Source organism: Photobacterium sp. Alg240-V54, assembly GCF_900537155.1.
Lineage (GTDB): Bacteria > Pseudomonadota > Gammaproteobacteria > Enterobacterales > Vibrionaceae > Photobacterium.
Window position 1 is genome coordinate 403701 of sequence record NZ_UNRL01000001.1, and the last position, 57671, is coordinate 461371.

The 57671-nt window shown below is 40.8% G+C and carries 11 protein-coding genes (2 of these 11 cut by a window edge); 1 reads left to right on the plus strand and 10 read right to left on the minus strand.

Translation table 11 applies throughout. The features are described from left to right. From G6R09_RS01900 to G6R09_RS01925, 6 genes are all read right to left on the minus strand, one after another. A protein-coding gene (locus G6R09_RS01900) for an L-type lectin domain-containing protein (RefSeq protein WP_163920235.1) crosses the window boundary here: on the minus strand, nt 1-7664 show its 5' portion. The gene continues 4096 nt to the left of window position 1, outside the view; only the first 7664 of its 11760 coding nucleotides appear in the window; the start codon lies at nt 7662-7664; the stop codon falls past the left edge of the window. A gap of 231 nt (nt 7665-7895) precedes the next feature. Beyond that, nucleotides 7896-8237: a hypothetical protein gene (locus G6R09_RS01905; protein WP_163920237.1), complete on the minus strand. Its 342-nt coding sequence runs from the start codon at nt 8235-8237 to the stop codon at nt 7896-7898. 147 nt (nt 8238-8384) lie between these two features. Then, entirely contained in the window at nt 8385-29345 is a 20961-nt protein-coding gene (locus tag G6R09_RS01910; RefSeq protein WP_163920239.1) for a GEVED domain-containing protein, read from the minus strand. A gap of 349 nt (nt 29346-29694) precedes the next feature. Further along, entirely contained in the window at nt 29695-51366 is a 21672-nt protein-coding gene (locus G6R09_RS01915; protein ID WP_163920241.1) for a GEVED domain-containing protein, read from the minus strand. Nucleotides 51367-51611: 245 nt separating this feature from the next. Beyond that, on the minus strand, nt 51612-52268 hold the full coding sequence (locus tag G6R09_RS01920) for a transcriptional regulator (RefSeq protein WP_065168792.1): 657 nt from the start codon (nt 52266-52268) through the stop codon (nt 51612-51614). Between the two features lie 241 nt (nt 52269-52509). Further along, entirely contained in the window at nt 52510-52710 is a 201-nt protein-coding gene (locus G6R09_RS01925) for a hypothetical protein (protein WP_060997205.1), read from the minus strand. Between the two features lie 624 nt (nt 52711-53334). Here G6R09_RS01925 and pdxY point away from each other — a divergent pair. Continuing rightward, nucleotides 53335-54192 carry a pyridoxal kinase PdxY gene (pdxY, locus tag G6R09_RS01930; RefSeq protein WP_065168791.1) on the plus strand — a complete coding sequence of 286 codons (858 nt, stop codon included), beginning with the start codon at nt 53335-53337 and terminating at the stop codon, nt 54190-54192. 83 nt (nt 54193-54275) lie between these two features. Here pdxY and G6R09_RS01935 read toward each other — a convergent pair whose 3' ends face one another. The 4 genes from G6R09_RS01935 to G6R09_RS01950 form a co-directional block, all read right to left on the minus strand. After that, the gene (locus G6R09_RS01935; RefSeq protein ID WP_065168790.1) at nt 54276-55055 is read right to left on the minus strand and encodes an ABC transporter permease; all 780 of its coding nucleotides are present in this window, start codon (nt 55053-55055) and stop codon (nt 54276-54278) included. After that, nucleotides 55052-55726 (minus strand): ATP-binding cassette domain-containing protein, encoded by a 675-nt coding sequence (locus tag G6R09_RS01940; protein WP_240345687.1) that lies wholly within the window; start codon nt 55724-55726, stop codon nt 55052-55054. The genes G6R09_RS01935 and G6R09_RS01940 overlap by 4 nt, the downstream gene beginning before the upstream one ends. Before the next feature lie 192 nt (nt 55727-55918). Further along, the gene (locus G6R09_RS01945) at nt 55919-56128 is read right to left on the minus strand and encodes a cold-shock protein (RefSeq protein ID WP_060997208.1); all 210 of its coding nucleotides are present in this window, start codon (nt 56126-56128) and stop codon (nt 55919-55921) included. Nucleotides 56129-56600: 472 nt separating this feature from the next. Further along, on the minus strand, nt 56601-57671 hold the 3' portion of the coding sequence (locus G6R09_RS01950) for a bifunctional UDP-sugar hydrolase/5'-nucleotidase (RefSeq protein WP_065168789.1). 918 nt of this gene lie beyond the right edge of the window; the window shows 1071 of its 1989 coding nt (coding positions 919-1989); its start codon lies off the right edge, out of view — the gene reads right to left on this strand; the stop codon is at nt 56601-56603.

A 57671-nucleotide genomic window follows, 5' to 3' on the forward strand; every position in this document is an offset into this window, starting at 1 on the left:
AAAGTCACATTTGCTTGTGTTGTCGTTGCACTAACAGCAATACTGGCTCGCTCTGATAGCTCAAATCCATTAAGTTGATTAAAGTCAACCCAAGCATATAGAGTGGCAGCTTTTCCTGAATTATTCGTGATAGGAACCGTTAAACTACCGCTGCCATTATTTACAAACACACGAACTTGGTTATCAAAACCATCTTCATCATCAGGCGTAGTACCCACACTATCATCACCATAAGCATCTATTTGTGGCGCACCATCAACATCATTATCAGGTTTATTATCACCAATCCATAAATTGTTATTGCGAGTAACATGATAAGGTCCACTTGAACTATTAAGTGTTTGATAACTATCAGGCGCATCACCAAAATCAAGGCCTAATGGCGCATAACGACAACGGGCACCATCATTACTCGACATCGTAAATCCTAAGTTTGACACTATCGTTGCGGTGTAATTTGCTGCAGCACCATTGCCAATTGGAATTTGAAGAACGGGTGCAGATATATTACCTTGAGTGTATTTGCCGTTATTAACAGCATACATATTACCGGCTTGATCAAAATAAATAGCACCATAACCAGAAGTAAAATGATTATTATTATAATTTCTCGTCACACCAGCAGAGATGACCTTATTGACGTTTTTACTATTATCACGAGTATTTGTTGCTGGATCAAAAATAGCAATCGTACCATTACTCCGTAATCCGTATAACTTACCATCAAGTGGGTTGATCGCAAAATCAGCGGTCCCAAATGAAGAAATACTTGGTCGGCCAACTTCTTGCAAATAGGTTTCACTAGCAGGGTTCACATCCACTTTTAAAATATAGCCCGTGTTACCACTGGCCATATAAAGAATGCCGTCATCAGAAATAGTGGCATTATTAAATGCAATATTGATATTGCTTCCCGTCAGAGTTATAGGTAATAAATGGACATTATAATTGCCATCAACTAAACCAATTAACTTGGCATCTGTTTGCGTGATATCACCAATAATATGGTTATATTGCATCATATAACCAACTTGCAGACTGCCATTTTTATAAGCACTTGTAATATTAGCGGCAAGCTCTTCGGTATCACCAGTAAATAAGTCAACCGCAAATAAATCTGCTGGTGTTCGTAGTGATAAATAACCATCAGCATCACACGATGCAAACCCTGGCGCACTTATATCCGCAAAATTATTCCCCGAGTCGTCACTGGTTATCGTACCTAAATCAATAATATTGCTTGAGCTTGATGTATAACCATCAGGATCAGTAATAGTATTGTTTACCAATAAACCATCACTATTGACAGCACCGACTTCTGGCGGACAAACCAACGGTGCTGGTGTGGCCTCATTAGCGGTTTCATAGAGTTTATATTGATGATTGGTTAATGCGGCTAGCGCATAGTCACCATTTGTATTTGTGGTCGTTGATTGACAAGTATTGGTGGTAATATCGTATAAAGTAACTACAACATTACTAATGCCTAACTCGCCAGCATCAAGATTCCCATTGTAGTAACTCATGCCATCGGTAACAGCATTGTTACTATCTGCAAACACCTTACCACTGACTTTAAAACCAACAATTACCGCATAATCTTCAACTTCACCATCAATAGCAAAGCCTGCTGAATCTGTCGCTGTCAATGTTTGAGTTGTTATACGTAAACGTGCAAAAGTGGTTGCAGGTGCAGAAGCGGCAGTAAAACCAGAAAACGATAACGTCGCAGAGCCGTTAGTTGTTGCATCAGCATCATTACATTGCGCTTGAGCAAACTCATTATTACTCGCGTCAAAACTGCCATTGTGATTAAAGTCGACCCACGCATAAACCGTCGCTCCTAAGTCTACATTACCATCATGATCATTACACACCACATCAACTTGATAATCCGTACTATCTATAAAGAAACCTGGCATACCTGTCACAGCATCTTCATCATTGCCAGCACTAATACCAGAAGTATCTACATTATCATCATCAGTAGCAGTATTTGGATTATCTTCGACACCATCTGAAAAACCATCACTATCAGCATCAGCAGCAGTTGAGCCTAAGTAGAGGCTATAGCGATAGCTACCCAACCCATGTTCAGCGCCATTATTAGCACTTAACGTATGATAACTATTCGGTGCATCACCAAAATCTGATGCTTGGCTAAAAGTGATTTTATGATCCTCAATTTCACCACCAACAACAGTACCCGTTGAGGCTTCATCCCATGAGGTTGGGCCAAGATCTTGTGGTAAAGATTGATTACTAATCCGTAAGCGTAAATAACTCGTGCCTTCTTGCACCTGAGTAACATCTATCCAACGTAAAATTGCGGCACCTGTTGAAGATTCATCAACATCGGTACACTCTCGATAAGCATATTCAGAACGCTCAAACTGCTGGTTGCCATTAAAATCAATCCAACCATGAACCGTTGCAGCTAAATCATTACCCGCCACAAAATCATTACAAGGCACATTTAAAGTAAACGTCGATTTAGACGAATCAAACACTAAATTATTAACCGCATCTTCATCGCTCAATAATCGCAACGCCGAATTATCATTAATATCATCTTGATCCGCATCGACACTTTGGTAGGTGCCGGGATCCATATCTGGCTCAATATCACCTAAGAAAATACCGCTCACAGCCCCTATTTCATGGACCGGACCATTACTCTCTAATAAAGTATGAAAAGTGTTATTTGTTCCATCATCAGGTGCATCACCTAAGTCATTAGAAAAGAAAGAAATATCTTGCTCAATAATACATATTTTTTGGGTGTTGGTATAAGCCCCCGTTGATCCTGTCATACCATAGTAAATTAAGTTTGAGCCGCCAAAATAACTATTGACTAAATCCGCTGTTAACGATTCATATAACTGACCATCAAAATAATAATCAAACGTTTGCGTAATTGGATCCCAATCAAAGATGACTTCATAATATTTACCGTCTTCAATATTAGATAAACTGTGATAACTCGTCCCTGGAATCAAGCCTAAATTTGACGTTGATGGCAGCATCATCGTTGTATGATCATTACTGTTACTATCGCTATATTGACCATTTGTCCACGTATCAAATTCAACCCCAATCGAATTACTGATACCTTGAGCACCAAGTCCGCCGCCTAATAAACCTTGTGTTTCTGTGCCTGATGGATCGTTATGCATCACAAATGCAACGCCATCAGCACCATTACCGTCACGAGTTCCCAGATAAACACCAAAACGCAATCGAAATTCAGCCGACATATCAAAGCGATTTTTAGTCCAAAATGCACCGCGTTGGCTCATTTGATCTGCAGTAATTATCACTTCATTAGTGGTGGTATTTACACTCGAGTTTGAACTTGCTGGCATTTTAAATTGATCACCCAGTGCTAAACATTGCACTGGAGCTATCGTAGCTTGATGATCTTCTACTTCTCCAGTCGCAGCATAGCCACTGATAGTGTTACATTCATTTGCATTTTGACAGTATCGTATCCGCGCCCATACTGTCCTATCTGAAGTTACACTGGCAGGCATCGTAAATGCGTGGACGTTACTGCCAGTGGTTACAGACCAATCCGCAATAACGAGATCATTAGCTTCAATAAATTGACCATCATTATCCCAATCAATCCATATCGATGCATAACCATTTTGACTCGCTTCAATCGCAATAGATGATCGATTCCACGCTAAACTATTATTTCCGACAATGCCGCGATAAAGGGCAAATTGAACCCCATCTTCATCATCTCCGTTGCCATTATTATTACTTCCCCCACCTGTAGCCGCATCATCTTCATCAGCTAATGCCCAGCGTGTGGATTCTTCGTCAACACGATCACCTAAATAATAAATACCTGTGGTATGAATCGCCGCTTCTTGGCCTGTTACTTCATAACTTAGTGGTGCATCGCCATAATCACCACTACGGCTAATCATAATCATGTGATCTTCTATTTCACCATCATTAGCAATGGCGATGCTTCTTTCATCTTCAGAAGTTAAACTGAGATCGGTATTACTAAACTGTGCATCAGGCACAATGCGCAACCGCATTACCGTAAAACCGACATCAAATGTCGCGCTGTCTAAATTACCCCAGTTAAGTTGAACCTGACCATCAGTGGCTGGGGTAAAATCAGCACAAGATCCCGCTGTAAATTCATCATTACTGACTTCAAAAATGCCATTACGGTTAAAGTCTATCCATGCATAAACTGGCGCGCCATTACCATTACAGACAAGTGTATGGGAGAAACTTGTCGACTGATTACTGACATTGACGATGTCAGTAATTGCATCTTCGTCGTCAATATTTGGCATAACATCCGTTGTATCATCGGCATCGGCTTGTAAGCTCTGCAATGTTCCATCATCTGAATCTGGCGCAATACTTCCAAGATAAACACTAGCGCCATTCGCCGGAAGAAGATGATAAGGACCATTGGTTGAAGCGAGTGTCGTATAATCATTAACGCCAGCAGTTCCACTATCATTATCATCAGGCGCATCACCATAATCATACTCCGTAACACAGCCAACGTTGATACCATCAATTAAATTACCTTGCCCATCTGAAACCCATTGTACGGGCAGCCAAGCAATACGAGTGATATATTGATTTGCGGGTACGGTATACAATCCTAAATATTGAATAAAACCAACATCCGTCGTGCTTTTTTCATCGGTTAATTGTAGTTGTTGTAAATTATCTGGGGCGCCGATTTGCATTTCAGCTTGCTGATTACCGCCACCACCTGCCACTTTTCTTGGCGACCAATAAAAGTCCCAAGCTAATATTTGCCCTGGCGTAGTAACGATATCTTGATAATACATTTGCGGAATATACGTATTAAGTTCAGCCATATAGCCGCCGGCAGGGGTTGTGGCATTACCTGGACCATAGTTAGTGCGCGATTGAACGAGGTTGCCCGTCAGGTTCCAGTCATAGTTGGTAAATGAATCAGCCGCTTGCGGCCCAATAGACCATCCTGGTACGTCTTCTTCAAGAAAATATTCATTAGTAAGGCCTGGGCTTGGAGTACCGTCAGGTATATCAAAACCGCCATTTTGAATCACTCCTACATTACACCCTGTAATAGAAAGTGAAGGAGCTGCAATGTTAACTAAATAATCTTCAACCTCACCATCACTGGCAAGTCCTGTGGCTGTGGTTATTTCTGTCGCATCAGAAGCATAACGCACTCGCATGTAACTTTCACCGTGAACACTAGAGCTTGGTATACTCAATGTTATGGTGTTATCACCTTGCACAACAGCGACTGATTTAACTAATTCACTGCTACCATTGACCGTGTCAGACCAATCACCATCTTGATTAAGATCGAGCCAAATACTGATAAAACCAGATGCGGAAGCCGTAATAATCAATTCATTATCAACAGTAACGTCTGCGCCATTAACATAATAATTTGTTTGAATAATTGCCTGATTACTCGCACTAATTATCGCATCATTGACATTAAATTGGACACCGTCATCAAACACATCACTATCAGCACCAATGCTGGGCACTGCTTCTGTATCTTGAGCGATATGATTACCACAATTAGCCGCAATAGATGTCCCTAAACACACCCCCGTCACCACTGTATGCCTAGCACCATTGGCGGCACCAAATACAGGATAAGAGGCAGCAGAGTAACCATTGTTTAAATCTATACCTTCAGGTGCATCACCATAATCGGCGCTAATTGCCATAGTGACCGCATAATCTTCAACTTCGCCATACACTGCAGAGCCATAAGCGCGATCATCTCGATGATCACCAATGCTGCTATCAACTAAATTATCATCGGTGATCCGTAAACGTAAATAAGACTCACCAGACTCAATACTCTGATCAACCCATGTTAAAACCGCACTCCCCGATTGAAGAGAAGAATTATCATTACAACTCTGGCTCGCATATTCATTTTCTTCAAACTCACCATTACGATTAGCATCAATCCAGCCATGAACCGTTGCGCCAAGATCACCACTGCCTGCACTAAAATCATTACAAATAACCGTTAATGAAAAATCAGCATTATTTACCACGATGGGAACAACAATACCATCCTCATCATCAGGTGTAGCACCTTTAATATCATCATCAGAAGCGTTAAATTGGATGTCTACACCGTTGTTAAATCCATCAGTATCACTGTCAGGTGCTTGATTACCTAAATAAATAACATCATCAATAATATGCGAAGGACCGCCATTAATTGATAAGGTTTCATAATCACCCTCGCTAGTACCAGTCACGGCATCAGGTGCATCGCCATAATCACACCCAGAAGCATCACTGATCACCATACTCATACCACCAAAAATATAACGTTGGGAGCTTGGATCATTATTATGTGAGGTATGCGCTAGCCAAATCCCTTGAGATGGGTCAAGAGTACGTGCACCTATATGCACTGGAGATTGAGCAATAAGAGAACCATCATCATTCATAACAGTCAGTTGAATTGTTGTTGACTGATCTGATTGAACATACATACTAAGACGATAACGTTTAAATACTGTTGTACTTAATGATCCCGCAACCGAACCAAATTGATTCACAGTGCTATTAACAAAACCACTTATTTCACTATTAGCGCCATTCCAATTGGCATCTTTACCAACCCATGCTGTATAGCTGTTATCAACATCCGTTATAAAAACACCATTCATGTTAGTATGATCAGTAAGCCAAAATAGCAAATCACCATCTCCAGAATTTAAATTTTTCAATCTAAACTCGGCTTCAATACCCACAGGGTAAGTAAATTGTTTTCCTGGTGATAAAACTTCTAATTCAAATCGCTTTGCAGGATGGCTACCACTGGCTGGCATAGAATGCAATTCATCACCGACAATACTCACACCACCTAGTGCGGTATAATTTGCGAGTGTAGTGATATCGGCACCAGTAAGAGCTTGGGCTGAGGAAGAACATGTGAGGATATTGGCTTGGGTAAAATTAGGAGTAACATTAATTTGATGATCTTCAACTTCACCAAATCCTGCAAGCCCTAAAGAACGAGGGTCTTCATCGGTTGCAGATGCCGCACTATCTGTTAATAATTGATCACTAATACGTAAACGCATAAAGAAGCTATTACCGGACGATAACGATGGTAGTGTCGACCAAAGCAGACTTACGCTGATATCACCATTCGCGACGAGCAACGCATCACCTGTTTCTGTCCCGCCATCTACAAACTCATTACGCTCAAATTGACCATTATTATTCCAATCGACCCAAGCATAAAGATAGGCATTATTAAGTGTGGTGTTGTGAACTAATTGAGAGAAAGTTAACGCGGTACTGGTATCATACAAACCAATGTTAGCTAAGTTATCCTCATCATTAGTATTGGTTTGATCGTCAGCGGTTGCTGTAGCGTTTTGTAATGAACCGTCATCTTCATCTGGCGCTGTTTCACCGAGATAAAGGCTTAATAACAGCTCATGACGAGGACCATTATTACTTAACAAGGTACTGTAATCGCTACTATTTGTATCGGGTGCATCACCATAATCATAACTAATATTAGCGTTTGCATTGGCAGATAAAAGCAGTCCATTAACTAGCGTCAACACACACAAAAGGGGAAAATATGCAGAGCTATTTTTTATTTTAGATACAAAGCGATTTGATTTAGGCATTATCAGTCCCCTTGTAATATTTATGCGTCCATTCAATGCTTTTAATTTAATTTTTTACTCATATTTCAGTAAAAAAGCATACTACTCAACTAACTGGTTAATATTAAAAAACAACTATTTAGCATTATAGGAAGCAAAATAGGCATTATTTTAATAATCTCTGTGTTAAATCTGATAACCAATTAATCCTAATTTTCTCAGTTATAATTCGTTATTAAACTTAGGACGAATTTACACCTGACAAGCTGTGTTATTACTGCTACTGACAGCAATAACATTGAAATGAGGGATTAAGGTATATTGATGGCAATTGAGAATGTGACTGGATATTAAGAGATGATGTGTTACTTGAAGTGCCTCATCATTATCAAATTGAACATTTGAACTAATAGAGACGATATGGCTACCACTGATCATGTGCCAGTGATTGTATTTAATCTCGCCTTTGATGCCATCAGAATATGATGCTGTTGCTGCGGGATTTAGAAAGTCAGTTGCAGCTACACGAAAAGGCATAATCGTAACCAATAATGCCATTATCGTTAATACTACTTTTTTTATACTAATACACATGAGCATATGCCCCTTTTTATTAACATAAGGGTACATATGCAGCATACATGCCAAATATAATAGGCACTCAATCAACTCATTAGACGTATATTAGTTGATTGAGTGAAATGCGTTACGCAAACCTGCATTGCAAAATAATAATATTTATTACTCGATAATTATTTGATATTTAACAGTACCACTTTCTCCTGGTTGTAATTCATTCGTCAGCGTCCACTTCACTTCACCTTGATAACCAAGACCATTGGTACCGTCAGGTGTTGATACTGCACAAGCTAATGATGCTGGTACACCGCTACAATCAACAGCAGTATTCAATGAACTAAAGGCTGGTGTGGTATCAAAGACTGTTATTTCTTTAATTGGTCCACTACCAACATTGCTATAAGTAATAACATACTCTAATACATCACCCGGCTTACCGGTGTTACTAACACTTGCCGCAGAACCTTGAGTAATATTTTGTACCGTTTTCTCAAGTTTTAGCTCACCCGCCCCTGTATATGTGGCGCGAACAGTATCACTATCAACCACTAAACGTGTTACACCATGCCCAGTACCCGTTGAATCCTCAAATACCATATTTGCTTCAATTTCATAATTATACTGAGCGTTAAGTGATGCGTTCGCTGGCACAAATACCTTACTAATTAAGCAAATAGCGGTATTACCCGTGACAGATACTGGTGCAGTTATACTTGCATCAACCCCATCAACATTGCCATTACAGTTATCATCGAGATAAAGCACAGAGCTCCAACCATCGTTTGCGGGTTCAACATTCACATTAATAATAGAGAAGTCAACAGTACCAGATGTCGCAGCTGTAAACTTATGCTCAAACATAACAGGCTTACCTGGTTCTGCTTCAGTGAAGTTATCAGGCTCCATACGTGGTTCTTTAACTTTACCGAAGTTAAGTTCAGTAATAATATCTCCAGCATTAGCATTAACTACCATGTCACTGTCCGTCACCAAGGTACTGGTAACTTGTGAAATAGTCGTCACATCTGATTCACTAATATCAATCCAATCTGCTTGTTTAACAACATTGAGTGATAAATTCTTATTGGCAAAATCAACACCAATTTCAAATTGATATGAACCATCACCCGATGTAACTTCAGTGGCAATAATATCGCCATTATTAATACCAGTAACACCAGTGTCTTTAAAGGTCACATTAACCGTAAAGTTGCCTAAACCAATTTCACCACCGTCGATAACACCATCATGTGCCGCTGTTGCTCCACCAATACCGTTATCTTCAAATACAAAGCCACTTAAAATAATACGATTAAGTAACTCAAACCAGTGATCTTCGACCTCACCATCAGCAGCTGCGCCCTCAGGCGTATTACAGCTACCTGCGGCAGAACATAGGCGTATTCTCATTACTGTATTGCCATTAAAGCCGGCTGCAGTGGTGGCATCAAGTGTAATGGGGATAGTGTTATTACCCGTTATAACGGCTTGATCATTAACAAGCTGTTCATTCGCATCGGTGAAGTCTTCATTATTATTCAAATCAACCCAAATACTAATGAAACCATTACCCACAACGTTGATCGGTAAGTTTGTTGCTGTTTCGACCACTATTTGTGTTGGAATATTCAGATCTTCATCATCTTGACCATGAACATCATCACCCGACGCATCAACAGTACTCCACTGGCTGAACTCAGGGTCCCAACGACTACCAAGCATTAAATCAGCACTACCATCAAGAGCGGCATCAAAGTATGCGTGACTTGCAATACCGTAGTTTGCATCAGCATCACCATAGTCAACAGCATCATAACAACCTGCTGCATCATTACCTTGGAGTGATTCTGCATCTGTTGCTGTCACAAATTCAATTTCAGCTAATGGTAAGTTAATACGGTAAATGACCGAGCGCTTATCAAGGTCAATCGCACCACTTTGGTTAGTGTCATGATTACCACCATTGGTGATAGCATAAAGACTTAATGCATTATCAATAATCAACCCACCAGCTTGAAGCTTATTGTTAACATCTAGCGTTGGCTCGCTGCCGAAGTAAACTAAGTCTTGCTGTGCAATCGCACCAGAAGTTAAATCAACGCTATAGAGATTACCACCAACCAGATCAACCATGTAACCTAAGCCTGTTTGTGGACTAATGGCTAAATCAGCCCCGACTTCAATTGCACCGCCTGTTAACGAGCCACCCATTGCTGCAATATCAATATTCACCACAGTAAACGTTTGACTATTAAGGTCAATTTTCACTAATGAGTCCCATGTTGTACGCCATACAACTAGAGTGTTACCGTCTATTGTGACGTCACCCATTGTTGGTGAGCTTAATACGGTTGCAGTTGAGCTATAACCTGAATGACGCAAGCTATCTCCTTCAACAAAGTCAAAGCTTTCTCCATCAGTTAACCGACGTATCGTGGCATTACCTGCGGCAGTAATTGGTCCTAAATCAATAAAGCTAGTACCTGTTTTATCTGTCACAAATAAGTGATGGATGCGATCTGTTTGTGACATATCGGTAAAGGTACCGTAAATAAGGCCACTCGTTCGATTAAAGCCAATCGCGTTAATATTGTTAATATTTGGCTGATTAGTAATAACAATAGGACTCACAATATCAGTGAAAGAAATTGGATTACTGGTCACATCAATCGCATTAAAATTATAATCCGTCGTAGCAATAGGTTTCTGAGTTTGAACAATCAAGTCACAAGTGCTATTACCCACTAAATCAGAAATTAGAATTCGATAATCCTCAACCTCACCATCGAATGCCATACCCGTTGGTTGACTACACTCAGTGCCGCTACATAAACGAACTCGTAAGTAGCTATAACCAACGGTTGCATCGCTAGGGATTGGAATAGTAAAACTATTACTACCAATAGCTGCATTAGGCTCGGTTACAATTTTCTCATTAGCATCATCCCAATCACCATCAAGATTGAAATCTAACCATGCATGAAGCTGCTGGCCTGTTGATGTACGAGCTGCATCTTCAAGTACCATTATTTCAAGGTTAAAATCATCACCTTTGGTAGCAGATAGCAATGCGTTAATACCGTCTTCATCGTCAAAGTTATTGTTGTCATCTGCGAGTGCACCAATATCTTGTAAATCACCAAGATCAGCATCCCACTCATCACCAAGACGTAGATCTATCGCTCCATTATCATCAGTATCCGCTTGTACATGCATCGCTCCATCATTTTCATAAATCGTGGTGTAGTTATTAGGTCCAGTGCCTACCGTGGTATCTGGTGCATCACCTAAATCAGAACCCAATACATTTGGCGCATGAGTGAAACACCCTTTTTGAAGGTTATAACCATCTCCTGTACTACCTGTAAATCCAAACCGAACCATCCTCGTTCCAATATCCACACGAATATCACGCGTAAATTGACCAATCACAACACCATCCATGTAATAGGTAAAGATATTGGTTGTTGGATCCCACTCAAATTGCGCAATATGGTAACGACCATCTTCAAGCTCTCCACCATTGACTGAAGTGGCTGGAATAAGTGTATTCGCAGCGCTTGGTGTATAAACATCACCATTTAAATACACGCCGGTATGGTCAATATATTGCCCACCTAACGCATCGTCTGTTGCACCGATATAGGTATTATCAAAAGTATCAAACTCAAACACGATGGACGGTGATACAGCCGTTGAACCAAAGAGATCACTGACACCTAAACCGCCACCAAATGCTCCAACTGCATTTAAATCACGAGAATCGGCAGAGAGGACAAACGTCATACCATCAGCCCCTGACTCAATGCCATTTGGACAACCCGTATTACAAGTACGATCACCTAAATAAACAGCAAGCTCAGCATAAAGTGGTTGATTTAAATCAATGAAACCATAGCTCCATAAATAGCCTTGCTGATTAGTTTGGCTTTCAGTCACAATGTACTCACCATTTGCTGATTGATAAGCATCGCCACCTTCAAATACCACTGGCGCATCACACGCACCAGGCTGAATAATATTAGTAATCACTGGAGTAACGATATCTGTATCGTCTTCACCATTACCAAAACCATTATTCGGGGTTGAATCAATATCGATAATATCGGTTGCAATAATTTCAGCATTAATACTTGGTGCCGACATATCTTGTGGTGCAAGGCGAATAATCGCGTAATCATTAAACCCAAGTCCAATCGTACCCAAATCGAGTTCACCCGTTAACGGATCATAGGTAGTAATTTCGGTGACACCATCACCCGCATAGGCTTTAACAAAACTGTATCCTGCCGGTATAGGTAGGGTTACTTTAGTATTTGCAGCAACTGTTGTTCCCTTATTCTCTACACTCACGATAACGTTAAATGGAATACCTATTGTTACGTTAACACTTGGATCCAGAGTTAAATTCAACTCAAGATCACCTACTGGCAGTAAGCTAATCGCATGATCTTCCACTTCACCATCTTCTACACTGCCCGTTGGCGTATTACAGCTAAAGCTACTTGAACAAGTACGTAATCGAACAAAGCTATTTATCGGTTGCACATCAGCCGGTACAGTAAAGTCGAGTTGTACATCACCATCAGCTGAAAATACAGCTGTCGCGTATTCATCGGCATCAAACGAACCATCACCATCAAAATCAATCCAACCATGAAGATTATCATTACCCGATGTCACGACAGGAACCGTCAGTGATACCACGTCATCTTCGACAAGGAAGCCATTGATTTGTGGCTGGGTAAAACCGTCTTCATCATCAGGAACAAGGCCATTGGCATCATCACCATTAGCAGTCGCCGTTGGTTGACCATCATTTTCATTATCAGGTCCGATTGCGCCGATAAATGGCAATCCAGTGTCAGTTTGGTGACGAGGTCCCATATCAGCAAGATCTGTCGCGTAACCTAATGTTGTTGGTGCATCACCATAATCAGTTGGTACTGGCGCATAACGACAACGCGCGCCATCATTGCCTGATGCTGCTACTCCATCCCCACTATTAATTGCTTGCCTTAAATCAGCGGCAGGTGCGCTGAGGTTAGATAAGTCAAAACGCCATAAGCTACCATCAGCATTCACTGAGGCATATGCAAAGCCTAAATTATCAAAATAGAAGGCACCCACAGCACCACTAGCTGGAACGATATTCGTTTGGCCAATATTTGTCGCTGATGCGGTATAGGTTGAACTTGCTCTATCTGCAATAAAATCAATACGATAGAGTTTCTTATCAGAGTCAACTCCCCAAGCAGTATTGGTATCAAGTGGATGAATCGCAAAATCACCAAGGGCAACATTCATTGATGCAGAGCGATCTAAGTATTGTCCATACGTCACCGAGTTAACATTAACATCAACAAAGTACATTCGACGACCCGTTGCAGCATCAGAGATAAGTATTAAAATATCATCATCTGTCACATCACCCGAAGAAAACGAAATACCGTTTAATTCAGGAATATTGAAACTCAATACTTCTTCATTATTACGGTTAATTGCTACAACATCGGAGCCAATACCGCTTTCATTCTTACCATAAACACCCCAAATTAAGTTCTGCGCGATACTATAACCAATCGCGTTATAGGTTTTCGACGACGCTGCTCCTAATTCAGTTTCATCAGCAGTCACTAAATTGATTTGATACAACTCAGATGGCGAATTCTTCGCCAAATAAGCACTCGTATCACAGGTTGGGTATTCATTCGTGTATTGCTTATCAGCAAAGTCATGATTAACACTGGTTGTCATTACCCCAATATCATGAACATTAGGATTTACAGAGATATAATTTGGCGGATCGCTAATATCACGACCAAGTGCTGTCCCTGTTACAGGGTCGATAGTGCCTATGCTTGGAGGCCCTGCACTACAATCAAGCGGTGGTGTAATACCATCAGTTTCATACAGTGCGTAATCTTTATTTAATTCGCCATCAAAGCTGTAATAACCAACATCAGCATTATCAATGTTGCCATCACCATTAACATCAGTAGTGCCATCACTGGTTAATACTGACGTACATACATTATCCGTTTTATTATAAAGCGTGACATAAACGTTGGTAATACCAAGCTCATCGCCGTCTTTAATTGCATTGGTAGAGGTGCCTGTTGAACCACCGTTATCATTAAATACATAACCGGTAATTACTGGACTAATAGTAATCGGATGATCTTCAACTTCACCATTTGATACCGAATCGTAAGCTCGATCATCACTATCTAAACCATCTGCATCAACCAATGTATCATTGGTTATCCTTAAACGAATATAACTATCACCAGCACCTGTTCGTTGTAGCCCTGTCCAATTAAGCGATGATGTGCCATCAGCTGTTGCGGAGGTGTCATCACAAGCACTTGATGTATATTCAGATACTTCAAAGTCACCATTAACATTCGCATCAACCCAAGCATGAACTGTTGCGCCAAGATCGCCACTACCACTACTAAAGTCATTACAGGCGACATTCAAACTAAAATCATTACTTGATAAGCTTAATGTTCCTGTAATAGCATCTTCATCATCTGGGGTTGTTCCTTTGGTATCATCATCAGAACCATTACCATTAACATCAGCACCATCACCAAACGCATCTGTATCACTATCTGGTGCGCTACTACCTAAGTAAATAAAGCCATCAATCGCGTGAGAAGGTCCATTAGATACAGCCCGCGTTTTGTAATCACCTAACGTTGTACCAACATTGGCATCAGGCGCATCACCATAATCACAAGCTACCCCATTCATTGCAACAACGTTTATTTCACCAAAAATATGTCGCTGAGATGCAGGATCATTGTTATGACCTGTATGAGCAAAATAAATGCCCTGACTTGGGTCAAACGTTTGATCGCCAGCCATTACAGGGGAAGTTTCAATAATAGAACCATCATCATTCATTGTAATGACTTGCATCGTGACACTATTGTCGCTTTGAACAAACATATTTAAGCGGTAACGTTTATAAGCCGTTGTCATGTATCCCGCAGAATTTGACATTACGGTCACAGGTGATTGGCTATAACTCGAAACGGTGGTGTTCGTGCCATTCCACAGCGCATCTACACCTAAATAAACAGCATTATCACCGATTAAGACGCCATTCATATTAGTATGATCAGTGAGCCAAAATAATGCATCACCATCACCCGAATTTAAATTTCTTAACCGCATTTCTACTTCAATACCTATCGGGTAAGTAATCTGTTGATTCGGTGCTAGAATTTCCAATTCAAATCGTTTTGAAGGCTGACCACTTCCCGCTTGTGATTGCAGTTCATCTCCAACAACAGTGACTCCCGAAAAGCCATCCGCAGGATCGTTGTTATAACCATCAAGCTGGGTGATTTTCTCACCCGTTTCAGCACTATTTGACACCGCACAATAGACTTGAGGGATAGTCGGCTCTATTTCAACAACTAATATCTGATCTTCAATTTCTCCTGCGCCACCATTACCAAATGAGCGAGGATCTTCTGAGCTACCGCTTACGCTGTCAGATAGTAGTTGATCACTAATCCTAACGCGTAAATAGTACTCATCCATTGACGACAATGCTGGCAATGTATTCCACAACATAGACGTCTCAACATTTGTACTGCCTGTTGAAATAATGATCGGAGCACCTGCACTAGCACCACCGCCAACAAATTCATCTTTATCAAAGGTTCCGTTATTATCCCAGTCAACCCAAGCATACAAATAGGCATCAGAACCAGATGTATTGTTAACGAGTTGATTGTAAGAAAAAGCAGTGCTTGTTTCATAAAGGGCGGTAACACCTAAAGAATCTTCATCATCGGTTCCGTCTACATCGTCCCCATCAGCATTGGTTGATTGCATACCTTCAGATTCATCGTCAGGGGCTGTTGTACCAATGTATATATTGGTCGTCCCATCGTTTACGTGATACGGCCCGTTATCATTACTAAGCGTTCGATAATTACCTACGCCATTACCAACACCCAAGTCAGGCGCATCACCGTAATCATATTCAGGAATAGTATTACAACTAGAGACATCATAATGACCTGTATCAAATGTCCAATTAGTAGCCGTTGGAATATTTTCAATTGTAAAAGTGATCGCCTGCCCAGCAGATAACGTAAAGACTGGATATGCAAGCCCAGCAGAGCCACCATCAACATGCTCTCGTCTAAGCTCTAAAACGGTATACGTTTGCCCTGGTAAAATATCAACACCATCAGGATCATAGTCAGTAGTAACATGATTACCAGTTCCTGAGATTGGTGGTCTTAAATAAGTTCGCCCTTGGCCAAAGTTTCCAGACACTCGCAGAGTTGTATCATCGCTATAAAAGCCTGTTTGCCAGAAGTTATTTATCTCGATAGAAATTGCATTACTTTCATAACCTGCTGCTGGTAAATATTGATACGTAACTTCAACTTTTCCATTAGTCACTGTTGGGAAATGAGTGCGATATTGCGCGACATCTCGAACAATTAATGAATCAGTTCGGTGATTATAAAAACCAACAAATCCACTATTTGCTTGATCAATCGTATCATTATGCGTCGCTTGTAAACGACCAATCGTAGGTCCATCTTTACGAATTAAATTAGCAGACCATTGGTTACTCGTAAATTGTTCACTATAACTGCCATTACTACCCGTCCAATGCATATAATGAGTAGTCGAATTTTCAAAGGTATCTGTTACACAAACAGCGTTAACAAGCGTTGACGGATCAATTATGGTAAGAAGATGATCTTCCACTTCACCAGTTGATGCTGCACCAAATGAACGCGGATCTTCGTCACTTCCTGTAGGACTACCTGTTAACACCACATCAGACAAACGCATACGTACATAATATGTCGCACCTGTTGTTAAGCTTGGTAACGTATTCCAAGTAATGGTTGCTGATGTATCGCTATTCGCAACTGTTAATGGCATGCCAGATACAGCCTCATCAGCATCAAAACGTCCATTATTGTTCCAATCAACCCAAGCATATAAATACGCATCACTGCCTGTGGTATTAGTCACTTTCACTGGCATGCTATATTCAGCGGCGGTATTGACTAATTCAACCTGAGAAAGACCATCTTCATCATTATTAGTATCAAGATCATCACCTTGCGCCAATAACTGATCAACACCTAATGCATCAGATTCGCCATCTGTCGCATTGGTACCTAAGAATAAATCAGTTGAAATTGAATGACTTGGACCATTGTCGGCTTTCGATGTTCGGTAATCTTGCGTGTTGATACCAAGAGTTGAATCAGGCGCATCACCGTAATCTGTTATTGAAACCGTTCCTCCTGTGAAATCACAATACGCATACACTTCAGGTAAACTTTCTACCCCGAGACTGCCTGGTAATGTCAAACTGGTTATGTAAGTTGGTGTCGTCGCCCAATTTTCAATAACATCTAAATTCGTTCCACGCCACGCATATAAGCGACCATCAGGACCAAATTTCAATGAGTTGACAGTGCCAGGCATGCCACTTACTGCGGTAACAGTATCCGTCGTGATGTCATAATAAGTCAGAGGACCGTTGTCACCACCGCCAGCATTTTCAAAGAATACACGTTGACCATCAGGAGAGAATCTTGGTGATGACCCCACTCTAGCAATGGTATCCGTTACTGAAATAACATTAATTATCTGACCAGTATTCGCATCGAAATCACCAATGAAGATTGCACTAATACCATCTTTTGCAATAGCTAACTTACCTGTAACTGGTGAGTAATCCATTGCCCCTTTACTATTGGAACCATTTGAGCCTGGCACTGAACTAGTAACAGGTGTGAAAGATATACCGGTTGATGTCAATGCATAAGCCTGTAATTGACCACTTTGATTAAGTGTTAATAACCACGAGTCCGAACGATTACTATGTGGCACAACTAATTGAGATTCTAATCCGGAACTACTTTGAATTGTTCCTAGGTTACTGATAATGGATGTTGAAAAATCCAACTCGCCTGCACTGATTTGAGAGAAGTTGTTACCAAAAATATAGAACTTATTAAGATCACCACCTGGCTTGGGTGTAATTGCAATAGGGAAATCAGCAGAAGCACCCGTTGGGAACGGAACAGATAAAACAGCATTGGTTTGACCATGGTAAATATTACTACCATCACCATAAACAATTACTTCACCATTAAGAGGATCTGTGATGGTTACTGTACCTTCTGTCGCACCAGCGCCCGTTGCCATGTTCGTACCATTGGCTTGTGTAATGGTTGGATAGCCGCTTCCATCTGGATTAGTGAAATCGATAATTGCTCTATTACCACCTTGCACCCACCATTTCTGGGTAAGATCTGCGCTATTTTCACAATTTTGGATGACATAGCTTGTAGCCACCACTAATTCATGATCTTCAACTTCACCATCCGTTGCTGCACCAATTGAACGGCTATCTAAAGCATCACCCGTATTAGCATCGGTTAATGTGTCTGTGGTTATTCGCACACGCATAAAGGTGTTAGCTGTGCTTACAGGGCTCCAACCAGACCATGTTAATGTCGCACTACCATCACCACTTCCGGTATCGCTACACGTTACAGGTGCTGCGGCTTCTGTAGTTTCAAACACGCCATCTTGGTTAAGATCAATCCAAGCATAGATGTTGGCACCATCACCATTACAGGCAATTTCTTTGCTATAGCCTGTTGCATTAGTTTCAATGTTAATGGGTGTTGCAAAAGCATCTTCATCATTTGTTCCAGATGAAATATCATCAGCCGTTGCATCACTGTTTTGTAAAGTCCCATCATCAGTATCTGGTGCGATAGTACCTAGATAAACGGTTGCACCAGTCCCTGGTACGGTATGAGATGCACCACCTGTCGCGGCGAGTGTTAAATAATCACCGCCACTACTCGCATTACCATCATCWGGCGCATCACCGTAATCAATACTTGATACGATACAATTTTCATCAAACGCACCCACTATTTTTGTTGGTTGAGCTGAGTTTCTATCATTGTGATAAACAATACGATAAATTGCCTGACCACCTGTATCAGCCGTGGTTAATACAATCGGTGGGTTATATGGCGTAGACATACCGAACGTATTAGCTTCTACCTGTGTTTTTCTTCCTATCTCATTATCGTTAATATCGTAAGCAATAAGTGTTAACACCGTTCCACCATCACCTGAGCTGTCAGGTAAAACGCCCGCTTCTGTTACTGGACGCACAGAACCATCAGTATTTACAAACTTRACATTAAGTGCTCTAGAAAACATTCCAAAGCCCATTCCTGGCGCTGTCACTACTGATGAATTTTGTAAGAAACTTAGTGGTGAACTCTTATTTGCACTAAAGATTTCAACACCATAACGTCGGTATTCTTCTTTAGGATATTGACCTATATCTAAATGAGCAGTGACATCGGTACCTGTCGTTGCTATTGACGTACCTACCGTTGATACATTCGTAATACAATCGGCAATCGTGACTTGATGATCTTCAACTTCACCATCCGTTGCTGCACCAATTGAACGGCTATCTAAAGCATCACCCGTATTAGCATCGGTTAATGTATCTGTCGTAATACGTACCCGCATAAAGGTATTAGCTRTGCTTACAGGRCTCCAACCAGACCAYGTTAACGTCGCACTACCATCACTACCTCCGGTATCGCTACACGTTACAGGTGCTGCGGCTTCTGTGGTTTCAAACACACCATCTTGGTTAATATCAATCCAAGCGTAGATATTAGCGCCATTACCATTACAGGCAATTTCTTTGCTATAGCCTGTTACATTGGTTTGCATTTGTACAGGTGTTGCAAACGCATCTTCATCATCTGACCCTGTCGATATATCATCAGCCGTTGCATCACTGTTTTGTAAAGTGCCATCATCAGTATCTGGTGCTATCGTACCTAGATAAACGGTTGCACCAGTCCCTGGTACGGTATGAGATGCACCACCTGTCGCGGCGAGTGTTAAATAATCACCGCCACTACTCGCATTACCATCATCAGGCGCATCACCGTAATCAATACTTGATACGATACATTCTTCAATCAATGCACCAACAATACCGATAACTGACGCTGAGCTACGATCATTGTGATAAGCAACACGGTGAATCGGTACACCACCCGTATCTGCGGTAGTCAATATAATTGGTGGGTTAATATTACTGTTATTGTGCGTATTGGCTTCGGTGATTGTTTTAGAGCCAATTTGATTATTGTTAATATCAAATGCCACTAACGTCAGTTGGGTTGCGCCATCACCCGCTTGATCAGGCACAATACCCACAGCGTTCGCGGTACGTTTACTACCATCGGTATTGACTAAATCAATTGACAATGCCCGATCACCAACCCAGAAAATACCTGGTTGGCCGCCATCAGTGTTAATCAATGCATTTTCACGGAATGGATAGTTACCTGATTTGTGTGATTCATAAATTTCAACACCAAATGGACGATAGACCTCTTTAGCTGGACGACCAGCAGATTGGGATTCGGCAGGGCTAACGTAATCACTAAATCCTGTCGATACAGAGGTTACACAATCTGCAATTGTGACTTGATGATCTTCAACTTCACCATCGTTTGCCATACCAATTGAACGGCTATCTAAAGCATCACCTGTATTAGCATCGGTTAATGTATCTGTCGTAATACGTACCCGCATAAAGGTGTTAGCTGTGCTTACAGGGCTCCAACCAGACCACGTTAACGTCGCACTACCATCACCACCTCCGGTATCGCTACACGTTATAGGTGCTGCGGCTTCTGTGGTTTCAAATACGCCATCTTGGTTAAGATCAATCCAAGCATAGATGTTGGCACCATCACCATTACAGGCAATTTCTTTGCTATAGCCCGTTGCATTAGTTTGAATTTGTACAGGTGTTGCAAAGGCATCTTCATCATTAATACCTGAAATCCCTTCATTACTATCATCTGCTGTAGCATCGCTATTTTGTAGTGTCCCATCATCAGAATCTGGTGCAATAGTACCAAGATAGACTGTCGCGCCAGTATTAACGATTGCGTGAGCAGCACCACCTGTCGCGGCTGTAGTTAAATAATCATTACCACTGTTAGCATCACCATCATCGGGTGCATCACCATAATCAAGATCGCCAGCACCAACAATAAAGTTTGCAGAGAATTCTGATGTTTGACCTGGTACTTGACCAGTTCCTACAGCATGATCGGAGAAACTAATCGCACCAATTGTATCTCCAACAGAGAGCCCACTAACGTTAACTGTACCGCTAAACGTTCCATTGGTTTGCTGAGTCAAACTGCCAAGATAAGTAACACCCTCACCGTAGGTTAACCCTGTAATTTCATTACCAATATTAGGCATGAAACTCCAACCACCAACTGGGCTTGCTGTTGTTGAAGAAGTACTGGTATCAGTTGCATCTCCACTAACGATATAGAATTGAATTTCATAGCTATTTTCGCTAACAAATGCACCATTACAATGCTTACCTTCAACGGTTAAGGTATTACCGCTCAATTCTGCTTTTTCAATTAATGGTAACGCTGGCCCCGTAACTGTAGGTGTACCATGATAGGTTGCTAAATAACAACGTCGGCTATCTCCCTGGTGAGGATTAGTATCTATACCATCCTCTTCGCCAATATCGATAGCAATACCACCATTATTACCAAATTGGTTTTTGCTTATTTTAATACCACGACCTAAACCTGGTGCATAATCGATACCATTAACACCCGCAGCGCCATTTATTACCTTATTGTATTCGGCCACAATACTTGACCCATAACCTAAACTAATACCTGAATGAGGGTACCATTCTGATACATGCGCATTATCATAAGCCGTATTTGATTTATCAAAGAAACCTTGAGTATTGGTAACCGTATTTTGTAAAATATCAAGATAAGACGCACCAGATGCATTATCGATACCTGCAAATTTAGCATTATCAATATAGTTACCTTTGATGGTGGTGGCGTTAGTTCCGCGATCAAGCACGATACCAGAACCATCAACATCAATAATATAATTATCAGAAATAACAAACTTATCACGAGGATCTAATGGGCCAGTGATATACCAAATAATAATGGCTGTATCCCAAGTGTTAGCAAAATAGTTACTGTCTATTTCACCAGAGCCGTCGTAATCAATTTCTCCCCCCCAATTAATACCATTATTGATAATAGCACCACGGTATAATTGATTTGCAGCTTCCACACCCGTTGGTAGCACACCAATAACATTATTATTAAAGTCAAAGTCTTGGATTGCATCTCGAGCGAAGAACGCAGGGCCAGATACAGTGCCATCACTATCATCTGAATATACGCCCATATTCTGCACCGTAATATTATGGACATTTGAGGTGGTTTCTATTGCAGCACAGCCACTCCAACTAATAGATTCTGCATTGGTCTGTGCATAAAAACTACGGCCACAAGTATTATTACGAAGGTGATTAATAGCAAAATCTGGTGCATCGACTTGAGAAATTGTTCTCGTATTCCAGTCTGCCCCCACAGATGTCACTGGACCTAATAACGATGGATCTTCATTCCTGTCTGCGTTACCGTCCTTGTAATCATAGGCTTTACCATCAATAGTGGTATCACTGTCTGTTAATGCAGTAAAAGATGTCGTATCCGTCGTTGATGTTTCCCACCACGTTGCACGGTTAGGCGAAACGGCTGGCACAAAACGCATAACATTCGGACCACTGTAAGCATTCGCATTTTGTAAGAACTGTTCATAAGAACCAGTGCCACTACTTTCTGTATTAACAACAACATTAAAGCTAAACCCGAAACTTAAATTTCCAAGTACTTGTATTTGCGAATCAAGTAAGAAGCCCGTAACGTGCTCTCTCGTTCCAGCATCGGTTTTATCATCTGCAGCCGTTGCTGATTTACCCCCATAGCAGGCATCGTTAAAATGCGTAGTATCAGAAGATAATATACTCCCACCACTACCATCAGCACAGTATGATTGAATTCCCCATGTTTGAGGTATCTGGAATTGAGTTGCCATACCAAATGTCTGCTCTGCAACCAGTCCAGTACTACCATTGCTTGAGACAATTGGTGCATCAGGGGCAATCCAATACACACCCGTTCCGAGACCTGTAAATTCATAATCACCATTTGCGTCTGTTGTCACTGTACTGACCAACGTATCGCCACTATTTGGCAAGTTATCGCCATCATCAAAGTATATCGTCACTATCACATTTGATAGACCACGTTGATCACCTGTATTATCATTAAAAACCACATCGCCATCATAGAAGATACCATCGCCAGTTATGTCTTCAAAAACAGTACCATTAACTGAAAATGTACCAGTAGGAGGTGCACTTGAAGGGGCGTAATCTCGATAATCAAGATCAAGTTGGAGCGGTACTATTGCACCATCTACCGCATCATTGTCAGCATCACCAAAGATAGTTTTTAGATGTGCAACAGTACTCGCTGTCACTTCATCTGTCGGGCTCCAATTACCTGGCGCTGAGCCAATAACACTTGAATCATCAATTGAATCAAAAATATCTAATAAACCATCACCATCAGTATCGGTTGTACTGGTTATTGTATTAGGATGGCCAGCACCATTTTCAATAAGGTCAGACATACCGTCACCATCTGAATCATCATCAATATAATCAGGAATGGTATCACTATCGCTCGGCGCACTTTGGTCAGTATTAACAGGTGTGAGGCCCAAACCACCGGTACTACTTGTTGTAAGGTAAGCAGTATTTAAACCATCATTAGCAATGTATTGTGCAAAGCTATTTACATTAGGAAGAATATAATCATCTGACGTTTGGGCTTCGATATTATCTGGAATACCGTCATCATCTGCATCAATATCTCGGTGATGCCCAGCTTGTGTTACATCAAGGTCTTTAGTTAATAACTCCACCCCACAAATCGCAAAATCATTACCTTGACCACTGTTATTACTCCCACTAGCAACAAAGTTATTACGTACAGCAATGGTTGTTAATGGCTCATTTGATGATGGCGTGTAATCAAACGTATAATAATATTCACCATTAACGATGGTTTCATTAGGATTAATAATTTGGTTGTTAATTACACCTTGTGTTTTTGTCATTGTCGTTTGAGACATTAACACGCGTAAACGGTATGTGACGCCTGCTTGTAAGGTTGTAGAAGGCAGATATTGTGATTTAACACGATAAAATTCGTCATTAAATGATGTAGCTGTTAATCCTTGTCCAGCACAACGACCTGCAGTATCAAACTCATTACACAATGTTAAATATGCGTAATAACGACCACTGGTACAACTACCACCATAACCTTGCCAAGTATTATTCACTTGGTTACCGGTGTTACTGCCCATTCCATGTTGACCTGCACATGCCAATGCATTACCCGATGGATTACTATCACCAACACCACCAACATGAGATGGCGCATAGTAGAAGCCATCACCAGTATGTTTAACTAACGGGCACTGATTTGAATCATTGACGTTGGCTGCATCAAAATAGTCACGATAAAGATAATTAGGATCGAACCCCAACTCATCAATATCTAGAATACCGTCATTATCATCATCAATATCGATTGAATCAGGCACACCATCACGGTCAAAGTCTGATTCTGTTGAACCACCACCAGTACCACCACTTGCAACAACGCGAATCGAGTAATCTTCTATCTCACCATGGGTGAACGCGACACCAAGTGCTCGAGGATCTTCCTCTGCAACTGTGGCACCCGCTAACGCTAATTTAGTCTCAGACAAACGGAAGCGAATACCATAATGCTGATTCAACAGTGGCCAACTTGTAATATTATCCCAAGTGATACTGTAATTTGTTGCTGAACCGCCATTATCAGGAATAACTATCGCACCATCATCAGCAATACTGCCAACTGAAGTTAGCTCACCAACATCTAATTGGCCATTATGATCGGCATCTAGCCATGCATATAGATACGCATCTGCTCCTGTATTATTTGATACAGGAATATCAAAGGTCACTAAATTATCTGTTTCATTCACTGTCACTTGCGGTGCTGGTAATGCATCTTCATCATCACGTATTGCCGTTGGTGTACCGGTGTTATCATCCTTGTTCGCATATGACGATGTATAAGTGGTGTTATATGTTGATGTATTGTAAGGATCCGGATCGGTAGGGTTAGTACCAATAAATAAATCGGCACTTGGGAAATGAGCGGGTCCGTTATCACGTATATGTGTACGATGATCAACCGTTGACGTTGTTGATGATGTTCCATCCGCTGTATCTCGCAAATCTCCCATATCAAAACGACCGAAATACACGCGATGATCTTCAACTGCACCTATTTGTTCTACAACACCTAATGAACGAGGATCTTCATCCGTGCCTGTTGCGCCTTGTAAATCAATTTGCGTTGCCGACAAGCGAATTCGCATAAAGTAATACCCGTTATCAAAATCACTTGGCACAGTGATACGGGTATCCATAATTTCATTCCAAGTGGCATAGAATAATGCCTCACCGACGGTTCCTGAATTCGAAGCAGCTAAACCTTCATCTACTTCAAAAATACCGTTTTTATTCCAATCAACCCATGCGTAGAAAAATGCATCTTGACCTGTCTCATTTGTTAATGGATTAAAACGTACCCAATGATCATCGTCAGCATTACCAACATTAATCACCTTATTTGGATAATAACCAGACAACGCACCTTCATCATCTGTGTCTGTATTATCATCACCGTCAGCGAGTAAAGTAATTAAAGCATCTGATTCAATATCGGTTGGATTTGGGCCCATATATAACTGTGTCGAAGGCAAATGACGTGGACCATTACTTGCCGCTAATGTTTTATAACTTTCTTCGCCATCTAAGCCATCTGGCGCATCACCAAAGTCATAGACAGGTTGTTGACTTGGCTCATCACCATCTCTGAAATCTAAATCTTGAGATAAGGGCTCAAAACCACTTACATCACCATCAACATCACCAAACGAATTCACCCGTTGAGCAATAGACGCAGTTGTTAATTCATCATCGGGATGCCATGCACTTGCGCCACTACTGTCTGTGGCATCAAATATATCCCATAAACCATCACCATCGGTATCAGTATTAGCACCACTGCCTGGGTGAATATTATCAGGGCCATTTTCGGCGATATCTAATACACCATCACCATCAGAATCGGTATCAATATAATCAGGGGTTGTATCAACACGAATAGCAATACTTGACGTAGCATCAGTATTAACTGGGATCAATCCTGGACCACCATTGTTAGTGGTAATATAACTACTATTAACACCGTCATTAGCATTATAAGTTGCCGCATCATCATTTGATGGGAAGATATAATCTTCTGTTGTTTGCGCTTCAATATTATCTGGAATACCATCATCATCAGCATCTATATCTAAGCAATTAGTGATTGAAGCTGCAGTTTGCGCTTGAAATAGCACATTATCAATTGAGAAATCATTACCTGAACTTTCCGTCGTACGATTATAAACACCCCAATCAATGGATGTTTTATTGCCGCTATTCCATGTAAAAGTAAATGTTTTATATTCTGCGGTTGTTATAGATGCAGAACGATCTGGAATATATTGAGCAACAGAGACACCATCGACATAAAAATGAATTTCAGGCTCAACATTCGGCACGGTATTAGATGGATGGCCCTGCAGGTTATTAGTATTAATTTTCACATCGACACTAAATACATAATTAGTATTGGGTTGTACCGGAAGTTTATTTACAGGCTTATAGATATAACCCGCTTGTTTAGGATCGTTAGCTTCACACACATCAGTCGATGGCACACCACCGCCTTGATAATCATGTGTACCAAAAATTAGATAAACATTACCGTTACCATCATCCCAAAGAGTGGTTGTTTCAGAACAACCAGACCCTGCAAGGTAACTACCCACTTGTTGACCTTGTGAATTAGTTGGTGTTGTACCGCCGCCTAAAAATGGCACTACTAAGGTTGGTTCTAACGTATATTGACCAGTCGATTCAAATCCTGTGGCTTCTACTGTTGTTGTATCAATAGCTGCTTGCAGGCTTGGAATTTCATTAAAGGCATCTGCAAAACGTTCAAAGTTTTCGTTATGAACAACACTACAGCCTTCATCAACATCTAAAATACCATCATTATCGTCATCTAAATCACGGCTGTCTGGTACACCATCTTTGTCAAAATCACCACTTGCAACACTTGGTGGTGATGTTGGAACTATAAATTTCTCAATAGTAACTTGGTGATCTTCTATTTCTCCATTCGTTGCATCTGTCGCAAAATTACTGCTACTGTACGAGCGACAACCAAACTCAGAAACACCAGCACTTGGCATGCCTTGTGATACATCAAGCTCTTTAACACCACCTTGCATGGTGTACCGAATACAGCCGTCACCAGCATCGTGTGCAGCATGAAACTGACGATCAGGATCATTTAAATTGGTATAAGTCGTTTGTGTTCCTGTTGCCCAGTTATAAGAAATGGCATTATCTAAACCTGCAAAATAGGTTACCATTTGACCTGAGCTATTAAGTGCAGCGACTTCTTGGAAGTAAACACCATTAGTATTAAAATTAATGCCGTTTAATAACGCATTATTAATTTGTCCTGTGGTTATATCAACACAAATAACCGGATCGATAGAAGCATCACCACCACACACAGCAACAGGGTTTGATGATGAGTCATACGAGACAAAGAAATTATCTCTTTCTGCATCATCTTCTTGTATTAAAAGAAGAATAGGTTGTTGACTATTAAAGTCACTACACATCTCATCATTCGTTGTATCCCAACACATAACAAAACGCTGTCCAGCATTACGTGAATATGCAAAATAGACACGATCACCAATCACTTCAGTTCTGGTGTCTGCCCCTGTCACACCAAGACCAACAATACTTGTAATATCAATAGGATAACCAGAACAATCTGTCATCATGGTTGTGACACACTCAATTTTTGTTGAGTCATCCATCACATACATTTTATTACCGACAAGCCCTGGCATTGAACGACAAGTATGATCTGTGCTGCCACAATTATTGGCAATATCGGTTTTGCCATTGCCAAATGCACCCATGAATGAAACAAAACCACACGAATTATCGGTGTCCATATTCCAACATGACATTCCATACTCCGTTGGAATATAGATTTTATTATTTACAGCAATATGATTACCTTGGTGAGGCGTTCTGGTATTAGCATTGCCTCCTGTATCCAAATGTTTACCATCTGGATTACCAGCGCCATTATCATAACCAGGACACAGTGCGCCCGTTATGATGTCATAACAAAAAACCGCTGGCTCATGTGGATTTCGGTGATGTGCTATTGCATAAACACGAGTTTCATCGCTGTTAGTGAATAACCCATAACTATCATGACCAATATGACCAAGCCCTGTTAGTGAACTACCACTGGCTAAGTCATCTGTTGTGAGGCGAAAACGAGCAAACGTTAGCCCGTCTTGTATTTCAGATAAATCATTCCATACCAAAGTAACATTACTGCCATTTGTACCACTAGGTACGGTAACACTTGCAAATTCATTTGTTTCAAATTGTTGATTTTGGTTTAAATCAATCCAACCATATAAGTTTGCAGTCACACCCGATAAATTAGTTACTTTAACGTCGGTAGAATACGTAGTGTCACCGTCTTCATACGATACAATATGTGATGTAAAAGACTCCTCGTCATCACCATTAGCATCATCTCCAGTTGCATCACTATTTGGCTGACCGTCACTTTCAATATCTGGCGCGACATCACCGATAAATAGATTACTACTTGCGACATGATTAGGGCCACCACTTGATATTATTGTTTTGTAATCATCAGGTGCATCACCAAAATCTTTCGTTGCTAATACTTCTGAACTAAATAACGATACAATAGAAATAAATCCTAAAGAGAGAAAGGATTTAAATATCTTTCGACATGAGTGTATATTTTTACCTACATAATAAAATAGATCTATCCCTATTTTCTTCAATACTGATAATAATCTTATTCCTTGTATAGAAATAAGATAAATAAGTCGGCCTGCCAAACTCATTTTTGATAATATGTCCAAACATTTTGAGTAAAGAGAACTCAACATAATGAGATTCCTTAATAAAGTAATTATCAGTACAAAGAGAAACAGAAAAATATAGACGCCATCGTTATAAAATTAACGAAAATAAAATTCACTATAAAACGCGTCGACTGAAATAATATTAATATCTGTATGTTTTTATTTAGCAGGTTTCATGCCATAAATAATATACAATTTTGACTTGGTATTTTAACAACATAAAAAAATCACAATTAAATTGTGATTAAATTGCATTGCAAAACAAATATAACATTTGGAATGTAGCGAATTAAAAAATATTAAATAAATAAGCCACCATTTAATTAATTTTATTTATAATAATTAAGTAGTGGCTTTATTATATTTGAGAATTTTACTCAATAATAACACGGTAACTTACTTCACCGGTTTGATTAGGCTGTAAACTCCCTGTCAAGTGCCACTGAATATCACCAACATATCCCGTATTATTTATGACAGGTAATAAGAGCTGACACATTAATCCAGCAGGCATTACCGCGTTAGTGCAATCAACAGCTTCAACTAATTGTGTATATGCTGCAGTGGTATCATAAATATTAATATCCGTCACCACTCCGGTGCCAACATTAATAAATTCAATCGTATACTCAAGAATATCGCCAGGTTTACCCTGATTAGATACCGTAGCTGTAGTAGCTTGCGAGATATTTGCCACAGTTTTATTCAATTTGAGTTCTCCCGCACCGCTGAAACTCACTCGCACAGTATCAGTATCAATAACTTGTCTTGTAATACCATGCCCTGTACTCGCTGTGTCAGCAAACACCATATCAGCATATATATCATAGTCATAACTTGCATTAAGCGGTGCATCGACAGGTGTAAAGACTTTACTTATCAAACAAATATTTGTATTGCCTGACACAGCAATAGATGCTGATATTTGCGTATCGCTACCATCAATAATTCCATTACAATTCGCATCTTGATAAAGCACCGCCGCCCATGCAGTACTTGGTGGGGATCCAATAGGATTCATAATCGTTAATGTCACATCACCAGCAGTATCACTAGTAAATTTATGTTTAAACAGTGCAACATTACCCGGTTCAAGCTCAGTATAATTATCAGGTTCCATACGTGGCTCTTGAACTTTACCGAAATTCAGCCCCATAATATAATCCCCCGCAGAGGCATTAATCAGCATCTGACTATCAATAACACTGCTGTTAGTCACTTGTGACACCGTAGTAACATCAGCCTCACTAATATCAATCCAACGCGCTTGTTTAACTACATTCAGCACAAGATCTTCATTCGCTAATAAGACAGGAATAACAACCAGATAAGACCCATCACCAGAGGTTTGTGTTGTTGCAATAATATCTCCAACAGTATAACCATGAGCGCCAGCACCGTTGTAAATGACATTAACAGTAACATCGCCAATGCCTTGCTCTTGACCATCCATAATACCATCATGTGCTGCCGTTGCTGCATTAATGCCATTATCCTCAAACACAAAACCACCCAATATGATCTGATTGATGAGTTCAAATTGATAATCTTCTACTTCACCATCAACGGCTTCACCAATAGCCGTATTACAACTTGAGGCCGTACTACATAATCGGAAACGGGCGACTGTATCGCCGTTATATCCAGCCGTTAATCCTGCATCAAGATTGAGATCGATATTAAAACTAGCAGTATTAACAACATGATCTTCAACAATAAGTTCTCCAGGATCATTGAAGTTACCATTACCATTTAAATCGATAAATATATTTAGGAAACCACTGGCTTGTGGCACTGAGATCGCAACAGGTGTAAGCGTTGCAACCGTGATACTGGCTGGCATTGTTACACCATCTTCATCATTCAGGCTCTGTAAGTTATCACCAGTGGCATCAAGTGAGAACACACTGACAAGCTCACTATCCCATTGATTTCCTAGTGTTAAGTCTTGATCTCCATCAAAGGCAGCATCACCATCATTACCTATATCAGAATAATTATGGTAAACAGAACCATAGCTGACATCTGCATCACCATAATCACGACTGCTATAACAACCCGCTGTATCTTGACCCGATAAACTGGTCGCGGTCATGGCTGAGATATACAACAAATCGCCAGTAATAACATTGAGTTGGTATATCGCCGCTTTATTGATCACGTCATGAGTATTATCACCCGTTGAGTCATGATTGCCGCCATCAGTAAAGGCATACAGCATTATACCGTTATCCATTACAGTTCCCCCTGCGACGGCAACTCCTGTATTAGCCACTGGCATTAATCCATTAAATTGTAAAGGCTTCTCGGTCACATCACCTGTTAATGGATTGATTTTTAAATACTTATCATTGGAAAAGTCAATACTATAAATAAAGTTATCATGCTCACTAAATGAGAAGTCATTTCCTAGTGTAACCACAGCAGATAGAGGTATCGTTGTGAATGTTTGGGTACTGAGCTCAATACGTACCAATGCATTCCATTGTGGTTGCATCACATACAAATACTGACCATCAATCGAAATATCACCTAAGGTAATAGCCTCAATATTCACTCCACCACCAATACGTGACAATGTCTGGTTATTACTAAACGATGCATTGCCATTTGCTAAATGCGTCACAGTTTGCGAATTATTAGCACGTACTTCACCTAGTGGTACAAAATCAGTGCCATCACGATCTGTGACAAATAAAATAACATTTTCATCAGCAGTTGATGTGTCGTAGAACACACCATAAAACAAGCCATTTTGACGATTAAAGCCGATACCATTTATATTTTCAGCATCAGGATAACCAGCAACGACTATTGGGGTGACTAAAGCCGTTAATTGCGCCGGACGCGTTGATGGGTCGAGCTCTGTATAATCAATACCATTACTGGTGTTTTCATGGGTCTCAATAATAATATTACAACTGGTATCGCCATTTAAATTTGAAACAAAAATACGATGATCTTCAACTTCACCGTCAGCAGCAGGCCCAGTTGGATCAGGATAACCATCACTATTGGTATCTAAAGCGACATTGGTTGTTGAATTAAAGTCAGAACTGATACGAAGTCGATATCCTGTCACACTATTACTAATATTAGCGCCTGTCGTGCCAACATTATTCCAGGTTAAGGTCACGGTTGAACTACCGCTCGGGGCTATTATCCAAGCACTTTCATCATTTTCAAAGGTGCCATTGTTATCAAAATCTACCCAACCAGAAACATAAGCATCATTTCCGGTGGTATTAGTCATCGGGATAACTTGAGTAACCGTTGTATTAGAGACATCTAAGGTCACTAAACTCGATAATACATCTTCATCATCCATTGCCAAGCCATTATAATCATCGCCAACAAAATCAATATTTGGTTGACCATTATTTTCATTATCAGGTGCAACAGCACCTAAATATAGCCCCACAGTATCGGTTAAATGACGTGGGCCATTTGTCATTAAGGTCGTCGTATAACCTTTTATTTCTGGCGCATCACCAAAATCTAATGGCATAGGTGCAAATCGACAACGCGCACCATCATTTTGGCCGGTCGATGCATTCATCTGAGTAAAATCAACCGCGGTATAATTACCCGCCGTTAATGAAGGATCTGAAAGATCAATACGAATAATACGACCAGGATTAGGATTTTGAGCCGCATACATAAAGCCTTGGTCATCAAAATAAATCGCTCCCCACCCTGAAGAGGTTGTTCCAACAGCACCCACACTACCAAGATTGGTTCGAGTCCCTGTTATTGGATCAAACTTCACTAAACTCCCGGTCGGCGTTAACGTATAGAGCATATTATCAATTGGATTGATTGACATATCTGCCATCGTTGGTGCAGAGACTGATAACTCATCAATTTGGCGCAGGTAATCAATACTATTTGGATTAACATCAATACGATACATTGATGTTCCACTGTTATTCATCAGTAATAACACCCCATTATCGTCAATATCACCGCTGTTATAATTATTTAATGCCATGCTGCTATTGGTTATCGGCAGTACAAAAGCAGTACCACTACCATCAACCATCAATATGGTATCTTTATTTTTAATATTGTCGCCAATAAGTGTATTGGTAATAACGTTATAACCTGTTCCTCCAAATACACCTGTTGCTGTTGGTAGCACATCATCATACAAAGGTGTTACTTGGCCTAATGCCAAATTAATACTGGTGATATCTGTTGGTGAATTACGTAATAAATAACCATCAGTGCTACAGGTTGGGTAAGCCGTAATTGCAAAGTCAGCAAAATTAACATCTGTCGTATCCGCGAATATGGTCAGTGCCTGCATATTAGAAGAACTTGAATGTATATTTGCTGGATCACCTATTGTAGCACCAACATATTCTCCAAGACTGGTGTCTAATACACCTGCCGTTGGTGGACACGTTGGCGTAACGAGATCCGTTTCAAGTGCTGCTTCATAAATATTATAATTACCCCCTGGTATTACCATATTGTATTCACCTGTGGCTGCATCTGCCGTTGCTACATAACACAAGTTAGTCGTTAAATTATGCGCAATCACAGGAACAGCAACGCCTAATCCTGCTTCTGTAGGATCTTTAATTCCATTAAGTGACGGTGCAGTACTGCTGTCGTCAAATACAAACCCAGATAAATTAAAGCTACATAAAGCAGGTGCTGTTGGTAACGGTGCGGCAGTCACAACACCACCATTACCACCTTCATCACCACACAATAGCTGACCACTACAACTTTCATTACCGCCACTGATATCAACGGTTGCGCCACTGCTATTAAAAATAACCCCGCCGCCGCCACCAGCAGCAGATTGACCATGACCACCAGAAGAACCTACACCATTACCACCGATAGCATTGACAGTCAGCCCTGCTAACGCCCCCCCATCTTGGTTATAAATAACCACCGTACCACCAGCACCACCGCCCCCCGGAGAATCGCCGCCAGCAGCTGCAGATTGATTACCATTGGCATTAATCGTCCCGCTGCCCGTAATTGTTGTGGCATTGATATAAACAATACCGCCACCATCAGCACCATCACGACCCGCTGAATTATTTTGATGCCCAGCACCACCGCCGCCACCAAAGAGTAAGCGAGTATCATCAATCAAACCAAAGCCTGTTCCTGGTTCTCCTGCGTAATAGCTTAATGAATTGCTATATCTACCACCTCTGCCACCAGGGCCGACATTGGCACCACCACCACCACCAGAATTTACATTACCGCCACCGCCCGCATTGGCTGGCGCACCGATACCATAATCACCATTAGGATAACCATTACCTCCAAGTGCAACAGGTGTACCTGCAATACCTTCACCTTTACCACCATCAATATTTGATGCAGATAACACATAATTAAGGCCGGTTGCCATTCCATTGCTGGTGTTTAATTTACCGCCTCTAAAACCTTTACCATTAACATCAATCGTATTGCCATTGAGATCTAAACTGCCATTAACAAACAGTGAAACAATACCACCGCTGCTACCATCCCAATCTGCTGCAGTAATGGTGCCAGTAAGACGCACGTCTTCATACATAGGGACACGTACAACTTGGTAACTACTTTGGCTATCAACCACAAAACTATTGGTAAGGTTTTCACTGATCACTAGCGTTGGTGCGTTATAACTCACAACAGTTGCTAATTCATACTGACCGCTATTACCGTAATTTAGCCAACCACTGCCATAGCCTCCCGCTTGACCACTACCATAACTGTCTGTATTTGAAGTATCTAAGGTCGTATTTTGAATTTGGATGATCATAATACGATCACCTGGATTTAACGTCTTAGAGGTATCTCCTGTCGCAGCACCTAACTCAATGGTGTTTGTTCCCGTCAGTGCAGAGGCCGTTGCTGGATAATAGGTATTCACCACACCAGTAATATCAACAGGTGTGCCAACTTCTCCTTCTATATTGGCGGTATTAATACATTGGCTAGCAACAACAGCAGGAGAAATTGGCTGAATAGGCCCTTTAAGAATTGGAATTTGATGATCTTCAACCTCACCATTGATAGCAGTACCGTTATAATCTGCCATCGTAAGAGTTTCAGACGTAATTCGTAAGCGAAGGTAAGTTTGAGTTGCTGTTGTGCTGGTATTAATCGCGGTAAAGGTTAAGGTTGCACTACCCTCGGTTACTGCATCAGCATCCACACAAGGAGCTTGACTAAACTCACCACTATCAGCAAAATCACCATCGGCATTGAAATCTCCCCATGCATATACATTTGCCCCAATATCAACGCTACCAGTGTGATCATTACAACTGACAAGTTGAGTAAATGAGGTTGCGCCTTGGGATAAGAAGCCCACAGTGGCAATCGCATCCTCATCAGCATTATCGGTAACATCATCATCGGTGGCATCAAAATTATCATCAATACCATCGCCAAAACCATCATCATCACTGTCTGCTAATATCGCACCTAAACGCAAGGTGGTATTACCTATTCGGTGACGCGCACCATTAGCAGTAAATAAAGTGTCATAACCTAGAGTTTGGGGTGCGTCACCATAGTCATAGCCAACATCCAACATAATACGATGATCTTCAACTTCACCATCATTGGCCATGCCATGTGGGGTCGAACATTGGGTGGCGGTTGAACAAATACGAATTCGTACATAACTACCGCCATCTAACACATCAGCTGGCGTTGTGAAATTCAGCATTATATCGGTATTATCATCAGCAGCCGTTATTACTACTGGGGTTGCAGCCTCTGTACTTAAATCAAACCGACCATCACGATCAAAATCAAGCCAAGCATAAACGGTGGCATCAACATCAGTATTAACGTGAACAGTCAGGGTTTCATTACTACCTGGCACTGCCATTAAAGTAGTAGCGCTAACGATACTATCTTCATCATCAACACCCGCGACATCGTCATCTTGGGCGAGGCCATTATCATCAACCCCATCAACAAAACCATTGGCTTCAGTGTCTGTGGCATTGGTACCAAGATAAATTGTTGCTGTTGGAATATGCATTGGCCCTACACCTTCGCCATCAGCGTCAGAGCGATCAGTGCCATAGGTATCAGGTGCATCACCAAGATCAAACGTTCCCATTACAACTAAATGATCTTCAACCTCACCATCGTTTGCAATTCCTCCTGTTGACGTGGCAGATATAGCATCAGTTGTAATTCGAACTCGCGCATAGGTCACACCCGCAGTTAAGCCCGTTAACCCGGTCCAATTAAAGCTGTATTGTCCTTCGGTAACACCATCAGCAACAGTGGTCACTTGAGCTTCATCGGGATCAAACTTACCGCTCTTATCAAAATCAACCCACACAATTAAGTTTGCCATGGCACCAGAGTTATTGGTCGCTTCTACTGTTAAGCTGTAGTCGCTAGCATTAATATTGATTGGTGAAATAACATTAATACCATCCTCATCATCTGGTGATGCTTGATTATCATCGCCATTAGCAAGCACAGATGGCATACCATCAGATTCAAAATCACTACTTTGATCACCAATAAATAACACGCCAGCGTCAAAGTGGAATGGCCCACCATTACCAGCTAAAGTGCCATAAATATCAGGCGCATCACCATAATCGACATTATCAGAAACAATCAATGCATAATCTTCCACTTCACCATTGCTCGCTTCTCCTATTGGCGAGCTACAATCAGTGGTTGTATTACACACTCTAAAGCGCATATAAATAGTATCGCTATTCGTTAATGTAGCGGGCACTGACCATGTCAATATATTGGTTTCATTAATATCACCATCAGCAACAACAAGAGTTTGTAATTCAGATGCTTCCAGATCGCCATTAAGATTCCAATCAGCCCAACCATAAACAGTACCGTCAGTGCCTGTGGTATTCGTGCTAGTAACCCTCACTGAATATTGAGTCGCAGTACTTGATAATGGCAATATTTCAATACCATCATCACTGTCACCATTGGCTGCAATCGTTGCGTAAGCATCGGTTTCACCATCAGGTGGCGTACCTAAATAAATAGGCTGACTAATATCATGGCGTGGACCATCAAATTGATAAGCCGTAATATAATCAGCGTTTCCAACACCTACACCTGTATCGGGTAAATCACCAAAATCAAGTTCTAAGCTTGAACAACTACCGTTAACATTGGCAGGATCTGCCAACCAATTATTACGTGCCGTAAAGGCTGTTGTATCCTCGTAATAGTCATGAACAAAATCCATTAACTCTTGGTAGGCTGATACATTATGAGTGGTATAACTCGGGGTAAAATAGAATTGACGCTCACCAGAACCAATCCAAGGCCCAACATGCGATCGCGGATACACATACCCACCAGTTGATGTTGGTGCATAAGGAATCAGCCATGCCATTGCATCAACATTATTACAAGAACCGGTTACCTCAGGTAGCGTATAAATAACACTACGGTGATCAATACCTGTAATGGTTGATAATGAACCTGTGGTTTGTACTGTTAGTTGATTAGATAACCCTCCAGGGCCATCTGAAGAATGAAAACGTGGTAATTGCGTTGGTCCAACATAACCTGCAAATGCAGTTGCACTGGTGCCAGGGAAACCAGCCTGTTGCCCCATATAAGTATTAATTTTTGTCGAGGTCGCATCAGCAAATCTATCACCTTCAACAATAGAGAGTAATACTCCGCCCTGATTACGATAGGCTAACAAGGCATCAATTTCTGCCATCGAATCGGTGCTGATCCCACCAGCACGATCAGATTGATAAAGAACAAATTGATAATCAGGTAAAGTAAAGTCAGTCACAATATTATCGTTTGGAACTAAAATATCGTAGCTGACATAACCGACACCATAATTATTCTCCATTAAGGCTACGGTATTATTCGTCGTCGTTGGCAATGTATATTGAATACTTCCAGAGCCTTGCTGGATCAGCATATGGAAAGTCACTTTATGGAAATGATCTTCAACTTCACCATCTATTGCGGCGCCATATGAACGCTCATCAATCAGAGTCGCACTATCATCTGTAAGCGTATCGGATGTTAAACGTAATCTGATATAAGTATCACCAATATCACCACCACTACCGGCAGATAAATTATTCCATGTTAAAGATACATTCTGATTACTGGCGCCATTCGCAACAGCCACACTGGTATATTCATCCAACTGGAATTCGCCATCACGATCATGATCAACCCACGCATGTAGGGTTGCTGCGGCACCTGTGGTATTGGTCACGGGTGTATCAAATGTCCATGTTGTCATTGATGGTGAAAGCGCAGGGAAATTAGGCGATGTTTCATCTGCCGTCCCATTATTATTATCATTTAACGCATCAGTGCTTGGTTGACCATTGACATCAGCATCGGCCATGATATTACCAATATACAATGTGGATGACGGCACATGATTCGCACCATCATTGGCAGCGATAGTATGATAACTATCCGGCGCATCACCCCAGTCTTGACCACTGAGTAGCGTTATTCTAAAGTCTTCAACTTCACCCGCAGACGCCATTCCACCAACACTGGTATTGGTAAAGCCATCACTGGTTGGCATCAACCGTGCTCGACCAAAATAATACCCTGCCGTTGGCGAAATACTATTCCATGTTGGGGTTTGTACTTGATAACTACTACTTGGAGAAATAGTAACTGATTGCGCCTCTGTACTATCAAATTCGCCACTACGATCCCAATCAATCCAGACGATTAAATCAGCATCAGCACCAATATTGTTAAGCACATTGGCATCTAGAGTATAAGAGGTTGCTGCTGTTGTTAATGTGGAAAGCGTTAAACCATTTTCATCATTGGTTGCTGTTGTGTCATCTAAAGTCGCATTATCGCTGGCTTGCGCATCTTCGCCATCCGTCGCTGCGGTACCAATACGTAAAATGGTACTGGTTGGATGTAACGGGCCGCCATCTGCAAAACGAACACCGTAACTGGTTGGTGCATCACCACCATCATAATAAACGTTATCGCTTAATAGATAATGATCCTCTACTTCACCATTTGTTACACCACCATAAGAGCGCGGATCTTCATTAGTGCTTACTACTGTATCAGCTAGTAAATCAGAACTAATGCGCACCCGTAAATAACGATCAACATTAGCAGCTAAGCCTGGGGTTGATAGCCAATTAAGGGCAACAACTTGATTAGTTGTTGCTGTTGGCACTACCACAGCACCTCCGACTGCGGTTCCATTACCTATAAACTCATCACGATCAAAACGACCATTACCATCAAAATCAATCCAAGCATAGATATAGCTATCACTGCCAGTATTATTTGTCACCATTGCATTTGCGCTATAACGTCCTTGGCGAGTGGTAAGTGGCGGTAATACCATACCATCTTCATCATCATTTACCGTGGTATCATCACCGCTTGCTTGCAGGGCAATGGTTGCCGTCGCGTCAGTCTCTGCATCAGGTAAACTGCCTAAGAACAAATTACTGTCAATACCATGGAAAGGTCCATTGTCTGATTGGGTAGTACGATAATTATTCGCCGCCACATTGTTCGCTTCATCGGGTGCATCGCCATAATCAAATTCACCGATATAAACCATGTAGTCTTCAACTTCACCATCCAGTGCTTGTCCTGCCCAATCAGCGGCAGTTAATTCTGTTTGGCTGCTGAATCTGATTCGCAGTGCCATAGCACCATTGGTTAATCCACTAAGTCCTGTCCAGCGTAATTGCGCTGTTTTATTACCGTTAAAATAAGGAATATTATTCGGACTAAAAATGGCAGGGGTAGTGGCATCATAATCAATACTTGAGACAACCTCAGCAGCACTAAACTCACCATCTTGATCACTGTCTAACCATGCAACAAGCGTGGCTGGTTGCCCTGCTAAGCGTGAGTTTTTAAAGCTCACTGTCACGCTGTAATCTGAGGCTGATGTGGCAATGTTCGCTAAAGGCTGTGGCAGACCATTTTCATCATCGCTGCCATTTAAATCATCACTTGATGCATCACTACTTGGTATGCCATCACTGTCGGCATCAATGGTTGCAGTGCCTAAATACACCGTACTTTTATGGCCTAAACCATGGTGAGCACCATTGTTAGCAGACGTCGTTTTATAATCATCAGGGGCATCACCATAGTCTTGATCACCAATATAAATACGATGATCTTCAACCTCACCATCACTGGCACCAAACAACGAACGTGTATCTTCAGCGGCTGCGGTATTTTGATTATCAAGGCTATCGGTGGTTAATCGGAATCGAGCCACCGCAAACCCTGCTACGATACCAGGGAAATTGCTCCAATCTAGATTCATATCGCCATTGGTACCATCAGCAACGGTCACTTGTGCTACTTCATCAGACTCAAATTGACCATTACGATCCCAATCGATCCAGCCATACAGATACGCGTCTTTACCGGTATTATTGGTTACTTTAACCGTTGCGGTGTAACTTGTTGGCACTGGTGAATTATCAAGTCCGCGTAATGTCACTCCGTCTTCGTCATCACTTGCAGTGTTATCATCACCATCGGCATAGGTATTGGCACTACTTGGATTAGCATTGGTTTCACTATCAGGTACAGCCTGTCCCATATATAGATCGTTGCTGATCACATGGTATGGGCCATGATCTTCACGGCGAGAACGGTAGTCTCCTGCTCCTGTAGTTGTATTCGCCGCACTGTCTTCAGCATCACCAAAATCGAGATCACCAATATAGATAACGTGATCTTCTACTTCACCATTTTCAGCAGGGCCACCCCAGTCATTGGCGGTAAGTACTGAATTAGTTAACCGCAATCGCATATAAGTACGGCCAGCATTTAAACCAGAAAAGCCACTCCATATTAATTCTGTCGTGGGTATTGCTTGGCTACTGGTATTTGTACCTGACGAAATCGCACTTAATTCTGCAAATTCATTCGCACCATCAAAGCGACCATCTTGGTTTAAATCAATCCAGCCATATAAATTAGCATCTTGACCAGTTGCATTATTGATCGGTACGCCTAATGTATAACTGCTACTCGCTGTAGAAAGAATAGGGAACGGTGTGAGATCATCGGCATTTTCATCATCTTTGCCGTCGTTATCATCACCCGATGCAGTCGATGTTGGTTGCCCATCTTGATCATGATTATCATCATGGGTTGCATCACGAATATAAAGGGAAGCGTGGTTTTGAACATGGTACGGACCGCCACTGCTATACAACGTATGGTAACTATTTGGCGCATCGCCGCCATCATAGGTATCAACACGTACATAATGATCTTCAACTTCACCGTCGCTAGCGCCACCCAAAGATCGAGGATCTTCATTAACCGTATTAATTTGAGTGTCTGCTAATATATCTGTGGTAAAACGTACTCGAATATAAACATCGGTATTGGTCGCAATGCCAGGAAAACTGGTCCAATTTAAATTGGTCACTATATTGGTACTACCGCTATTAATATCTGTCAGTAGACCAGTATTACCACCATAAAACTCATCACGATCAAAACGACCATTACGATCAAAATCTATCCACGCGTAAAGATAAGCGGTTTTTCCACTGTTATTTGTTAATGTGACAGGTAAAGAATACTCGGTATTGGTGTTATTTAATGGCATCACAAAGACGCCATCTTCATCAGCGCCTGTTATATCATCACCGAGTGCAAATTCTGTTGTTGGATCGTTTGCATCTGCTTCTGCATCAACCGTTGCACCAAGGAAAATTGTATTGGTTACACCATGGTAAGCACCATTATCACTTAATGTGGTTCGATAATTATTAGCGGCAACCCCAACAGCAGTATCTTTCGCATCACCAAAATCAAATTGACCGACATACACAACATAGTCTTCAACCTCACCACCTTGTGCTATGCCGCCCCAATCATTTGCCGTTAACGAACTATTAGCAACACGAATTCGCAGCCCCATAGTACCTTGCTGCAAGCCACTAATATTATTCCATTTTAGGGTCACTTTATTGGTTAGATTATTATTGCCTGTTGGGAAATTATCTTGATTAAAGATGGCATTAGTAAACGGTATTCCGGTCGTAGCGACATTTAATTCATCAACAACCTCATTAGCAGTAAAAAAACCATCTTGATTATGATCTAACCATGCAACTAATGTCGACATAGACCCAGAGGCATTAGTAACAGCTACATCAACACTGTATTCTGTAATTGACGTTGCTACAGTCGCTAGCGGTTGTTCAATACCATTTTCATCATCATTACCACTATTGTCATCCCCCATTGCCGCCGCATCAACGTAAGCTTGGTCATCATCATCAATATTATTAGCCCCCATATAAAGGCTACTGACATAATAATGTGCCGGACCACCGCTAGTCGGTAATGTTAAATAGGTATTCGGAAGATCGCCAAAATCAGTATTTTCTGCAGTAATAAAGTAATCTTCGACCTCACCGTCTTTAGCGGCACCTAATGAGCGTTCATCAATAGTTGCTGATGCATCACCATCAATAAGTACTTCTGAAGTAACGCGCAAACGCACGCCATAAGTACGCGCATCAACTAATGCGGTATCGGTGATAAAACTGACGTTATAGGTTTCTTTTCCTGAATTAGGTGCAATAGTAATCATGCCATTGGTAATAGCTTGCACCACACCACTACTATTAACTGCTGCTTGGGCTATTTCATCATTCTCAAAACTACCATCACGATCCCAATCAATCCACGCATATAAATACCCCACTTGATTGGTATTATTGGTTACTGAAATCAGCGTATTAAATTGATCACCAGCATCAAGATCAGGTAATGGAATATCAGCTAATGCATTTTCATCATCAATAGCATCAGCATCATCACCATCAGCGGTTGGCGTTTGCGGTGTTGGTCCATCAACATCAGGCGCAACATCACCAAGATACAGTCCACTCAATGCCGCAACATTATGATAAGGCCCGCCATAAGTTAGATTAGTTTGGTAATTATTGGCCGCAGTTCCCGTTGAAGTATCAGGTAAATCACCGAGATCTTGACCACCAATTTGAATCATAAAGTCTTCAACTTCACCATCAGAGGCACCGCCACCAATATCTGTTTCGGTGATTGGATCGGTGGTTAAACGGAAGCGAATATAACTGTTACCAACGGATAAGTTTTGCATCTGATTCGCATCAAATGCATAGGTATAGGCCCCGTTTTGTCCTGTTGAAATAACATCAACTCGCCCTTCTATCTCATCAAATACACCATTACGGTTACTGTCTATCCAGCCGGCTAAATACGCATCGCTTCCGGTTGTATTTCTAAGGGTTAATTCCAGTTGATGACTAGCGCCATTTACTGGAATAGATGTTAATGGTTGAGTGGTTGCATTTTCATCATTACTGCCATCATTATCGTCTCCTAAGGCATCACTCGATGAAAAGATACTACTATCACCATCAATGGTGGCGTTACCTAAATGCAAATTGGTAGCATTGGTAATAATATGATGAGGGCCACCTAATAAAGGATCAACAAGGTAAGTAGAAGGAGCATCGCCTTGATCTTGTAGGCCAAAGAAAATGCTATGATCTTCAATCTCACCTCCAGCCTCACCACCTAATGATGATATATCACTAATTTGAGTCACAAGACGGTTGGTTAATCGCAATCTAATAAACGATGTGGTGTTATTTGAAATTGAGGGTAATGACGTCCATTCCAGCTCAACCGGCGTATTGGTTGCGCCCGTTGAAACCACTGCCAGCTGGCCTTCACTATCTTCAAATTTACCGTTGCGGTTAAAATCGATCCAAGCAGCCAATGTTGCATCACTACCCGTAGTATTGGTCACCGGCACAGTGGCTTTGTAGGTCGTCATCGTATTAAATAACGGTGGCAGAATAATCGGACCTTCGTCATCAATAACATCATCGTCATCTGCTGTGGCTGTTGCATTTTGTAAAGTGCCATCATCAGTATCAGGGGCAGTATTACCAATATATAATCCAGCAATAGTAAGATGATAAGGACCAAAGAATTCATAACGGGTCTGGTAATTATTCGCGGCCATGGCTGATGATGTATCTGGCGCATCACCAAAATCAGGATCACCTACATAGATAAAGTGATCTTCTACTTCACCATTTTCCGCAAAGCCTCCCCATTGAGCCGCGGTCAGTTTTTCTGAGGTTAAACGTAAACGTAACCCCATATTGCCTATTTGCTGACCGTTAATATTATTCCAGGTTAAGGTTGTTGTCGGTGAAGTTTGCCCTGAAGTATTGGTACCATTAACAATATCTTCTAATGCGACAAACTCATTAGTTTCATCAAAGTTGCCATCTTGATTGAGATCTAACCATCCATAAAGATGCGCATTGATACCAGTACCGTTATATAACGGCACTGCCAAGGTGTAGCTCGTATCTGTTAAGGTCAAAATTGGGAACGGTGTTAACTCATCGCCATTTTCATCATCACTACCATCATTATCATCACCATTAGCTGCTGCGGTTGGCTGACCATTTTGATCATGAACATCATCATGAGTGGCACTACGAATATAGAGTTGAATATTTGTATGATAGTGTGCAGGACCACCGTTGTTATAACTGGTATGGAATGATTCAGGTAAATCACCACCATCATAAGTATCTATTCGTAAATAATGATCTTCGACTTCACCATCACTCACGCCGCCATAAGAACGAGGATCTTCAGCCGTTCCCGTTACAGCATCACTTAATAGATCGGTTGTTAGACGTACTCGAACATAAACATCAGTGTTCGTCGCCATCCCCGGAAATTGAGTCCAATTAATATTTTCAACCCAATTGGTTACACCGCTACTGACGGTAATTGGCACACCAGCAGCACCACCCGCAAACTCATCACGATCAAAATGACCATTGCGGTCAAAATCAATCCATGCATATAAATAAGCGTCATTACCAGTATTATTAGTGACAGTGGAACGAATACTGTAGCTCGTCTGTGATGTGTGTAGCGGCATAATATACACGCCATCTTCATCATCACCGTTAACATCGTTGTCATCGCCTAGTGCTTTAATTGCTGGTGCATTGGCATCATTTTCAGTATCGGGTGCAGCAACACCAAGATAGAGCTGACTCGATAATCCATGGTAAGCACCGTTATCATTAAAATTAGTACGGTAATTATTAGCACTAACGCCATTAGCCGTATCTGGTGCATCACCAAAATCAAAGTCACCAATAAATACTTGATGATCTTCTACTTCACCATTGAGGGCCATTCCACCCCAATCGTCTTTGGTTAAAATATCATTGGTAATACGCAATCGAACATAAGTGCTGCCTTGCGCTTGTCCTGAAAAATTATCCCATGTCAGAGTGGTGGTTGGTGTTGCTTGATTTGAGGTATTAGTACTATTGGCAATGGATTCAAGTGCAGCAAATTCACCGTCATCATCAAAACGACCATTTTTATTAAAATCAATCCAACCGTACAAATTGGCATTCACACCGGTGCCATTATAAAGCGGAACACCTAATGTATATGTGGTGTCAGTAAGGCCTAATAATGGAATTCGAGTTAAATCATCACTGTTCTCATCGTCACTACCATCAATATCATCACCATCAGCAGCATTGTTAGGTTGGCCATCTAGATCATGAATATCGTCATGAGTCGCGTTGCGAATATAGAGGTTTGTATTGGTGTGATAATGCGAAGGACCATTACTGGTATATAACGTATGGTAGGTATCAGGTGCATCACCGCCATCATAGGTATCAACCCGCAAATAATAATCTTCAACTTCACCATCAGTGGCGCTGCCATATGAACGCGGATCTTCTTGTGTGCCTGTCGCTGTATCTGGCAAATTATCGGTTGTTAGGCGTAACCGAATATAAACATCCGTATTAATCGCAATGCCTGGCAGACTATTCCAATTAATCGACACAGCACCATTGACCGTTCCAGCAGCCACAGTAATCGGAACCCCTGTTGCCCCACCTGCAAACTCATCGCGATCAAAGCCTGTGGTACGATCAAAATCTATCCATGCATAAATATAAGCATCACTACTCGTCGTATTGGTTACTGTAACGGGAAGAGTATAGCTAGTCGCACTATTATGTAATGGAATTAACAATGCCCCATCTTCATCATCGCCGTTAGCATCAATATCATCACCATCAGCGCGGTTTGCTGGATTATTAGCATCTTGCTCGGCATCTACTCCTGCGCCAAAGAACAACTGATTATCAATTCCATGCCGCGGGCCATCATCACGTAACAATGTACGTTGGTTATTAGCTCCGACACCATTGACAGTATCTGGCGCATCACCAAAATCATAACTTCCGACCACAATATAATGATCTTCTACTTCACCATCTGGCGCACCACCGCCCCAACCAATATTCGATAGTCCGGCAGTTGTATAACGCAAACGCAGTGCTGCACACCCTTCTGTTTGTCCGCTTATATTTGTAAAGGTTAGCGTTATTGGTGAAGCTATTGTCGTTCCATGAGGTACTGTCACAACCGCATATTCTTCAGCTTCAAATTGATTATTTTGATTCCAATCTAACCAACCATAAAGATAAGCATCAGTACTGGTATTATTGCGCACAGGCACATAGACCGAATAGGTTGATGCCGTAACGGGTAAAATAGGGGTTGGAGAACTAAAGGCATTTTCATCAGAACTATCGGTAACATCATCGCCATCAGCATCCGTACTTGGTTGACCGTCGCCTTCAGTATCAATGGTGGCACTGCCAATATAAATATTGGTTTTATTACTTAAGCCATGATAAGGACCACCACTTAAGCCCAATGTTGCGAAGGTGTCATCCAGATCACCAAAATCTTGATCAGCCACTTGCAACGCATAATCTTCCACCTCACCGCCATTAGCGTAACCATACGAGCGAGGATCCTCAACTGCGCCGCTAACGCTGTCAGTCAATGGGGCTGCTGTTAGACGAGTTCGTAAATAGACAGTTGAATTATTCGTTGGCGAACTGATGCTTGCCCACACTAATGATATTGCTGTTGCTGTAGTGCCATCTGCAATAATTAACGCGCCACCTGGGCCACTACCGTTTGAAATAAACTCATCTCGATCAAATTCACCATCTCGGTTAGTGTCTAACCAAGCATATAAATAGCCCGAACTTCCGGTATTATTAGTCACCACAGCTTGCGCATTATACGCACTGGCACCACTGGTTAATGGCAATAACAATAAGCTATCTTCATCATCACTGACATCAATATTATCGCCGGTTGCCGTAATATTTTGTAAGCCATCAACTTCAGTATCAGACGCTGTTGTTCCTAAAAATAAATCACTATCAATTGAGTGACGCGGACCATCATCAGCTAATGTGGTTCGATAATTACCAGCACCAATACCTACACCAGTATCTGGCGCATCACCAAAATCTGCACTGATAATAATTTCACCATAATCCTCCACTTCACCATCAATACTTGGTCCCGTTGGCTGATTACAATCACCAGTGGAACAAATTCTAAAGCGGGCATAGGTTTTACCTAAGATAGCAGCAGCGGGCGTACTAATGGTATAGGTTTGACTGCCAACAGTCGCACTGGTATCAGAAATTATTTGTTCGTTACTGTCTAGCCAATCCCCATCTTGGTTCCAATCAATCCAGCCATAAACATGAAAGGTTGACCCAGAATAACTGCTGTGTTTACCGACCGTCACCACAATGTCGCGATCACGATTTAACACATAAAATCCTGCGGCCGTTACTCCATCTTCATCAGCAACATCAACTAAATTATCACCATCTGCAGCAATATTTGGTTGACCGTCAATATCAGTATCAACAAACGCGCCCAAGAAGAAATCAGCATGAGTACCATTGCCACTGGTGGTGACGATATGACTAGCACCGCCTACCGTTCGGCGGGTTGTATAGTCTCCTTTTGCTGTCAGTGAAGTGATGTCTGGTGCATCACCCCAGTCTTTATTATCAATGTCCACCACCATATTAGCGCTAAATTCGGATGTATCTTGTAAATAAGTACCAGAGGTTAACATGGTGCGTTGGGCAATAACTGTAATTTGATCACTAACTGAAAGACCGCTTACTGTCAATGTATTATCAAACCCTGCGCCTGACATCGCAGTGAGGTTTCCTAAATATACCGCACCTTCACCCGCAGATAAGCTATCACTACCAATATCGCCACTTCCCGTATTGGCCTTATAAAACTCAAGCGTGTACTCCCCAGTCGCACAAACATCACCAATCACGCGCAAATCATTATTATCAATAAAGGCATAATGAATAACAGGTCGAGCGAGGTTATTATTTGCCCCCGTTCCGGTTTCATTAATACAATTATCATTATTGAGTGAGACACCACTGCCTGTGGTTGAATTGTGTAAATCAATACTGTTATCAACATTATTGTTAAAACTATTTTTGGTAATTAAAAAACCTTCAACATTCGTATTACCATCAATGGCAATGCCTGAATCACCATTATTATTTAAAATATTACATTCAATTATTGATAACTTACCGCTATGAATATCAATGCCATCTTCAGCATTATTAATAATCGTATTACTAGTGAAGTTTTGAAGTAAATCTAGATTTGATGTATTAGCTTGATATATACCGTCGCCCGTCGCATTTTCTATTTGATTACCATTAATAGTTAAATAAGCAGGCGCACCATATCGAATATTAATAACATGATAAGGGGTCGAAGTTGTCGATGTCGTACCTAACAATAAATTGTGTTGTAATTGCCAATTAATCGCTGTTGTTTGGCTATTTAATGAATTTAAACTTATATTATGGTGCGCCGTTTTAATGGCATTATTACGTATAATCCCGCTATTACCATGCAGGGCACTATTTCCTGAATTTGCAATTCCAATACCAGCACACCCTGATGATGTACCGCAGCTTTCTTGGCCGATTACCGCATCATTACCCGCAGGATCGATACCGATTAAATTATATTCAATAAGCGTGTCGGTAATACCGCCACTATAAACATTAATTCCTTGCGAGCCGCCGGTTAATGACAAATTTCTTATTGTGGTATTATCGGCATTAATAATAATAATTTCAGCACTGTATGCACTCGCATTAGTCGGTAAGTCTATTTGTAATTCAGGCTTAGCCAACGCAGCAATATTTTCGACATTACAAAGATGACTACTACCGACGGTTTGCGATGCGGCATAATCACCACTATTGGTATTAAGTACCGTTACGCCATCAGTATGGCTGTAAGCCTGACCATCTAATGTGGTGTTAGCGCCATTAGTGCCTGTGATGGTGGTTAATGAAGATGTGGGTGAAATAATCCACCAATCGGCACTGGCATCTGCATCATTTGCTGCAACAGCTGGAACAAATCGCATATTATTTGCCCCGGCAATTGCGTTAGCATTAATAATAAATTGCTCTAACGAGCCTTGAGCTGTTGTTGCCGTGTTCGTCACTACATTATAAGAAAAACCGAAATCAAGCTGGTTAACTGAGTTAGAATTAGCAGAAAATACAACCCGTGAAATATGTTCGCGCGCAGATAGATCTGCACTACTACTAGTATTGGCACGATCACCATCCCAACCACCATAACAGGCACCTGTTACAGCAATCGGAGTTGTATCAGCAACGCCATCCGCATTCGCATCACAATATCCGCTGACAAAAGTACCATTAGCATTATCGGTTAACGCTGTGGTGTAGGTTTGCTCTGCTAATGCAGAACTGAAGGTTGGAGGATTAGGAGAAACAAAGTAGGTCACCCCTGGAATTTCAACAAAGGCATAATAGCCATCAGCATCAGTCGTCGTAGTTAAGGTTGGGCCGCCATCAGCAGCATTAGGGATCATATCGCCATCATCAGTGTACAAATAAACACTGACACCACTGACGCCGACTTTATCCGCTAAATCGCTATCTCCATTTACATCATCATAGATATAACCGGTGATATCAACACAACCGACACAAAACTTATAATCTTCAACTTCACCAGCAGCAGATGATGCACCAAATGAACGCGTATCTTCAGCACTGCCTGTTGCTGTGGTGGTTAATTGTGTTTCGCTAATACGTACGCGAGAATAATAGTAGCCATTGGCTGTAAGTTCAGCGAGAGAATTCCAAGTTAGTGTTTGAGGCGTATCTATGGATCCATCCGCAACGATAAACTCATTACCGCTTCCGGTACCACTGCTAAAGAGTTCATCGACATCAAACGTACCGCTATTGTCAAAATCAATCCATGCATATAAATACGCATCAGCACCCGAAGTATTGGTTACATTTGCTGTAATTGAATAGTTTGTATCAGTATATTTTAAATTTGGAAATGTGACTCCGTTTTCGTCATCAGCAGCGATACCGTAATAACTACTGCCAGCATTAAGATCATCGGCTGTGGCGTCAACATTCTGCAGCCCTGTGCCATCATCGTCAGGTAAAGTAGCACCAAGAAAAACCTCATAAGTGGATCTTAATGCTCGATGCGAAGGTCCATTATCAGCTTGACGAGTACGGTAATTCCCTGGTCCTGTACCATTTGATGCATCAGGCGCGTCACCATAGTCTTGAAAATAAGGAATATAGTACACATCCATAGTGCCCCATGCTTCCCCCATTCCACTTACAAGAATATTGGCATTTACTGTAAACTGCTGTGGTAATGAACCGATATTGGCGTTAGGGCGATTATAAGAAGTACGGCCAAGTTCACAAGGACGACCACCCGTGCCTCCTTCTACTTGGAAATGACGACCATTAAACCAAAAATCTGCACGATCATCGGCAGCCATTTCTCTGACTATTGCGTGACTAACTTGCACATCACCAAGATTATATGTTGATGATGCACTTGCTACATGGCAGGTACCACCAATGTAGTTATCACCTCGCCGCCCAGCAAACACACGAAAACAAGCATACTGACCACTACTTGCACATGATTCGAACTGACCTTGAGAAAAGCCACTATTACTCACTACATAAGGTTGTTCTGCTGCTGTAGAGAAACTTAAGCAGAAAACAAAAATAATAGAGAATGCTTTAATAATTTTATAATAAAGACGCATAAATATTAGCAACCTTACATGGCTTTATTGAATAAACAATCTCAACGCAATAGAGACTATTTACCAGTAATGCCCGTATAGATGCATTTATCACGCCAAGCGATAAAACATTAATCTAACAATATGAATTATTTAAAATAACAATTAAAATCTATGCTTAATACTTTTAATGATAATGATATTTATCTAATATTAAGATGCATATTGCATATCCAGTCATGGTAAAAAACATAGATTATTTATAGTTACCGCACATCATGAGTGCGAATTTCTCGTAAATAACGGTAAATAGTATGGATGGATATATCTAGCCCTTTTGCCGCAATTTGAGCGCTATCTTTAAGATCAAAAATGCCCAAATCATGAAGTCGTGTCACTATTTCTCGACTTTTCTTTGACGGTGGAATTGCACTATCGGTAATGACTTGCTCACGCACAGTTTCAATTGAACTATGCATCATTTCATCATTATTTCGAGCAAATGTTTCCGCAGTAACACCGTGATCACAATAACTGTCAATATTTGGCATCAAGCTATGAATCATGGATTGAAAAGGTGCATCTAAATTAAAATTAACACAAAGTAATCCAATTGCTTGCTGCTGTTTATTACGGATCACTGTTGTTAATGAACGCAACATCTTACCATTAGGCGACTTGGTTATATAAGCTTTAGATACATCCTGACCTTCATTTAATTTTACTAATGCAATATTGGTAATGGGTGCACCGACTTCACGTCCCGTAATATGCCCATTAGCAATTTTCATAATTGACGGATTACGTGAATCCAAACAATGTAGCAATACTTCAGTATGCTCTCCCCACATCGCCGCAATACCATCAACAATATTTTCCATTGCGTGAAGAATGTCATAATCACTCTCTGTCAACTCATGCATTTTTTCTACCTTATTTAAACTCAAGACTACTTAATGAGTTTTATTATATTAGCAATATTTAAGCAGACATAATATCAATGATTACAGTATCTGTATGTTTCATTCCTATACGTTAGTTTTACTGTCTATTAGTACTATGCAAGAATAATATAGATAAAAAAAATCCCAGCCTAAGCCGGGATTTTTTATTTAATCATGGATAAATAACAGCACTCGCCACTATTTAACTCATCAATTAATTTTAGATAAAGCGAATTTTAACTGCTTTAAGTTTATTGCTTGAATCATCTAACGTAAATTCAACCATACTACCTGATGATGGCTGTGAACGACTGCAAACTTGAGATGCGTCAAAACGAATATCGCCACCAAGGTCGCTAGTAATTAAACCAATTTTTTCAATTGGGTTGAAGCTACGAATAATACCTGTTTGTGAAGTCATAGTTTATATTTCCTTTACGCCCAAATATTGCTTTTGTAGTTAGCATATATATTTGAGGCTATCAATTTGAGTTTAAATAGTTTTATACCAAGCGATTAATTCACCTTGATATAGAGCTTTACTCATTGACCTACTACTTCTTAACTATAAGATCACCCTTCTTATAGCTTTGCACTGCTACAACGTTTGCAACATAAACGAATAACAATGATTAGAAATGACATTGTGGTTTTATTTAAAACACATTAGGTCTGAGCAACAGACGGAGCGAACATTAACGCCAAATTTTGATACTGTAAATATTTTTTTTATAAAAATTGATGAAATATTGTGGATAACCACTGAACAAATTCACAACAACATGTTTTAAAACAAAAAAAATTAAAATTAAAAAATCAAAATAAACGCGTCAACCGTTCAAAAAACACACAAAAGAGCCAATAAAACATATTACAATTACATTAGTTATGGTATTTATTTCGCAGTGATAAGAAATTGTACTTGTGGTCGAACAATAAATAGTCTGCATTTTTGCAAGGAATAATTACGATATAAAATGATTAGGTTTCTGATCTCAGCGCATGTAAAGTATACCTATATATACGATAGTTATAAGGAACCTCGATGAAAGGTATTCTATCAATACAGTCACATGTTGTTTACGGTCACGCTGGTAATAGTTCTGCAGTATTCCCTCTTCAGCGTATGGGGTTTGAAGTGTGGCCACTACACACTGTACAATTTTCTAACCACACTCAATATAAGCAAGGTTGGACAGGTAAAGCCTTTCCAGCAACAGACTTGATTGATCTTGTCAAAGGCATCAACAACATTGATCAGCTTAAAAACTGTGAAGCAGTCCTTACCGGGTACCAAGGTAGTGCTGATCAATGTTTAGCCATTATTGATACGGTTAAAACAGTTAAACAACAAAATCCTAATGCGATCTATATTTGTGATCCGGTGATGGGTGATCCTGAAAAAGGTTGTATCGTCGCTGATGGTATTTCTGAATACCTTATTAATGATGTCATGCCACTGGCAGATGTTATTGTTCCAAACCAATTTGAACTTAGTCAGTTTGTTGGAATGACAATCAATACATTAGATGATGCGGTTAAAGCCTGTCAGCATGCATTAACATTAGGACCTAAAATGGTACTAGTGAAACACCTTCATAGTTTATCATCTGATAAATTCTCAATGATGCTGGCAACAAAAGATGGCTGCTACTTAGCTCAACGTCCACATTTAGCATTTGATAATCAACCTGTTGGTGTTGGTGATCTTATCTCATCACTCTTTACTGGTGGTTTACTGAAAGGTTGGACAGCAGAGCAAGCGTTTGAACATGCACATAATGCATGTTATGCAGTATTAAAAGAAACCCATCGTCGCGGTGAATGGGAATTACAAACTATTGCCGCTCAAGACGAAATTGTTGCACCGACTGAAATTTTCCCAATCACTGAAATTAAATAATACCGCCTTTCTAATAGCCAATAAAAAAGCAGCCTCGCGCTGCTTTTTTTGTTTTTACTCTACTCATTTTCTCAAAATAAGAATTACAGCACATTACCATAGGCATCAAATGAACGCCGATTAACAATAGTTAATGTCGTTGCCACCGACAGCACACCTGATACAAAAATTGCTACCATAATCACTAACTGATATTTAACCGCAACCAATGGCATCGCTCCACCTAAAATCTGACCTGTCATCATACCGGGTAAACTAACAATACCTAATGTTGCCATTGATGCTAACTGTGGTGCCAGTGCTGCTTTAAAAGCGGTACGAATAAAAGGTTGAGCCGGATGTGGCGCTCCCAGCGTTAAATAATATTGATACTCGTGATGATTTTCTTTAAGTAAACTGCCCCAACGTGACAACGCCAATACATTTGCCGTTAAGCTATTACCTAATAACATCCCGGCAATGGGGATCATATATTGTGCTTGCCACCACGGTGAAACTTGAATAACACCTGCTAGCAGCGCTGGTAATGCCACCGATAACGCGACAAATTGCCCACAAATAACCGCAGGTAGGACGCGTTTTAAATTAACCTCAGATCGTTTACAAATAGTATAACTGGCAAACAGCGCCATCACCGTTAACCAAACGACATTAAGGCCAATACTCTGCCAACCAAATAAGGTATGTAAATAAATACCGACCACAGAGAGTTGTAATGTCATTCGCAGTACAGATGTGATCATTGTACGACTCAATCCAAGCTGCCAGCGCTGGAATAACACTAATGGAATCAATAATAATAAATAAAACCCAGCCATTGCTGACCAGTGTAAATCGATAGAGTGAGTGATCGCTGTGGTCATTGAGTCTCTTCCTGTTCCATATCCATGTTATAAACCTTATCTGCTGTCTCAAGCCACAAAGGATCATGAGATACCGAAATACAGATGACGTTTAATGAAGCGATTAACTCAATAATGGTATTACGTGCAGTAGGATCTAACGCTGAAGTTGGCTCATCCATTAACCACACTGGCCGCTGCATCAACACTGCGCGCGCAATGGCTAAGCGTTGCTTTTCACCTCCAGACAAAATTGCAACCTGCTTATCAAGGGTGGTCTTTAATCCTGCTCGTAATAATGCTTGCTCGCAATCTTGTTTTGATGGTCTCGCCACTACTGATGACATCGCTTTAAGATCCCAAGCTAATAGTAATACCTCCAGCACAGTGTCAGCTCCCATGACGGCTTGTTGAGGCAAGTAACATATTTGTTGACGCCAAAAAGACAACTGCACCGCATTAATAGCCTGTTGTTGATAACTAAAGAGCCCATGCTGAGGTGATTTAAGGCCGGCAATGACTTGTAATAAGCTACTTTTGCCACATCCAGATGCTCCAGATAAAGCCAAGTGTTGTCCTGCTGATAAAGAAACAGTCAGTGGATTTAATTGAGGATGCTCAAAGCCTGAACGTAATTCAAACATACATAAGCATGTTGATGCTGCGATAGTATTGGACGGTAAACTCATCATGAGATAACACAAATAACCGTTAAAAGGAGTGCTGTAAGTGTATAAAAACCAGAGAATTACACAAACAGTTTGATTTAATAATCGTTATTAGTGTGATCAATAAAGCGCGAAGAGAGTAGTAACAGCCTAAAATTTAAATAAAAAAATACCGACATAACGTCGGTATTTTACAAACTTTAACGACAAAGCAAATTAGATAGCTTCAACGTTTGCAGCTTGAGGACCTTTCTGGCCTTGTTCTACTTCAAAAGACACTTTTTGGCCTTCAGCAAGAGTTTTGAAGCCTTCGCCAGTGATAGCACGGAAGTGAACGAATACGTCAGCGCCGCCGTTGTCTTGAGTGATGAAACCGAAACCTTTCTCTTCGTTAAACCACTTAACGATACCAGTTGATTTAGACATGACTGTCTCCAATATTGTATTAAATAATTCGCAAAATTGCGTAATGTAGCCAGAAAAAGAATTATTTATGTTATAGCTTATGAGTGGAAAGCTCCATGACACTGGTAAAGCGTTACAGAGAAAGTTTTCTAAAACATAATGTTACATATAAATAGGTCTGAATTACAGGCCGAGGTCTATACTAATGAAATTGATTCGATTGTATAGCCTTTTTTTTAATATTTAACGGTCTAAAAACAATAATTTTTTTTATTACTTATCATTCAAGACATTACACTTAAAAAAATAGCCGCTACAGCTATTCTAATTTAAAGCAACACACTGAAACTGTTCATTTTTTATCAACTTATACCGTATGTCAACCCCATATATTACGTTCAATTAAATATGAATAGTTCTTCATTTTTTAGACGATAAATAGGAAAGAGCAACACAGTTAATATGTTGCTCATTATATTTGATTCGAAAGTTATTATTTATTAGTAATACGATCGAACGTTACAACAGAATAGCTCAATGGCACTAATTGAGGACGATCTTGCGCGATATAATCAATAAAGGCTTGAGCGTCGGTATTACATACCGTATTCGCGGCTTTACAATTTGGTGCTGCACCTTGGTAGTTCACTTGGTATTTATCGCCTACTTTCTCGATATTGTTAACTTTAAAACCAGTAAGCTTGCCATCCATGTAAGCGAGATCTACACGCCCAGAATGGTTCTTCTGTGCTTGATATAATGGCGTCCAACCATCATTTCCGGTTGCGTTATAATTGTTAATAGCAACATTGTACGTTTTGTTATCTTGAATGGGTGTCCAAACAGGATGCTGCTCAGTACCTGTCATTATCTCTACATTGCTAAGCTTACCGGCTTTATGCGCTACGGTTTCTGTAAAGTTATAACGAATATGACCACCATACGGGAACTTGCCTGCATGAGAACCTTCAGGAAGCGTCGCTGTAACAGTTTGTTCTAATAACTGCTTAATCACTGAACCTTTAACTGGAACAACTGACATAAAATTAGAAAACGGTAATAGCTCTAAAGATACGTTACCTTCGCGATATTGCCCTGCTTCAATATTAGTACGAATACCACCAGCACCGATCAAGGAGAAATCCACTTTCATACCAGTGACTTTTTGTACTTGAGGCTCATTTGCCCAATAATATTGTCCTTCAGCAATTAATGGTGCAACGTCTGAACCATGATTATCACTACCGCGATCGCCTGGACGACGTTCATGTTTAATTTCTAGAGGTACTTGAGCAATGGTCTTTCCATACGCTTTATCAACCGCAGGTTTATATTTGCTATCAATACGTTGACGTAATAAAACATCTTCATCAGCTATGGTGATTTTCTCGTGATTATCAATAAATTGTTCTATTCGTGTCGTTTCTACGGGACTAAATTTATCTTTTTTGCTGCGATCTGCACGATGATAAAATTCATCATTACTTAGCAATGTATTATGCCCTACGCATTGGGTCACATCGCCTTTAGCGTCAAAGCTTACATTTACTCGACCAATCGCTTG

Bases quoted from the DNA above. Each gene is read 5' to 3' on its own strand.
- G6R09_RS01905 (WP_163920237.1), bottom strand. From the start codon at position 8,237: ATGTGTATTAGTATAAAAAAAGTAGTATTAACGATAATGGCATTATTG.
- G6R09_RS01915 (WP_163920241.1), bottom strand. From the start codon at position 51,366: ATGCGTCTTTATTATAAAATTATTAAAGCATTCTCTATTATTTTTGTT.
- G6R09_RS01920 (WP_065168792.1), bottom strand. From the start codon at position 52,268: ATGCATGAGTTGACAGAGAGTGATTATGACATTCTTCACGCAATGGAA.
- G6R09_RS01925 (WP_060997205.1), bottom strand. From the start codon at position 52,710: ATGACTTCACAAACAGGTATTATTCGTAGCTTCAACCCAATTGAAAAA.
- pdxY (WP_065168791.1), top strand. From the start codon at position 53,335: ATGAAAGGTATTCTATCAATACAGTCACATGTTGTTTACGGTCACGCT.
- G6R09_RS01935 (WP_065168790.1), bottom strand. From the start codon at position 55,055: ATGACCACAGCGATCACTCACTCTATCGATTTACACTGGTCAGCAATG.
- G6R09_RS01940 (WP_240345687.1), bottom strand. From the start codon at position 55,726: ATGATGAGTTTACCGTCCAATACTATCGCAGCATCAACATGCTTATGT.
- G6R09_RS01945 (WP_060997208.1), bottom strand. From the start codon at position 56,128: ATGTCTAAATCAACTGGTATCGTTAAGTGGTTTAACGAAGAGAAAGGT.